This is a genomic window from Pseudomonas sp. LAMO17WK12:I10 (genome assembly GCF_900215185.1).
GTDB classification, from domain to species: domain Bacteria; phylum Pseudomonadota; class Gammaproteobacteria; order Pseudomonadales; family Pseudomonadaceae; genus Aquipseudomonas; species Aquipseudomonas chlororaphis.
The window spans coordinates 1-57671 of record NZ_OBDX01000021.1 but is presented as its reverse complement, the minus strand read 5'-3'; the positions used below and the strand labels follow the sequence as shown (position 1 = coordinate 57671).

Genomic DNA, 57671 nt, shown 5'->3' with positions numbered 1-57671 from the left:
TGCTGATGATGAAATGCTTGCCCTCGCCTGCGTAGTGATCCTTCACCAGCTTGAGCGCCGCCGGCAGCACGATCTTGTTGTCGGCAAAATCGATGGCGCTCTGCTCGAGGTCGATGTCCAGCCCATCGAAACCATAGGTTTCCACCAGACGGATGATTTCGTGGGCCAACGCTTGCTCGTTGCCCTTGTGCAACTCGATATGAGCGTCCGCACCGCCAAGGGAAATCAACACCGCCCGCCCCTGGCTGTTGAGCACGCCAACCTGGCGCCGGAACTCCTCGTCCGACAGGTTGTAGGGCTTGAAGGTGGGAATGCCGTTGCCCTTCATGAAGGCCACCGCCACCACGTTGTATTCCTTGGGTACATCCACCAGGTCGAGGTTGGCGAACTGCCCCTGCTGGTAGCCGTCACTGGGGCCTGCCGGCCAGTTGTGCCAGAAGCCCATGAGAATCTTCTTGCCTGCGATCGACGGCATCAACGATGCCGAATCATTCGCCTGAGTCTTTACCGCTGCAAAGTTGATCTTGTTCACGTTCTAATCCTTCAGAACCATTTAAAGAGGATGACAACTTCTGCTGTTATTCGAAGTCGACTATTTGAAGTCGACGTCGAACGCCTGATAGAACGCATTGCCAGTGTTGGCGACAATCCACGCCAGAACAATCACGTGATGGCCTTTCTTGTTTTTGGGCAGGGTCACCTGATGTTCGATCTTGGCCTTCATTTCATCGCCGTGCTGGTCATACGGAACTTGTGTGTAGAAGTCCTTGAAGAAAGCCTGCGGCTCCAGTTGCGCACGGCTGATACGCTGTTTCGGGTCCCAGCCATCTTTGGTGATGAACCAGCTGTAACCGCGGGTCACATGAGGAGCGGTGTACTCCCACTTGACCTGAAACACCTGCCCCGGATCGACGTTGAGCAACGGCCAGGAGAACGAACGCCCAAGCTTCTTCGACATTTCTTCATTGGTGAAGTTGAGGCAGTCACGCTCGTCGGTCTTGCCGCCGCTGAGGATATACCCATCAGCCGGTGGCACAACGCTGGCGACGTCGCTCTCGTATGGCTTCTGAAAAGGTCCGCCCACCAGGGCTGGGAAATTTTTACCGCCTTCCATCTCATTGACCTGCCAGGTGCCGAGCAGCCCCAGCTCGACGGCGACAGCGCCACGGCTGGAGGGGGATACGACACGCCCGTGTTTCGGTTGAACTAATGGCTTATTCATTATTGTTCACTCCTTTGTTTAAATAAATCTCCTTCTTGAGGAGAACTTTTAAACTAGTCCAAACCAGTGTTTTGTCTACTGATTCGCGCATACAAAATGCCCAGCAAATTGTCGCACCTCAACAAAGCCTGGACATCAACCAATAATTACAGCGCAAACCTACAGGGAGAAAGGCAAATAACTTACACAAGCAACTAAATGAATATTCAACTAGCCTCTTGTCAACCAACCCTTCAGGAAAAACAATGGAGTTCTTCAATAAACCATAAACCCGGCAAGAGCCGGGTTCATGATCCGTTTACTGGATAGCGTTCAAAAAGGAATTACAGGCAAGTCGCCAATGCGGCCAGTCTACGCTTGGCGACCCAGTTGTCCTGGACCGCGTAATAATTGACGGTGGTACCCGAAGCCTGCCCCCGAATATCGGCAAAGGACTCCGCCGAACGGGTATAGACCGTGTATCCACCCACCTTGGCAGATTCCAGATAGGCCGACGCATCCACACCAAACACAGCTTCGTCCTGCCAGGCAAACTGCACACACTGCGCCACGATTTGCTCCGCCTTGGCCGACGAGAGCACCTTGTAGGGGCTCTTCGAACGCGCCTCATTCATCGCCGAGCCGGCACACCCCGCCAGTAACGCCACGACCATTACCGCCATCAACACCCGCATCACGCTACCTCGCCGTAAAAACGCGACTGTATCACTCACATGACAAGCCATTGGCACTCGGCTGCGAGAAAACCACTCGCAGACCATTTCGCTCACTGGCCGGAAAAACAAAAACCCGCGCAAGGCGGGCTTCTTCATGAATCGATAACACCTCGGTTAAAGGCGGCGTAAAAACGAGCTCACAATACTCTTGGTGGCAGCCGTTGCATCCAGCTCACGGGCAGCCCCATAGGCATGCCAAGCAATGGCTGCAATTTCATTCAAGGGCCGGGCATCCTCGGCATTGGCCACGGCAACCTCGAATACGTGATGCCGTACATTGCCGGCGTCGAACTCCAGGATGTAAAGAGGCTCACTGGCATCCAGCCCTGTCTCTTCCCGCAACTCACGTATCGCGGCAGCAGCGGGAGACTCCCCAGGCTCGACCTTGCCGCCCGGTAAAGACCATTTTGCGCGATCCTTGCGGACAAAAAGAATTTGCCCTCCGTGCGCACAAATTACCGTCGCTCTACTCTTCATACCTGCACCCTACCCGACCACATCCTGCCCGTATTGCGCAGGGAACGTGCATACAGACCGAAAACCGACTTAAAAGTGTCACAAAAATGTCATTAAATGCATAAGCATTAAAGATGCCAAAAAACAACGGCATAGCCTGGAACAAAACCCATCCATACAGACGTAGACATTCACTTCAAATAAAAACTGCATGCATCTCTATAGGTATCCGTGCATTCCAGGATTGTTGATGAGGAGAAGTCTCGAGACTCTTTCCATGACAACGAGTTTCCAATCCACATGACCTGTTTGTAATGACCGCCGAGATCAAGATGCATATTCAAATATCGGCCACCGGAGGTCACATAGATACAGCTATTTATAAAACCAACTTTATCGACACCTTGGTGAGTCAATACAAAATAGCTTTTCTCAAAGTTGGTAACAGCTTCCATGGCACCGTCAACCAGCACACCTGTCCATTCAACACCCTCACTTTTAGCTGGCGCGCTAAAAATCCCCATCACGCCCTTGATATCTCGCGGCGAAGGACATGATTCCTGATCACCCGGCCAGTCAGGGATATTGAGGTCATTGCCACCAGGCGCGGCATGCACGAATGTAAATAGCTGCGAACACAGCAACACCCAACCCAACAATCTAGACACGTTCCATTCCTTCGTAAATATCAGAAGGAAGGTTCTATCAACTAGAACAACTTTAGAATGTAGGACGATTCCTAAAATATTAGTTTTTTCTCTTAAGCCCAGCAGTCTCTCCATCGAAGCGCCCGCTCTTGGTGGTCACTTGCAAAGTGCAGTCACAACGACGCCCCTGACTAAAGCGTGCTATCCATCTGGACCAGGCCTGCCTCCAACGCCGCGAAAATCTCCAGCTTGAAGTCATCGGTGGACCTTGAAAGAACACTATCAGGAAGGGCATGCCGAAAAAGAGATCGTGTACCTGGAAGCAGGTGCCGACTTGGCCTTTTGAGTGGCGGCTTTGCAAAGGTTTTGAAAACCGCGGACAACAAAAAAGGGCCCACCTTTCGGTGGGCCCTTCCAGACCGCCCAGCAGAGCGGATTTTGTTTGGTAGGCGCGATTGGACTCGAACCAACGACCCCCACCATGTCAAGGTGGTGCTCTAACCAACTGAGCTACGTGCCTGCTGTGAGGCGGCATTCTACGGAATTCCGGAGGGGTGTCAACACCTTTTTTGCAGCTAACCCTCTGAATATGCGAATTTTTATTTTTTGAGCCTGCCAAGAAGATTTTTCGATGGCTGGTAGGCGTTTTTCAACTCAGGTAGGATCCACGCAATCGTCAAGAATATTAAACAGAGGTTGCAGGATGGCGAACACACCTTACCCACAGTCGTATTACGCGGCGTCAGCCAACGCTGCTCCAGCCCGGCCGCTGCTGCAAGATGATGTGGAAACCGATGTCTGCGTGATCGGTGCCGGCTACACCGGCCTCTCCAGTGCCCTGTTCCTGCTTGAGAATGGTTTTAAAGTCACCGTCCTGGAAGCGGCCAAGGTAGGCTTCGGCGCTTCCGGGCGCAACGGTGGACAGATCGTCAATAGCTATAGCCGCGACATTGATGTGATTGAACGCAGTGTCGGCCCCAAGCAAGCTCAACTGCTTGGCCAGATGGCCTTCGAAGGCGGCAGGATCATCCGTGAGCGGGTCGCCAAGTATCAAATCCAGTGCGACCTGAAGGATGGCGGAGTGTTCGCCGCCATCACCAGCAAGCAGATGGGTCACCTGGAGTCGCAGAAGCGCCTGTGGGAGCGCTACGGCCACACCCAGCTGGAATTGCTCGATCAGCGCCGAATTCGCGAAGTCGTCGCTTGTGACCTGTACCAGGGCGGCATGCTCGACATGAGCGGCGGGCATATCCACCCACTCAATCTGGCACTGGGTGAAGCGGCAGCCGTGGAATCCGTGGGTGGCATTATCTACGAGCAGTCCCCGGCGGTACGCATCGAACGCGGTGCCAATCCGGTGATACATACCCCTCAAGGCAAGGTCAGGGCCAAGTTCGTCATAGTCGCGGGCAACGCCTACCTGGGCAACCTGGTGCCGGAGCTGGCCGCCAAGTCAATGCCGTGCGGCACCCAAGTCATCACCACTGAACCATTGAGCGATGAGCTAGCAAAAAGTCTGCTTCCCCAGGACTACTGCGTCGAGGACTGCAACTATCTGCTGGATTACTACCGTCTTTCCGCCGACAAGCGCCTTATCTTTGGCGGCGGCGTAGTCTACGGCGCTCGCGACCCGGCAAATATCGAAGCCATCATCCGACCGAAGATGCTCAAGGCCTTCCCGCAACTCAAGGATGTGAAGATCGACTACGCCTGGACCGGCAACTTCCTGCTGACCCTGTCGCGCCTGCCGCAAGTCGGACGCCTGGGCGACAACATCTACTACTCCCAGGGCTGCAGCGGCCATGGCGTCACCTACACCCATCTGGCGGGCAAGGTACTGGCAGAGGCCCTGCGCGGCCAGGCAGAGCGTTTTGACGCCTTTGCCGAGCTGCCGCACTACCCCTTCCCTGGCGGCCAGCTGTTGCGCACCCCATTTACCGCAATGGGCGCCTGGTATTACAGCCTGCGGGACAAGCTGGGGTTCTGATAACCCTGCCTCTCTGCAAATAAAAAACCGCCCATAAGGCGGTTTTTTATTTGCAGAAAGGCAATATCGACTGCCTGAGCAGTATCGAAAAAGCCGGATTCCGAAAACAAAAAACCCCGATCTTTCGACCAGGGTCTTTGCTATCGATCCGAAGAGCTTGCGGCTTCTTCGTCACTTGAAGGCGTTCAGCGTTCCTTCAAGTAGATATGGCGCAGCGGACGGGACTCGAACCCGCGACCCCCGGCGTGACAGGCCGGTATTCTAACCGACTGAACTACCGCTGCGTATCGCTTGGACTTGCGTCCATGTGAACCATTTAAATCGTCTGACTGAAAAACTTCGATGCTTTTCAATCTCAGAGCAGGAATACCTGATCTGGAAAATATGGCGCAGCGGACGGGACTCGAACCCGCGACCCCCGGCGTGACAGGCCGGTATTCTAACCGACTGAACTACCGCTGCGCGTCGGTTGGATGCTTCCGTGGAAGCCTCCGCCTTTCTTTCGAAAGACACTCAAGAAGTGGTGGGTGATGACGGGATCGAACCGCCGACCCTCTGCTTGTAAGGCAGATGCTCTCCCGGCTGAGCTAATCACCCTTTGCTTCGTTGAGGCCGCGAAATTTACGCAGATACCGATGCTAAGTCAATACCCTGCTTGAAGTTTTTCTGAAAAAGACAAAATCACGACAACGCCTGAAAAAAGGAATCAACAACACCGACGACCTAAAGCCGTGCTCGTTGCGCCCTCCACACGCCATCAGTCGCGATAAATCATTTTTTTGCTCATACCGCCGTCGACCACGAACTCCTGGCCAGTGACAAAACCGGAGTTCTTCGACAACAGCCACGCCACCATCGCCGCCACATCCTCGACCGTCCCAACCCTGCCCGCCGGATGCTGGGCATGATCGGCATCGCTCAGAGGCTCGGCCCGACGCGCCGCCGGGTCCCGAGCGTCGATCCAGCCGGGGCTGACCGCATTGACCCGGATCTCCGGCCCCAGACTCATGGCCAATGCATGGGTCAAGGCCAGCAGACCGCCCTTGCTCGCCGCATAGGCTTCAGTGTCCGGTTCCGATTGCCGGGCACGGGTAGATGCCAGATTGACGATGGCTCCGCCATGAGCGCGCAGATATGGCGCACAATGCTTGGCCAGGAGCATCGGACCGCTGAGGTTCACCGCCAGCACCCGATTCCAGTAAGCCAGGTCGAGGCTTTCCAGGGTGATGTTGCGCGGATCGGCGACTGCTGCATTACACACCAGCGCATCGAGGCGCCCGAACTGCCCGAGCACTTCGGCGACACCCAGGGCGACCTGCGCTTCATCCGCCACATCCATGCCAATGAACCAGGCACTGTCACCCAGGACCTTGGCCACCTGGGAGCCGCGCACGCGATCCAGATCGGTCAGCACCACCTGCCAACCTTCGCTGATCAGCCAGGCAGCGATGCCCAGGCCGATACCGCGTGCCGCGCCAGTCACCAGAGCGACGCGGCCGCTGGCAATGCTCTGCTGTTCGGACAACTCGATCACAAGGCTGCCAACCCGCGCGCCAGGTCGGCTTGCAGGTCCACCACATCCTCAAGGCCGACAGCGACACGAATCAGGCTGTCACGAATGCCCGCCGCTTCACGCTCTTGCGGCGCCAGACGGCCATGAGAGGTGGTGCTCGGATGAGTGATGGTGGTCTTGCTATCGCCCAGGTTGGCGGTAATGGAAATCAGGCGAGTGGCGTCTATAAAACGCCAGGCCCCGTCCTTGCCGCCCTTGACCTCAAAGCTCACCACCGCGCCGAAACCACGTTGCTGACGCTTTGCCAGTTCGTATTGCGGATGGCTTGGCAGACCGGCGTAGTGCACCTTCTCGATACCGTCCTGCTGCTCCAGCCATTCGGCCAGGGCCTGGGCATTGGCACAATGGGCGCGCATCCGCAGGTTGAGGGTTTCGAGGCCCTTGAGGAAGATCCAGGCGTTGAACGGACTCAGGGTCGGTCCCGCGGTACGCAGGAAACCCACCACTTCTTTCATCTGTTCGCTACGGCCAGCCACCACACCGCCCATGCAACGACCCTGACCATCGATGAACTTGGTCGCCGAGTGCACCACCACGTCCGCGCCCAGCTTCAGCGGCTGCTGCAACGCCGGGGTACAGAAACAGTTGTCGACCACCAGCATCGCGCCCTTGGCGTGAGCGATTTCGGACAACGCAGCGATATCCACCAGTTCGGCGAGCGGGTTGGACGGCGATTCAACGAACAGCAACTTGGTATTGGCCTTGATCGCCGCATCCCAGCCGGACAGGTCCGCCAGGGGCACGTAATCGACCTCGATACCGAAGCGCTTGAAATACTTTTCGAACAGGCTGATGGTCGAGCCAAACACACTGCGCGAAACCAATACATGGTCGCCCGCGCTGCACAAACTCATGACCACCGAGAGAATCGCCGCCATGCCAGTGGCCGTGGCCACCGCCTGCTCGGCGCCTTCCAGGGCGGCGATACGCTCTTCGAACGCCCGCACGGTCGGGTTGGTGTAGCGGGAATAGACATTGCCCGGCACCTCGCCGGCGAACCGCGCGGCCGCATCGGCGGCCGTGCGGAACACGTAGCTGGAGGTGAAGAACATCGGATCGCCGTGCTCCCCTTCCGGGGTACGGTGTTGGCCGGCGCGCACGGCCAGGGTGTCGAAAGCTACGCCATCAAGGTCGCTGTCCAGCCGACCGGCATCCCAATCCTGACTCATGCCGCCTACTCCTTATGTCTTCTAATGCTCTAGATCAGTTGTTGTACAGATCGATGATCGCACTGACCGCCTGGGTCTTGGCCTTGGAGGCATCGTTACGTGCGTTTTCGATCTTGTTCAGGTAGGCCTCGTCGACGTCACCAGTGACATACTTGCCGTCGAACACCGCGCAGTCGAAGTTCTCGATCTTGATCTTGCCGCCACCGACCGCCTCGATCAGATCAGGCAGATCCTGGTAGATCAGCCAGTCGGCGCCAATCAGATCAGCCACATCCTGAGTCGAACGATTGTGTGCGATCAGCTCATGCGCGCTCGGCATGTCGATGCCATATACGTTCGGGAAACGCACGGCAGGCGCCGCGGAGCAGAAGTAGACGTTCTTCGCACCGGCTTCACGAGCCATCTGGATGATCTGCTTGCAGGTGGTGCCGCGAACGATCGAGTCATCCACCAGCATCACGTTCTTGCCGCGGAACTCCAGCTCGATGGCATTGAGTTTCTGGCGCACGGATTTTTTCCGCGCGGCCTGGCCCGGCATGATGAAGGTCCGGCCGATGTAGCGGTTCTTCACGAAGCCTTCGCGGAACTTGACGCCCAAGTGGTTCGCCAGCTCCAGCGCCGCGGTACGGCTGGTATCCGGAATAGGGATGACCACATCGATATCGTGATCCGGACGCTCGCGCAGGATCTTCTCGGCCAGCTTCTCGCCCATGCGCAGGCGCGCCTTGTACACCGACACGCCGTCGATGATCGAGTCCGGACGCGCCAGGTAGACATGTTCGAAAATGCACGGAGTCAGTTTCGGATTGGTCGCGCACTGACGGGTGTGCAGCTTGCCGTCTTCGGTGATGTAGACCGCTTCGCCCGGTGCCAGGTCGCGAATCAGGGTGAAGCCCAGCACATCCAGGGACACGCTTTCGGAGGCGATCATGTATTCGACGCCTTCGTCGGTGTGACGCTGACCGAAAACGATAGGGCGAATACCGTGAGGGTCGCGGAAGCCAACGATGCCATAACCGGTGACCATGGCGACTACCGCATAACCGCCAACGCAACGGTTGTGCACATCGGTCACGGCGGCGAATACGTCTTCTTCGGTCGGTTGCAGCTTGCCGCGCTGGGCCAGCTCGTGAGCGAAGACGTTGAGCAGGACTTCCGAATCGGAATTGGTGTTGACGTGGCGCAAGTCAGATTCGTAGATCTCCTTGGCCAGCTGTTCAACATTGGTCAGGTTACCGTTATGCGCCAGGGTGATGCCGTAAGGCGAGTTGACGTAAAACGGTTGAGCTTCGGCCGAAGTCGAGCTGCCAGCGGTCGGATACCGCACATGGCCGATACCCATGTGACCGACCAGGCGCTGCATGTGCCGTTGATGGAAAACGTCACGGACCAGGCCGTTGTCCTTGCGCAGGAATAACCGGCCATCATGGCTGGTCACGATACCGGCAGCGTCCTGGCCGCGGTGCTGGAGGACGGTTAGCGCGTCATACAGCGCCTGATTGACGTTCGACTTACCGACGATACCGACGATGCCACACATGCGACGCAACCCCTACTTAATGAAACTGAACTGAACACATCTTACTGAGGCGTTTTGGCCGGTAAGAGTTGTTCCTTGAACGGTATTTCAGCGGGTACGCTGATACCGCTGGCCAGCCACTGACTGCTCCACCCCAATATGAGGTTTTTTGACCAGTCTGCAACCAATAGAAATTGTGGCACCAGTCGCGACTGCTGCCACCAGGAATCCTGTTGTACCGGCCCCAGGCTCAACAGCCCGACCGCCACGACCACCAGCAACGCGCCACGCGCCGCGCCGAAGGCCATGCCGAGGAACCGATCGGTCCCGGATAGCCCGGTGACGCGAACCAATTCGCCGATAAGATAATTGATCATTGCGCCCACGATTAAAGTGGCGACAAACATGATGGCACAGCCCGCGATCACGCGAGCCGAGGGAGTCTCGATGTATCCGCCGAGGTATTCGGACAGAGAGCCACCAAACATCCAGGCAACGACTCCTGCGACGATCCAGGTAAGCAGCGACAGCGCTTCTTTGACGAAGCCGCGACTCAAACTGATCAAAGCGGAGATGGCGATGATTGCAACGATCGCCCAGTCAACCCAGGTAAATGGCACAGTGCAGCCTACAGACGGATAAGGCGGCGCATTTTAACAGAGCGCATGGCCGTCGGTAAGCTGCGATTCACTGTGCTTTGCAAATCAAGGCGATAGCCTTAACCGCGCTCAGGCTGGAAGCGCACGACAAAACCCTTGAGGTTCTGCTGACGGCTCAGCAAATCGCGCAGGCGGTCCGCCTCGGCCCGCTCGATCAATGGACCGACGAATACCCGGTTCTTGCCATCGGCGGAACGGATATAGGCGTTGTAACCCTGGCTACGCAGGGTTTTCTGCAGGTTCTCGGCGCTTTCCCGACTGGACAGGCTAGCCAGTTGCACCGACCAACTGACTGACAAGCCGTTTGCATCGACACGGCTTGGGGTCGCATCGGGCTTGGCTGGCGCTGCGGCAATCGGCTGGGCCGGAGCCGGCTTGGGGGCTGGCGCCGGAGGTGGAACCACGGGCTTGCTCGTGGCGACTGGCGGTGCCACCGGGACTGGAGCCGGAGCAACCGGAGCACCTGGCGCAATCGGCATCGAAGGCGCGGCCTGCTGGGCCACTTCTTCATCGGTGGGTACCGGCTCCTGTGGCAGCGCCTGCGGCTCTGGCACCACCACAGGCTCAACTTGCACCTGGGTTACAGCAGGCGCCTGAGGCACTGCTGGCGCCTCGACATTGATATGCCGCTGCTCATCTTCGCGGGAAAACAGCATCGGCAGGAAAATCACCGCCAACGCCACCAGAACCAGAGCCCCAACCATTCGCTGCTTGTAGACGTTATCCAGCATAGCCATGTGCAGCTTCCTCCGTGGAGCGCCGAGCGAGCCACTCGAGCGCCTCGGCAACACAATAAAAAGATCCTAACAGCAGAATCTCGTCTTCGGCCGTAGCCTGCGCACACTGCCCTTCCAGGGCTGCGGCGACACTCTCATAAGACGCTACCGAAGCCCCAAGGTTCTGCAGTGCCGCCTGCAAGTCCGCAACGGGACGCGCACGGGCAGAATCCAGCGGCGCCACCGCCCAATGCTCGACACAGGCATCCAGGCGGGCAACCACGCCCTCCAGATCCTTGTCCGCCAACAGGCCGAATACCGCCAGGCGCTTGCCCGCCACTGGTCGGCGCATCAGGCGCTCGGCCAGATACTCCGCGGCATGGGGGTTGTGCCCGACATCCAGCAACAAGTTCAGGCGCTTGCCCTGCCATTCGAACTGACGGCGATCCAGGCGCCCGACCACTCGTGTCTGCTGCAAGGCTTCGGCGATGCGTTCGGCCTGCCAAGGCAGCCCCAGCAACAAATAGGCCTGCAAGGCCAGCGCGGCGTTCTCCATGGGCAGATCGAGCAGCGGCAAGTCGCGCAGCTCGACAGCATTGCCCCGCGAATCGAGACCCCGCCACTGCCAGTTCGCCTCGGTGATCCCCAGGTCGAAATCACGACCGCGCAGGAAGAACGGGCAGTTCAATTCACGCGCCTTATCCAGCAAGGGCTGAGGGGGATTCAGGTCACCGCAGAGCGCAGGCGCGCCCTGACGGAAAATCCCGGCCTTCTCGAAGGCCACGGACTCACGGGTGTCACCCAGATAATCGACATGGTCGACGCCGATACTGGTGACCAGCGCCAGATCCGCATCCACCAGATTGACCGCGTCCAAGCGCCCACCCAGGCCGACTTCCAGCACCACGGCATCGAGACCGGCACGCTGGAACAGCCAGAAGGCCGCCAGGGTACCCATCTCGAAATAGGTCAGGGAAATTTCACCGCGTCCGGCTTCGACCGCGACAAAGGCCTCGCACAGCTCGGCATCGCTGGCTTCGACGCCATCGATCTGCACGCGCTCGTTGTAGCGCAACAGATGGGGGGAATTGTAGACACCGACCTTCAGCCCCTGGGCTCGCAGCAAGGACGCCACGAACGCACAGGTAGAACCCTTGCCGTTGGTACCGGTCACCGTGACGACCCGAGGCGCCAGCCTGCCCAATCCCATGCGGGACGCTACTTCTTGCGAGCGCTCCAGCCCCATGTCGATGGCTGACGGATGCAACTGCTCAAGGTAGGCAAGCCAGTCGCCAAGGGTACGCTCGGTCATATGTTTGCAGGCACCGGTGGCACCACGATCGCCTCGACAGGCGCGGCCACGAACTCAGGCGTCGGCAAACCCATCAGTTGAGCCAGCAGATTGCCCAGGCGCGGACGCAACTCTTGGCGCGGGATGATCATGTCGATAGCGCCATGCTCCAGCAGGAACTCGCTGCGCTGGAAACCTTCCGGCAGTTTTTCACGCACGGTCTGCTCGATCACGCGAGGACCGGCGAAACCGACCAGGGCCTTGGGCTCGGCGACAATCACGTCACCCAGCATCGCCAGGCTGGCGGAAACGCCACCATAGACCGGGTCGGTCAACACGGAGATGAATGGCAGGCCTTCTTCACGCAGACGCGCCAGCACCGCGGAGGTCTTGGCCATTTGCATCAGGGAGATCAGCGCTTCCTGCATCCGCGCACCGCCTGAAGCGGAGAAGCAGACCATCGGGCAACGCTTTTCCAGCGCGTAGTTGGCAGCGCGCACAAAACGCTCGCCAACGATGGCGCCCATGGAGCCGCCCATGAAGGAGAACTCGAACGCCGATACCACCACCGGCATACCCAGCAGGGTCCCGCTCATGGAAATCAGCGCGTCCTTTTCACCGGTCTGTTTCTGGGCCGCGGTCAGGCGATCCTTGTACTTCTTGCCGTCGCGGAACTTCAGACGGTCTACCGGCTCCAGGTCGGCGCCCAGTTCGGCACGGCCTTCAGCGTCGAGGAAAATGTCGATGCGGGCGCGAGCGCCGATGCGCATGTGGTGGTTGCACTTGGGGCAGACGTCCAGGGTCTTTTCCAGCTCCGGACGATACAGCACCGCCTCGCAGGACGGGCACTTGTGCCACAGACCTTCAGGCACCGAGCTTTTCTTCACCTCGGAACGCATGATCGAAGGGATCAGTTTGTCTACTAACCAGTTGCTCATGCTTTCTTTCTCCAGTACCGGCAGCCCGAACGCTCTGGTTCGCGGCCCCGCGTATGCCCTTGAGCTAAATTCATGTGTGCGGCGATGATCTGTTCGCTACTGCGGTCAGCGCGAGCTTGACCTGCCTGTACCGAACGGCTCCTCACCCATCCCGGCAACCCCCGGATAGAGCGGCTGCCACTTCGATTTCGGCCCGCCCAGCGACGGTGCCGGCCTGTTTTGTACAGTGGTGTTATGGACGGCGGCAGACTGCCAGCCGTCACATCGACTAACAGCTGCCGCGAACGGCCTGCATAAATGCGCGAATCTTTGCGTGATCCTTGATGCCCTTGCTCTGCTCCACCCCGCCGCTGACATCCACGGCGTACGGGCGAACCTGCGCTATTGCCTGGCCGACATTCTCGGCAGTCAAGCCACCGGCCAGGATAATCGGCTTGCTCAAGCCTTGCGGTACCAGTGACCAATCGAAGGCTTCGCCGGTTCCACCCGGCACGCCCTCGACGTAGGTATCGAGCAGGATGCCGCTGGCCCGCGCATAAGCCGCGCAACGGCTGGCAATATCGTCGCCGGCCTTGACCCGCAGCGCCTTGATGTAGGGCCGGTGATAGCCCTCGCAGTCCGCCGGTGTTTCATCGCCATGAAACTGCAACAGGTCCAGCGGCACCGCATCGAGGATCTCGCCCAGCTCGCAGCGGCTGGCATTGACGAACAGGCCCACGGTGGTCACGAACGGCGGCAGCGCGGAAACGATCGCCCGCGCCTGCTGGACGTTCACCGCCCGCGGGCTCTTGGCGTAGAACACCAGCCCGATGGCATCGGCCCCGGCCTCGACCGCCGCCAACGCATCCTCAATGCGGGTAATCCCACAAATTTTGCTGCGAACGGCTGACATGTCGTTTAAACCTCAGGGCAAATCCGGGGAAAGTCCCGGATGGTAGCAAATGCTTTTCCGGGCGTCAGCCGTCAAGTTCCGAGAAGCCGGTGAGGAAATGTGGCCCGATGTATCGCTCGGGCAGCTCGAACTCATCGTGATACTCGACCTGCACCAGATACAGTCCGAAAGGATGCGCCGTCACCCCGCCCGTGCGACGAATCCGGCTCTCCAGCACTTCCCTGGCCCACTCGAGCGGACGCTCACCCGCGCCGATGGTCATCAGCACTCCGGCGATATTGCGCACCATGTGATGCAGGAACGCGCTGGCGCGGATATCCAGGACAATCATCTTGCCGTGCCGGGTGACCCGCAGATGGTGGATTTCCTTGATCGGCGACTTGGCCTGGCACTGCCCTGCACGGAATGCACTGAAATCATGGGTACCCACCAGATGCTGGGCAGCCTCGGCCATCCGCTCGACATCCAGCGACCGGTGATTCCAGGTGATCTCCTCGTTCAAGTGCGCCGGACGGATCTGGTCGTTGTAGATCACGTAGCGATAGCGGCGGGCAATCGCCTTGAACCGCGCATGAAAATGCGCCGGCATGACCTTGGCCCAGCTCACGCTGATGTCGTGGGGCAGGTTGATATTGGCCCCCATCACCCACGCCTTCATCGAACGCTCGGCCTGGGTATCGAAGTGCACTACCTGCCCGCAGGCGTGCACGCCGGCGTCGGTACGTCCGGCGCAAGACAGCAGCACCGGCGAGTCCGCCACCCGGGACAGCGCCTTCTCGAGGGTTTCCTGGACACTCGGGACACCGGAAGCCTGACGCTGCCAGCCGCGATAACGCGAGCCCTTGTATTCGACACCCAACGCGATTCTGAAAAAGCCTGCGGCCGCCATTTCGGCGGCCGCGTTATCTATATTTGCCAAGAACTTACAGCCTGCTGATATGCGCAAAGGCGGCCATTATAAGGCGCGCGCAAGCAGACGCCATGCGCGGCCCGCTTTTAGTTGATGTTTGCCCATTAAGCGCCAGCGAGCGTAAACAGGATTGCGTGAAAACCAGGACAAACGCTATATAGATAAATATATAACGAAAACCATAAATCCACTCGACCGGAACCTGACCAATGACCGCCATCAACAAGGAGGCCGTGGGCCTCGCCTACAGCCTGCAAGGCATGCTCCACGCCAAGCGCAAGACCTGGGAAGCCATCGCGCAGATAGCCGCGCGCATTCAGCCAGGCATGCTCGAATCCCAGGCTCGCGCCTTGGGGCTGGAGGTGCTTGCGGAATTGGGCATGGACCGGATCTGGCACCCGGCGCTGGTGCGCTTTGGCGAAAACACCCTGAAGACCTTCAAGCAACGCTCCGAAGGCGATCCGATACTGGGGCGACAACGACATCTTCTTTATCGACCTGGGGGTGGTCTGGGACCGCCACGAAGGCGATTGCGGCGCCACCTTCGTCACCGGCAACGATCCCGAGATGCAAGCCTGCGCCACGGCGGCCCAAACCCTGTTCGAACGGGTTCGCGATCACTGGAACGAGCACAAGGTGGCCGGCCCTGCCCTGTATCGCTATGCCGAAGAACAGGCGATCGCCATGGGCTGGGTGCTGAACCTTGAGATCAAGGGGCACCGGGTCAGCGACTTCCCCCATGCCATTTATCGAGCGGGCGACCTGGGCAACTTCGAGGCATGCCCCAACGTCGGCCTGTGGATTCTGGAAATCCAGATCGCCCACCCTACCCGGCCATTCGGCGCCTTCTACGAAGACCTGCTGGCTTAATCGCGCAAGCGCTGCCATGGGCCCAGAAACAAAAACGGCAGCCTCGATGGCTGCCGTTTTTTGCTGCTAGCGTCGACTCAGGCCAGACGCGCGAGCATTTCCTTGGCTTCGCTTTTCTGACCGTCGTTACCTTCGCTGATGACTTCGCCGAGAATATCCCGCGCGCCATCGTTATCGCCCATGTCGATGTAGGCCTGGGCCAGATCGAGCTTGGTCGCCACTTCATCGGCGCCGGAAAGGAAATCGAAATCCCCTTCGTCGGCACTGCCCGCGGCGTCTTCCGCGGTAAAGGTCGGCTCGGCCAGGTCCGGCTGCTCGAGGCTCTGCGACAAGCGATCCAGCTCGGCGTTGACATCGTCCAGCTCGGAAGCGAAAGCATCCTTGGCAGCGGGCTGCGCATCCATCTCGTCCGCCAGGGATAAGTCGAAGTCGGCTGGCAGCTCAAGATCGTCGAGCGCAGCTTCGGTCACCGTAGGCACTTCGGCAGCCGGCAGATCCTTCAGATCGTCATCCAGGCTGAGAAGGAAATCCTCATCGGCTTGCGCCGCCGCAGGAAGATCCTCACCCAGATCCAGGTCGAAATCCGACAGATCATCCAGGCTTTCCTTGGCTTCGGTTTGCTGCTGCAGCACCGACTCGAAGCTCAGGTCGTCATCCAGCGGGAAGTCGTCCAGCTCGGGCTCAGCTTGAGTAGAAGCAGCAGGAGCAGCCGGCGCCGCTGGAGAGGCCGCCTCCAGATCGTCCAGGCTCAGATCGAAATCGGTATCCAGGTCGTCGACAGCCGGTGCCGGCGCTGGCTCCTGCGGCTCGTCGAGCAACAGTTCCTTGACGTATTGAGCATCCAGCGCAGCCGCTGCAGCAGCCGCGCCGAGACCCGCGGCCGCCACCGCAGCCATTGCCGGGAAACGGCTTTTCAACTGTTCGACTTCAGCGTGATTCTTGCCATTGGCCACCAGCTGACGCTCCTGGGCCACAAAGGCGCTGCGATCGCCCTGATGACCGTAGACTTCCATCAGCTTCAAGCGCAACTCGCTACGCTGCGACTCCAGCTTGACGGCCTCCTCCAGGATCGCCGCCGCCTGGTTCAGGCGACCGCCATCGAGATGGGACTGGGCCTGATCCAGCACATCGGCCGGATGCTCGACTGCGGCAGGCACCGGCGCCGCGTCCACCACAGGCGTCACGACCGGAGCTGGAGCTGGAGCTGGAGCTGGAGCTGGAGCTGGAGCGAGCTTGACGCTCGGCGGTGGAACTTCAAGGCCTTCGAAGCTGCTTTCCGGCAGATCCAGATCCTTGGACAGCTCAGACTCTTCGGACAGGGCGCGAGCCATGCGCAGATGCTTTTCCGCCTCCTGCCGAGCCTTGCGACGGCGAGCCAACAACAGCAGCAACAACAGCACCAGCACTGCCCCACCACCCGCCAGCCCCAGGAGGATCGGATTGGTCAGCAGGTCGTTGAATTTGTCCTCATCGGACGCCGGTGCTTGCGCCTGGGCCGGTGCCGCTTCAGCCGGGGCCTCTCCCGAAGTTGCCGCAGGATCGGTCACTGGCGCCGCCGGGGTCGCAGGCTGCTCAGCCAGTTGTGCCGGCATGGCCGCGGTCGGTTGTGCTGGCGCCACGGCACCCGCCCCTTCCGCCTGCAACTTGGCCAACTGGTCGTTCTTCAATTCGATCAGGCGTTGCAGCTTGTCCAGCTGGCTTTGCAGGTCCGTCAGACGGCTTTTCAGCTCGGCGTTGTCACGCCGGGCCGTATCGAGGCTTTCCTGAGTCACCGCCAGCTTGTTGCTCAGCGCCTGGCTGTCGCCAGCCGCACCCTTGCCCCGCGCCTGGCCCGACTCGGCAGACACCAGGCTCAGATTATCCTTGGCCGCGCCTTGTGCAGGCGCTTTGTCCGCGCCCGCGCGCCGGGTGCCATCCAGTTGCTGCTGAGCGCTACGCGGCGCCAGGCGGCGCCCCTGACGCCACGCCGTATTCTGCGCAGCGACCTCGGCGATCGCTTGCGGCTGCGACAGGCTGGTGCTCTGCACGGCATCGGGCAGGCGCAATACCTGCCCGGTTTTCAGCCGGTTGATGTTGCCGTCGATAAAGGCATCCGGATTCAGCGCCTGGATGGCCAGCATGGTTTGCTGGACCGAACCGCCATTACGGGCCTTGGCCGCAATTTCCCAGAGGGTGTCGCGGGCCGAGGTGGTGTATTGAGCAGGCTTGCCGGCACCGGTGACCGGCGCGGCGACCGCTGGAGTCTGTGCCGCGGATTGCGCGGCCGCTTCAGCGGTTTGCGGGGAAAACTTGGAAGGATCGAGCAGGACGCTGTAGTCGCGCAGCAGACGGCCATTGGGCCACATCACCTGCACCAGGAACTTGACCATCGGCTCGGAGAGCGGCTGGCTCGACGTGACCCGCAGCACGCTCTTGCCGTTGGCATTGAGCACCGGCGTAAAGCTCAGCTCATTGAGAAAGGCCTGGCGATCGACGCCCGCCTTGGCGAAATCTTCAGGCGAGGCCAGGCTCGGCACCACCTCGGCGGCGGTGAGATCCTTGACGTCCAGCAACTCGATTTCTGCAACCAGTGGCTGGTTCAGAGTCGACTTCAGGGTCAGCTCCCCGAGCCCAAGCGCCTGCGCCATACCGGAGGACAGCGCCGACGCGGCCGCTATTGCTAACACCAGTTTGCGAACTTGAACCATAGCCTCATCCTTTGTTTGAACATTCCTCGGCCAGCGAGAAGGTGTTGTAGCGCTGCCGTAAGGCATTGCGTGCGGCCTGAAGGGCCGCTTCGCGCGATTATGTCTGCATGCCTTGGAAGAGCGCGACGGCAGCTCACCTCCAGCAACCAGCCAAGCATAGCGCCCAGCTAGAATCATTCTGCAAATTGTTGCCAAGTATCTTTTACAGAAGGTCTTTTATCAACAACTCAGCCAGCTGCACGGCGTTGAGCGCAGCCCCTTTGCGTACGTTATCTGACGTCAGCCAGAGATTAAGTTCCGCCGGGTCGTCGATCCCCGCGCGCACCCGACCAACGTAGACCACATCCTGCCCCACCGCATCGCCCACCGCGGTCGGGTAGTCGCCCGCCTCCACCAACTCGATGCCGGGCGCGGCTTCGAGCGCGGCATTGACCGCATCCAGGTCGATCGCCGTGGCTGACTGCAGAGTCACGCTATAGCTATCGCCAAAAAACACCGGGGCTTGAACACAAGTGACAGAAATCTTTAATAGAGGCCGCGCCAGCACCTCGCGCAACTCCCGGACCAGGCGTTTTTCCAACAAGGTGTGACCTTGCTCGTCGGGCGTGCCGACCTGCGCCAACAGGTTAAATGCCATCTGCCGGTCGAAGAATCGCGGCTCCAACGGACGCGCATTGAGCAATTCGGCGGTCTGCCGCGCCAGCTCGGTTACCGCTTCACGGCCCTGGGTGGACACCGCGAGGCTGGCGGTCAGGTTGACCCGCTGGATCTCGAACAGGGCCTGCAACGGCGCCAGGACCACCGCCAGCGACGTGGCTGCGGCGCTGGGGCTGCTCAGTTGAACGGGCTTTTCCAGGCCGCTCAGCACGCGCTCGTTGGCCTCCGGCACCAGATTCGGCGCCTGGGCCGAAGGCAATGCGCCCGACAGGTCGATCACCGCACAATTGGCCGCCGTCGCCCGCGGGGCGAAGCTCAGGGTCACCGCCGGGCCGGCAGCGAAAAACGCCAGCTGCACCTTGCTGAAATCGAACTCGTCGACCTCACGCACGCGCACATTTTTTCCACGAAACGGCACCGAATGCCCCGCCGATTCACTGCTGGCCAGCAGGTGCAGGTTGGCGATCGGGAAATCGCGCTCTTCGAGAATCTGGACGAGGGTTTCGCCGACAGTACCGGTGGCACCGATAACGGCGATATCGAAGGACTGGTTCATGGTGCTACCTCTGGCGAAACGGGGGAGCGGCACTTTACCCGGCGCTTGGGGGCGAGGCAATTTATCAGATCTGACACATCAGACTTTTCGCAAACATGCTCATAGCCAGCAATCAGGAGCTGCTCCGATATGAAAAAAGCCCGCGCCTCTTGCAAGGCGCGGGCTCTTTCAATGCATCAGAGCATCAACGCTCGAGCAGGATCCGCAGCATGCGGCGCAGCGGTTCGGCGGCGCCCCACAGCAGCTGGTCGCCGACGGTGAACGCGCCGAGGAACTGCGAGCCCATGTTCAGCTTGCGCAGACGGCCCACCGGGATGTTCAGGGTGCCGGTGACCTTGGTCGGGCTCAGCTCCTGCATGCTGATGTCGCGCTGGTTCGGTACCAGCTTGACCCAAGGGTTGTGCTGGCTGATCAACCCTTCGATATCGGCGATCGGCACGTCCTTGTTCAGCTTGATGGTCAGCGCCTGGCTGTGGCAGCGCATGGCGCCGATCCGCACGCAGATGCCGTCGACCGGGATCGGGCTCTTGAAGCGGCCGAGGATCTTGTTGGTCTCGGCCTGGGCCTTCCACTCTTCGCGGCTCTGGCCGTTCGGCAGTTCCTTGTCGATCCACGGGATCAGGCTGCCGGCCAGCGGCACACCGAAGTTCTCGGTCGGGTAGGCATCGCTGCGCATGGCTTCGGCGACCTTGCGGTCGATGTCGAGAATGGCGCTGGCCGGGTTGGCCAGGTCATCCGCCACGGCGGCGTGGGTCGCGCCCATCTGCTTGATCAGTTCGCGCATGTTCTGTGCGCCGGCACCGGACGCCGCCTGATAGGTCATGGCGCTCATCCACTCCACCAGACCGGCTTCGAACAGGCCGCCCAGGCCCATCAGCATCAGGCTGACGGTGCAGTTGCCGCCGATGTAGTTCTTGGTGCCGGAGTCCAGCTGCTGGTCGATGACCTTGCGGTTCACCGGGTCGAGGATGATCACCGCGTCGTCCTGCATGCGCAGGCTGGAAGCGGCATCGATCCAGTAGCCCTGCCAGCCGGCTTCGCGCAGCTTGGGGAAGACTTCGCTGGTGTAGTCGCCACCCTGGCAGGTCAGAATCACGTCGAGGGTCTTCAGCTCTTCAATGCTGTAAGCGTCCTTGAGCGGAGCAATGTCCTTGCCCACGGACGGGCCTTGGCCACCGACATTGGAAGTGGTGAAAAACACCGGCTCGATAAGATCGAAGTCTTGCTCTTCCAGCATCCGCTGCATGAGCACGGAACCGACCATACCGCGCCAACCGATCAGACCTACACGTTTCATCGCAACTACACCTATACAAAAGTGGGCCACCGTCTGAGCGGTGGGCCCGAAAGATTACAGATTCCGCAGCGCGGCGACTACTGCATCGCCCATTTCCTGCGTACCCACCTTGGTGCAACCGGCCGACCAGATGTCGCCGGTGCGCAATCCCTGGTCCAGTACCAGGCTCACGGCCTGCTCGATGGCGTCCGCCGCGTCGTTCAGATTGAAGCTGTAACGCAGCATCATCGACACCGACAGAATGGTCGCCAGCGGGTTGGCGATGCCCTGCCCGGCGATGTCCGGCGCCGAACCGTGGCATGGCTCGTACATGCCCTTGTTGTTGGCATCCAGCGACGCCGACGGCAGCATGCCGATGGAGCCGGTGAGCATCGACGCTTCGTCGGAAAGGATGTCGCCGAACATGTTGTCGGTGACCATCACGTCGAACTGCTTCGGCGCACGCACCAACTGCATGGCGGCGTTGTCGACGTACATGTGGCTCAGTTCGACATCCGGGTAATCCTTGGCCACCTGCTCGACCACTTCGCGCCACAGCTGGCTGGACGCCAGGACGTTGGCCTTGTCCACCGAGCAGAGCTTCTTGCCGCGCACACGGGCCATGTCGAAGCCGACCCGGGCAATGCGGCGGATTTCACTCTCGCTGTACGGCAGGGTGTCGTAGGACTGACGCTCGCCGTTTTCCAGCTCGCGGGTGCCACGTGGCGCGCCGAAGTAGATGCCGCCGGTCAACTCGCGAACGATGAGGATGTCCAGGCCGGAGACGATTTCCGGCTTGAGGCTGGAAGCATCGGCCAGTTGCGGATAAAGGATCGCCGGACGCAGGTTGCCGAACAGGCCCAACTGCGCGCGAATTTTCAGCAGGCCGCGCTCAGGGCGGATATCACGCTCGATCTTGTCCCATTTCGGGCCGCCCACGGCGCCCAGCAGGACCGCGTCGGCAGCCCGCGCACGATCCAGGGTCTCGTCGGCCAGCGGCACGCAGTGCTTGTCGATGGCCGCGCCACCGATCACGTCATGGCTCAGTTCGAAGCCCAGGCTGTACTTGTCGTTGGCCAACTCCAGCACCTTGACCGCCTCGGCCATGATTTCCGGACCGATGCCGTCACCTGGGAGAATCAGAATCTGCTTGCTCATGCTTTCCTCATTTGCTCTGTCGGTGTGCTGGTCGGCACGCCCGGAAAAATGCTGTTGCCTGGCCTGCGGCGTCCGCTCACTCGTAGAGAACGAAGCACTGGCCCGAATATCAAGCCGCCATGGCTTTTTTTGGCGGTTACGGCGAGCAAAAAGCTCGCTCCTACAGGTTGTGTGTCCTCTCCTGCCGGAGCGAGCTGGCTCGCCATCCATACATCACTTTAACGCCGATCAGGCGTCGCGAAACAACCACGGCTGGCTGGCACGATGCTTGGCCTCGAAGGCGGCAATCGCGTCACCGTCCTGCAAGGTCAGGCCGATATCGTCCAGGCCGTTGAGCAGGCAATGCTTGCGGAACGCATCGATCTCGAATTTCAACACCTTGCCATCGGGACGGGTCACGGTCTGGGCCTGCAGATCGATCTGCAACTGGTAGCCCGGATTGGCCTCGACCTGCTGGAACAATTCATCGACTTCAGCATCGCTGAGGATGATCGGCAGCAAACCGTTCTTGAAGCTGTTGTTGAAGAAGATGTCAGCGTAGCTCGGCGCAATGATGCTGCGAAAACCATATTCTTCCAACGCCCAAGGCGCGTGCTCACGGCTGGAGCCGCAGCCGAAGTTTTCCCGGGCCAGCAATACACTGGCGCCCTGGTAGCGCTCGGCGTTGAGCACGAAGTCCTTGTTCAACGGACGCTTGGAGTTGTCCTGGTACGGCTGGCCGACATCCAAGTAGCGCCACTCGTCGAACAGGTTCGGGCCGAAGCCGGTGCGCTTGATCGACTTGAGGAACTGCTTGGGAATGATCTGATCGGTGTCGACGTTGGCACGATCCAAAGGCGCGACAAGACCGGTGTGCTGGGTGAAAGCTTTCATGCTGCGCTCCTTAGATCAATTCACGGACGTCGACGAAACGACCGTTGACGGCGGCGGCCGCGGCCATGGCCGGGCTGACCAGATGGGTACGGCCACCGGCGCCCTGACGACCTTCGAAGTTGCGGTTCGAGGTCGAAGCGCAATGCTCGCCGGACTCCAAGCGGTCCGGGTTCATCGCCAGGCACATCGAACAGCCCGGCTCGCGCCATTCGAAGCCCGCTTCGAGGAAGATCTTGTCCAGGCCTTCCGACTCCGCCTGGGCCTTCACCAGGCCCGAACCCGGGACCACGATCGCCTGCTTGATGGTCGAGGCCACTTTGCGGCCCTTGGCGATGACCGCCGCGGCGCGCAGGTCTTCGATCCGCGAGTTGGTGCAGGAACCGATGAATACCCGGTCCAGCTGGATGTCGGTGATCGCCTGGTTGGCGGTCAAACCCATGTATTTCAAGGCACGGACGATGGAATCACGCTTGACCAGGTCCATTTCCTTGGCCGGGTCCGGCACATTCTGATCGACGGCCAGGACCATCTCGGGCGAAGTGCCCCAGCTGACTTGCGGCTTGATCTGCGCGGCATCCAGCTCGACCACGGTGTCGAACTTGGCGTCGGCGTCGGACACCAGGTCCTTCCAGGCTTCGACGGCGAGGTCCCATTGCGCGCCCTTGGGGGCGAATGGACGACCCTTGACGTATTCCACGGTCTTTTCGTCCGCGGCCACCAGGCCCACACGGGCACCGGCTTCGATGGACATGTTGCAGATGGTCATGCGGCCTTCGACGGACAGGTCGCGAATCGCGCTGCCGGCGAACTCGATGGCATGGCCGTTACCGCCAGCGGTGCCGATCTTGCCGATCACGGCCAGGACGATGTCCTTGGCGGTCACGCCAAACGGCAACTTGCCCTCGACCCGCACCAGCATGTTTTTCATTTTCTTGGCGACCAGGCACTGGGTGGCGAGCACGTGCTCGACCTCGGAGGTGCCGATACCGTGCGCCAGGGCGCCAAAGGCACCGTGGGTCGAGGTGTGGGAGTCGCCGCAGACCACGGTCATGCCAGGCAAGGTGGCGCCCTGCTCCGGGCCGATGACGTGAACGATGCCCTGACGCACGTCGTTCATCTTGAATTCGACGATGCCGTATTCGTCACAGTTGTCGTCGAGGGTCTGAACCTGCAAACGCGAGACCTGGTCGGCGATGGCGCTGATGCCGCCCTTGCGCTCCGGCGTGGTCGGTACGTTGTGGTCCGGGGTCGCGATGTTGGCATCGATGCGCCAAGGCTTGCGCCCGGCCAGACGCAGGCCTTCGAAGGCTTGCGGCGAGGTCACTTCGTGGATGATGTGACGATCGATATAGATCAGCGCCGAGCCATCGTCGCGCTGCTTGACCAAATGCGAATCCCAGAGCTTGTCGTAGAGCGTTTTGCCGGCCATCAGACGGTTCCTCATCATTTTCTATGCCGCGGGTCTCCGACACCGGTCAATAACCCCTTGGCTTGTGAGGCTGATGCTATGGCGTTACATTAAATAACTCAAATTCATATTTTTTATACTTTGGATAACCGACTGGAATACGACCATGGACCTGGCCAACCTCAATGCCTTTATCGCGATTGCCGAAACCGGCAGCTTCTCCGGAGCCGGCGAGCGCCTGCACCTGACCCAGCCGGCCATCAGCAAGCGCATCGCCGGCCTTGAGCAACAGCTCAATGTCCGGTTGTTCGATCGCCTGGGCCGCGAAGTGGGCTTGACCGAGGCCGGACGCGCCCTGCTGCCGCGGGCTTATCAGATCCTCAACGTGCTGGACGACACCCGCCGGGCGCTGACCAACCTGACCGGCGAAGTCAGCGGCCGCCTGACCCTGGCGACCAGCCACCATATCGGCCTGCACCGCCTGCCGCCCCTGCTGCGCGCCTTTACCCGCCGATACCCGGAAGTGGCCCTGGACATCCAGTTTCTCGACTCGGAAGTGGCCTATGAAGAGATTCTCCATGGTCGCGCCGAACTGGCGGTGATCACCCTGGCCCCCGAGCCCCATACACTGGTCAAGGCCACGCCGGTGTGGAACGACCCACTGGACTTCGTCGCCGCCCCCGAGCACCCGCTGGTGAGCAACGGCACGGTCAGCCTGGCCGATATCGCCCTGCATCCGGCGGTATTTCCCGGCGGCAACACCTTCACTCACCATATTGTCCAGCGTCTGTTCGAGGCCCAGGGCCTGACCCCGAACATCGCCATGAGCACTAACTACCTGGAAACCATCAAGATGATGGTGTCCATCGGCCTGGCCTGGAGCGTCTTGCCCCGTACCATGCTCGACGAGCAGGTGGCGCGCATTCCTTTACCGGGCATACAGCTCACTCGCCAGCTAGGCTATATCCTGCATACCGAACGGACGCTGTCGAATGCTGCGCGGGCTTTCATGGCCTTACTGGATGCACAAGTCGATTGGCCAGGGACCCAGGCGTAAGCGTCCCGGCATGACTTATGCCACCTCTTTGCTTGCCTGAACCTGCGCCTAACGCTCTTTTCAGCCCAGGGCTCGCTGCTCATGCCAAAACCCGCTGACCGTCTACCGCCCATGCCGCGCATTCACGCGCTCGACCCGAAACAGTCGGAGCAAAGCTGGGAGAGCGCCCCGCAGTTGCTTGCCGCACTCAATGGCGCACGGCTGGGCGCCTGGTACTGGGACATCGAAAGCGGGCAAATCAGCTGGTCGCGGGGCACCCAGGCGCTGTTTGGCTTCGATCCGCGCCAGCCGCTGCCCAAAGACCTGGAATACCTCGACCTGCTGCCCGAGGAAGACCGCGCCAAAACCATTCGCGCCTTCCATTCGGTGCTGGCCGGCGCGCCGCTGGAACAGGCGATGCATCACCGCATCCGCTGGCCCGACGGCAGCCTGCACTGGCTGGAAATCAATGGCAGCGTGCTACCGGACAAACATGGCAAGCCCCGAATGATCGGGGTGATTCGCGAAATCACCCACCAACGCCAGCGGGAACAGGCTCTCAGCAGCTCGGAAAAACGCTTTGCCACGCTGTTTCACCTGTGCCCGAACATGGTGCTGCTGACCCGCCTGGAAGACGGCCTGATCAGCGAAGCCAACCAGTACTTCGAAAGCCTCTTCGGCTGGCCGGTGCAGCACGTCATCGGCCGCACCACCCTCGAACTGGGCCTGTGGGTCGACCCGGAACAACGCGCGCAAATGGTCAAGGCGGTACAAAAGCGCGGCCAGGCCGCCACCCTCGAGGTGCAACTACGCGCCAGCAACGGGCAGATTCACGACGGCATTCTCAGTGCCCAGAAAGTCGAGCTGGAAGGCCAGGCCTACCTGCTCAGCACCTTTCTCGACACCAGCGAACGCAAGCTCGCCGAACAGGCCCTCAAGGACAGCCAGGAGCGCCTCGACCTGGCGCTGGACTCGGCCCAGCTCGGCACCTGGGACTGGCACATTCCCAGCGGCATGCTCTACGGCTCGGCCCGCGCCGCGCAGCTGCACGGCCTGGAGCCGATGCCGTTCCATGAGTCCTTCGATGCGTTTTTCGAGGGCGTGCCCGACGAAGAGCGCGACAGCATGCGCGATGCCTACCGCAGCCTGCGCGAAGGCCCGGCCGGCAATTATCAACTGACCTACCGCGTACAACTGGCCGATGGCTCGTCACGCTTTCTGGAAAGCCGCGCCCGCCTCTACCGCGATGAGCAGGGCCGTCCGCTGCGCATGGCCGGGACCTTGCTGGACATTACCGAACAGGTCGAGCGCGAGCAGCGCCTGGTGACGTCCGAGGAGAAGTTCGCCAGCCTGTTCCAGGTCAGCCCGGACCCGATCTGCGTCACGCTCCAGGAAACCGGGCAGCTCATCGAGATCAACTCCAGCTTCACCCAGACTTTCGGCTGGACCGCCGACGAGGTGCTCAACCGCAGCGCCGACGAAATCGGTCTGTGGGACGACTCCGCCCAGCGCCTGCAACGGGTCGAACAGGTTATCCGCGAACAGGCGCTGAACAACGTCGCGGTGGTGGTCCGGCACAAGGACGGACAACCCCTGACCTGCATCATTTCCAGCCGGCAGATCACCGTCGACAAACAGCCGTGCATTGTCACCACGCTGCGCGACATCACCCAGCAACAACGCTCCGAAGCCGCGCTCAAGGCCAGCGAAGAGAAGTTCGCCAAGGCGTTCCACTCCAGCCCTGACGCCATCACCATCACCGAACGCGACACCGGGCGTTACCTGGAGGTCAACGACGGCTTCTGCCGGCTGACCGGCTACCGCGCCGAAGAAGTGATCGGCCGCACCGTGTATCAGGTCGGTATCTGGGCCGAGGAAAAACAGCGCTCGATCCTGCTCGCCGAGCTGCAGCTCAAAGGTCGGGTCAATCACCTGGAAATGCTCGGCCGCAACAAGCGTGGCGATATCCTGACAGTCGAGGTCTCGATCGAACCCATTACCCTCAATGAAACCCCTTGCCTGCTGCTCACCGCGCGGGACGTCAGCCTGCTGAAAAACGCCCAGGCGCAGATTCGCCACCTGGCCTACCACGACCCGCTGACCAACCTGCCCAACCGCGCGCTGTTGATGGACCGCCTGAGCCAGCAGATCGCCCTGCTCAAGCGCCACAACCTGCGCGGCGCCCTGCTGTTTCTCGACCTGGACCATTTCAAGCACATCAACGATTCCCTCGGCCATCCGGTGGGCGACACCGTGCTGAAGATCGTCACCGCGCGGCTCGAAGCCAGCGTGCGCATGGAAGACACCGTGGCGCGCCTGGGCGGCGACGAGTTCGTGGTCCTGCTCAGCGGCCTGGAAGGCAGCCGCAGCGAAGTCAGCGAGCAGGTGCGTGAACTGGCCGATACCCTGCGCGAGCTGCTGTCCGAACCGATGTTCCTCGACGGCCAGCGCCTGCAGGTGACCCCGAGCATCGGCGTGGCGCTGATTCCCGATCATGGCTCGACCCCCACCGACCTGCTCAAGCGCGCCGACATCGCGCTGTACCGGGCCAAGGACTCCGGGCGCAACACCACCCAGATGTTCCACAACACCATGCAGAAAGCCGCCAGCGAGCGCATGCGCATGGAGACCGACCTGCGCCTGGCGCTGTCCCGGGGCGAGTTCAGCCTGCACTTCCAGCCCCAGGTCGATGCCCGCGACAACCGCATCGTCGGCGCCGAGGCCCTGGTGCGCTGGCACCACCCCGAACTGGGGGCGCAATCGCCCACCGAGTTCATCAAGGTCCTGGAAGACAGCGGCCTGATCCTCGAGGTCGGCACCTGGATTCTCGACGAAGCCTGCCAGGCCTTCAGCCAACTGATCGCCGAAGGCCTGGTGGACCCGCTCGACTTCAGCCTGTGCGTGAACATCAGCCCGCGACAGTTCCGCCAGAACGACTTCGTCGAGCGTATAGAGAACAGCCTGAGCCATTACCAGCTGCCGCCTTCGCTGCTGAAGCTGGAGATCACCGAAGGCATCGTGATCCAGAACCTGGAAGACACCATCGGCAAGATGCGTCGCCTGAAAAAACTCGGCGTGAGTTTCGCCATGGACGACTTCGGCACCGGTTATTCGTCGCTGACCTACCTCAAGCGCTTGCCGGTGGATGCGCTGAAGATCGATCAGTCCTTCGTCCGCGATGCGACCCACGACCCCAACGACGCGGAGATCGTGCGCGCCATCGTCGCCATGGCTCGCAGCCTGGACCTGAAGGTGATCGCCGAAGGCGTGGAAACCGCGGAGCAGCTCGAGTTCCTGCAAGGCCTGGGCTGCCATTTGTATCAGGGTTACCTGCACAGCCGACCGCTGCCGCTGGAGGGTTTGAAAGCCCTGCTGGTCTGAGCGGGCGACATGCAATCGCCAGCCTGACAGATCAACGGGGCAGCAATTGCCAGTGTTTGGCACAACCTGTAGGGTCGCGTTTTTTGTGACGCCCACGAGATCGATCATGCAGGATGCAACCCTCCCCCGCCCGGCCCTGCTGGGCATTGACCTTGGCACCACCAACAGCCTGATCGCCGTCTGGCAGGACGGCCGCGCCCAGTTGATCCCCAACGCCCTCGGCGATGTCCTGACCCCGTCGGTGGTCAGCCTCGATGAAGACGACAGCATCCTGGTGGGCAAGGCCGCGCGGGCCCGCCTGACGACCCACCCGGAACGCACGGTCGCGGCCTTCAAGCGCTTCATGGGCAGCGACAAGCGCCTCGAACTGGGCGGCCGGCCGTTCAGCCCGGAAGAACTCTCGGCGCTGGTGATCGGCTCGCTCAAACAGGATGCCGAAGCCTTTCTCGGCCATCCGGTGCAGGAAGCGGTGATTTCGGTGCCCGCCTACTTCAGCGACGAACAACGCAAGCGCACGCTGTTCGCCGCCGAACTGGCGGGCCTGACGGTGTCTCGGCTGATCAACGAACCGACGGCCGCCGCCATGGCCTACGGACTGCACGAACAGAAGTTCGAACGCACGCTGATCTTCGACCTGGGCGGCGGCACCTTCGACGTCACGGTGCTGGAATACGCACTGCCGCTGATTGAGGTGCATGCCTCCACCGGCGACAACTTCCTGGGCGGCGAGGACTTTACCGAGGCCTTGTTGCAGGCCTGCCTCAAGGACTGGCAACTCACCCCGGCGCAGATCGACGCCCAGGGCATGGCCAGCCTGGGCGACGCCCTGGAGCAGCTCAAGTGCGCACTCGCCGAAGGCACTCAGTCACTGAGCTGGCGCCATGGGGACACCTCGTATGAATGGACGCTGGACGAAGCGCTGGCGCTGAAAATCTGGGAACCGCTGCTGGCCCGGTTGCGGGCGCCCATCGAACAGGCCCTGCGCGATGCCCGCCTCAAGCCTCGCGACCTCGACAGCCTGGTGCTGGTAGGCGGCGCCACCCGGATGCCGGCGGTGCAGCAGATGGTCGCCACCCTGTTCGGCCGCCTGCCTTACCGCCATCTCGACCCGGATACGATCGTCGCGCTGGGTGCCGCCACCCAGGCCGCCTGCAAGGCCCGGGACGGGGCCATCGAAGAACTGATCCTGACTGATGTCTGCCCCTACACCCTGGGGATTTCCACCCGTCGCGGCGAACAGGTCAGCGGGGCCTTTTCGCCGATCATCGAACGCAACACGGTAATCCCGACCTCACGGGTGCAGCAGTTCTACACCACACATCCGCATCAGGCGTTTATCCGCATCGAGGTGTACCAGGGCGAGCGGCCCTGGGTACGGGACAATATTTTCATCGACGCCTTCGACGTGCCCCTGACGCCCAGCGAACAGATCCAGTCCCTGGACGTGCGCTTCAGCTATGACATCAATGGCCTGCTCGAAGTCGACGTCACCCTGCTGGCCAGCGGCGAACGCCATAGCCACAGCATCGACCGCAGCCCCACCGGGCTCGATGCGCAATCCCGACAGGCCAGCCATGAGCGGCTGACCGCGCTGAAAATCCACCCCCGCGACGCCCTGCCCAACCGCACCCTGCTGGCACGCCTGGAACGGGCGTGGGCGCAAAGCCTGGGCGACGAGCGCGAACAGATCGCCGACTGGCTGGGCACCTTCACCGCCGTGCTCGGCGGCCAGCAACCGACGGAGATTGCCAGCCATCGAACCCAGCTGAACAAGGCGCTGGACCAACTGCGTCTCTAGCCGTTGAGCCGCCGTAAACAGGCCTGCAAACCACCGGGCAGCGCGTCTTCACCCGCGCTGTCCGGCGGTACGCCATAGCGATTGGGCAGCTTGTCGCCGGGAAAGGCGAACAGGATCAGCGACAGAAACGGAAAGAACGCCGACAGACCGCCCAGCACCAGTAAGGTCGGGATACCACGCCCCATGTCATGCAGGCGGCGCAGAATCACCCCGAGCAAAAACAGGCTGCCCAGCAATGACACAGCGATCGCGGACAGCGACGTGCCGCTGAACAACGCGGCCAACGGAGTGACCAGCACAGCGCCCAGCACCTGCCAGAAAAACGCCCCGCGTCCCAGCCGTGTGCCCAGACGCCAGAAAGCCGTGGCGGGCGTCGGACGGCTGTCGCCCTTGGCCAGCAGCAGACGCTCGCTCCAGGACAGCAGCGCACTGAAGGCAAATCGCAGGCCGAGTCCGTGTTCCGGGTTGTCCTTGGCTCGCTGCATGCGCAGCAGCACTTTCTGCCGAGGCACACCGGCACTGCCGTAACGCACCAGCCCCTTGAGCACATCGAGGGCCAGGTAAAAGGCCTCGCTGTCGATCCCTTCGTCTTCGACCAGCGTCTGCTGTGGCGGCCGTGGCGGCTCACCCTTGATCAAGCCGTGGCGGAAGCCGTCGAACCAGTCCTGGGGATTGGTGACTTCGGTAATCCGATCGAGCAGGTATCGACGCTGCTGCGCATCGATCACCGGGTCGTGATACAGCACACCGCTCAAGAGCATGCGCCCGAGCAAATCGTCCGCGAAGGCGTGCAGGTCGCTGCGCAGGCATGCGAACAAGCGCTCATTGCTCAACAACCGCGCACTGTCGAGCGCTTCCTGGACGCCAAGCAATTGCCGGTCGAGCAAGGCATGCAGCGGATCCGCCAATTGCAGCCAGCCGAGCAAAGCGCTCAGGTCGCCCTGTTCGCGCTGTAATTGGGCAAGCTGCGGCTGCAGCCGGCTGAGCGGATGGGACGGATTGAGCGCCAGACGCTCCAGACACCGCGAGTCGATCAATTGCCACCAGCGTTCCGGCTGCTGCAGCAAGGCCATCAGGAACAGCGTATGGGCGTACCAGTGCCAGACCGCCTCTCCCGCCCCTGGCGGCGGCAACACTACGCCATGCTGGCTCAGTTGCAGCAGCAGGTTCAGTTCCGACAAATCGCTAGCGGCATCCGTATCGTTCAATTCGAAAGACTCGGCGATACGCTCCAGGGCAGCGTGACCGTAAGGGCGCAATCGGCGCAGCCACACACGGCAGATCTTATGCGGCTCACCGGTTGTCAGCGCAGCGGCCAGTTGTACCGAAGCCGCGCCCTCATCAATGAAGGCATTCATCGCCAACGGAATCGGCGCCTGGCTCAACCAGCGCAAGTGCTGCCCGGCCTGGTCCTTGAACCCGCTCAGCACCAGGCCTTCGAGGGCATCCAGTGGCTGCGGTTCGTCCAGCACCTGTTGCAACAGATCTGCTGCGCCACGGTGCAAGGCCCAGGCATGCCGGTACAGGCGCAACAACCGGGTGTCGGTGTTCTGGCCCAGCAACTGCGCCAGCAAGGGCAACTCGTCGCCGGTCATTCGCCAGTCGATAAAGGCCTGCGCCAATCCCTGCAGCTCGAGCCGGCCAACGCCGAGCCAGCGGATCAGCGTCTCGGGACGTTGTGAAGGGCTGCCGTATTCCTGAGTGACATGGGCGAGATCGGTGGACCAGCCGCTGAAGTTCTCCAGACGATCAAACGCCTGGATCAGCAGCGGCAAAAAGTCCGGCTGACGTTTGGCGCACAACGCCAGTAATTGGCTCTCGGCCTTGGGATGACGATGCTCCTGCCAAAGCCGGACCCAGCAAGGCAACGCCTGATCGTCCAGCCCCAGCAGGCTGTTCTGGCACGCCAGCAAGTACAGCCAGTCCATATCATCCGGCGCTTCGCGCTGCTGCTCGATGCACAGCTGCAACAGCCCCTGGCCACCGATGCCGGCCTGGGTGAATTGCACCAGCAAGCGCTTGATGAAGAGCGCATCGTTCGGCAACGGCAGGCAGGTGTGTTGGCTGGCGAAGCCTTCGTACTCGTGGAGCGGTCGCCGGTCGAAGATGAAGTCGAGACTGCGCACGTACCACAGGCTTTCGGTCTGCGCTGGTTCCGACCAATTCCCCATCAGCGCCGTATCGAATGGATCCGGGGTCTTGATCCGCTCCAGATAGTCCTCGACATGCCGGGCCTGATCGAACCCCAGCTCCAGCACCTGATGCTCCCAGCCCATGCGCTGGGCCAGCAGGCCCGCGCAACGATGGGACAGCGGTCCGGCATTGGCCGTCCGCCCGAACAACTCCCAGCGCAGGTCATCGAGCATGCCGAGCGGCAGTTGATCGAGTGTCTTGATAAAGGCCTGCCAGGCCTCAGGATTGAAACGTCGCGCCGGATCACTCAGCAGCGCATCAAAATCGAGGATGGCTTGCGCAGGCTCAGGCTCGCTCTCCTGCGCCGCTTCAAGTTCCTGCTCCTTGTCACGCACCAGCCGCAGGGCACTCTCGTAGGCCTGGCGCAGTGCCTGGAACCCTTCGGGATCGGTCTCCGGGTGATGCTCCGGCAGACGGGCACGATAGGCATTGCGAATCAGCGTTTCATCGGTGGTAGGGTCGATACCCAGCTTTATCCAGCAACTCATGACCAGTCGAACTCCTCAAGCGACGCCGGACGTTGCGGCAAATCGAGATCCAGGTGCCAGGGCAAGTCCGCCAGGCAGTCCGCCATGTTTTGCGCAAGCCCCTGGGCGATCATCAGGCTGTTGGGGTTCTCCCCCTGTCGATCCAGCTCGTAAGCCAGTTCGTCGTCGCTATTGCCCAGGCAACCCCAGAACGCGCGGCCAACCAGGAAACCATTGAAATAGGCGAACCAGCTGCCGTAGTGGTATTGCGCCCTGACCGCCAGCCGGCCGTGCAGCCATAGGCTCTCGGCCAGATCGATCCACTGGTTGCGCACGCCGCAACGCAACAGAAACCCCATGCGCCCGTAATCCCAGGCCAGGATCCCGCCCGGGCCGCAAGCACCAAAGGTACGGCTGGCGAACTGGTGCAGGATGCGTTCACGGGGCTCGAGGGTCTCGAGCAGGGCCTGCCATTCGCTCGGCAGACAACGCTGCCAGGCGCGATACGCGTCGTCGAGGTGGGTGGCATGACCGTTGTCAGTCATCCTTTCCAGCATGCCCAGCAACTGCCGCCGGTCACCGATGCCCCAACTGCCTTGCAGGTCGATGGATTCCGGGCCGGGGTAGAACGCGGGGTTGTCGTATCCGGCGCGAGGGTTGAGTGCAACCATCGGCGCAGAGAGGCTCCACAGCCAGCGCTGGTGTATCTCGTCCATGAAAAAGGCTCCAGGCCGACCGGTGAGGAATGGGGGGTCGGCAAAACTGCGGCGGATTGTAGAGAAACCATCGCAGGCAGCAAAGGTGAACGATGATTCTGCCGGGCATAAAAAAGGCCCCGACAAGTCGGGGCCTTCATTTGGCGACTCAGCGCTCGATCAAGCGCCTGCATTGCTGCGCATGGATCAATGCTGCAGAGCCGCTTGCTGCGTCCCGTTGATTGGGATGCGCTTGGCTTTCGCCTCTTCCGGGATCACTCGCAGCAGGTCGATGCTCAACAGACCGTTGCTCAGGCCGGCGGCCTTGATCTCGATGTGATCGGCCAGGCGGAAGGACAGCTTGAACGCACGCTGGGCGATGCCCTGGTGCAGGAAGGTGACGCCTTCGTTCGCGTCACGCTTGCCGCCACTGATGGTCAGCACACCCTTCTCGACTTGCAGCTCCAGGTCTTCTTCCTGGAACCCGGCGGCGGCCACGACGATGCGGTATTGGTCGTCGCCGTGCTTTTCGACGTTGTAGGGCGGATAGGTGCTGCCTGGCTCATTGCGCAGGGCGGTTTCGAACAGGTCGTTGAAACGGTCGAAACCCACCGAGGAACGGAACAGTGGCGCGAGGGAAAATGCAGTACTCATGGTTCAAATCTCCTGAAAACAATCAGCAAGTTTTTTTGTCTCCGCGACCCGAATTCGGCATCGCGTAACCCTTAGATAGGGACCGCCAATTGCATTTCAAGAGACTTTTCGCAGATTTTTTTCAGGCCGCCTCGGCCACCGGCAAGCCCAGCAAACGCGAGACTTGATCCGGCTCGGTTTCGCGACGCAGGACGGTGAACAGCGCCACCGCCTCGGGATAATTGCGGGTCAGCATCGCCAGCCACTGCTTCAGGCGACCCGGCGATTGGCGAGCCGTCATCTGCGCCTTGGCTTGCAGCCAGAAGTCCTGGATCAGCGGCATCAGCTCGGCCCAGGTCATCTCGACCACCTCTTCCCCGGCCCGCGCGGCGGCGATTTGCCGGGCCAGGTCCGGACGCGACACCAGGCCACGGCCGAGCATGATGTCTTCCACCCCGCTGATTTCGCGACAGCGGCGCCAGTCTTCGACACTCCAGATATCGCCGTTGGCGAACACCGGCACCTTGACCACGTCCTGCACCCGCGGAATCCACTCCCAGTGCGCCGGCGGCTTGTAGCCGTCGACCTTGGTCCGCGCATGCACCACGATATGTTCCGCGCCGCCTTCGGCCAGCGCCGTGGCGCACACCAGCGAGCCATCCGGACTGTCGAAGCCGAGGCGCATCTTGGCGGTCACCGGGATGTACGCAGGCACGGCACGCCGGACATGCTCGACGATCTGGTTGAGCAGTTCCGGCTCCTTGAGCAGCACCGCACCGCCACGGGATTTGTTGACGGTCTTGGCCGGGCAGCCGAAGTTCAGGTCGATGACTTCGGAGCCGAGCTCACAGGCCAGGGCGGCGTTTTCCGCCAGGCACACCGGATCGGAACCCAGCAGCTGCACCCGCAGCGGCACGCCGGACGCGGTCCGGGCGCCATTCAACAACTCGGGGCCGAACTTGTGGAAATAGGCCGGTGTGAGCAACTGGTCGTTGACCCGGATGAACTCGGTCACGCACCAGTCGATACCACCGACCCGGGTCAGCACATCCCGCAGGATGTCATCGACCAACCCTTCCATGGGCGCCAAAGCAATTTGCATGAATCACACTCAACGTAAAACGCGGTAAAAAAACGTGCGGCAGTTTACTGGGTTTCTCTGGGAAGCAGGTATTTCAACGGGTGGATGGTCGCGGGCGCGTTCAGTTCGCCCCTTGCAACGCCGGCCCATAACCCTCGAGAAACTCCGCCGGCATGCGCTTGGGCTTGCCGCTGGACAGCTCGATGCAGACAAAGGTGGTCTGGGCACGCAGCAAGGTGCTGCCATCGCTCGGACGCACCAGCTGGAAGCGCCGCGACATCTTCAGGCGCTGGTCCCAGTCGACGATCCAGGTCGCCAGCTGCAGCTCGTCGCCTTCATAGGCCGCCGCCAGGTAGTCGATCTCATGGCGTACCACCGCCATGGCCCGATCCAGGCGGCGGTATTCGCTCAGGTCCAGGCCCAGGCGCTGGGAATGACGCCAGGCGCAACGCTCCAGCCAAGTGACGTACACCGCGTTGTTGGCGTGCCCCAAGCCGTCGATGTCTTCGGCGCCTACCTGCAGATCGATGATAAACGGCGTTGCCAGATCCCAGCCCATGCCCCACTCCCGGTCAGATTATTCGACCGGGGCAGTGTAACGGATTGCTCAGGCGGATTGGCGCGCTTGCAGGCTGCGGCCGGCCAACAGCGTCAGCACACCCTCGATCAGCCGCGGATCGGCCAATACGCGCTGATGCCCGCCTTCCTTCAGGCGCAACAAGCGACTGTCGAACCAGGCGTCGTGGATCAGTTCGGACTCCTTGACCGGGACAAAGCAATCGTCTTCGGCATGCACGATCAGCCCGGGCATATCCAGCTGGTAGTGCGCGACATCCAGGGCCGCGGCGCGCATGCCGACATCCTGCTCCACCTGGCGGATAAAGGCCGAGCGTGCCTTGGGCGGCAGGCGCACATAACGGGCGAAGCCGCGCAACACGCCGAGTATCCGCGCCGGAGCGGCGATGCTGACCAGGGTCTCGGTACGCAAGCCCAGCTGCACCGCCAGCATGGCGCTGGCTCCCCCCATGGAATGGCCGATGACCGCGCGCAGCGGCGGCAACTCCGCGGCGGCTTCGAGCATGGCCCGGGCAAACAGCATCACATTGGCCTCGCGACCGGGAGAACGCCCGTGGGCGGGACCGTCCAGCGCCACGACGCTGTAGCCGGCGTCCACCAGCGCATCGATCAGGCTGGCAAATTGCGTGGGGCGGCCTTCCCAGCCATGCATCAGCAGCACCGCCGGCCCCTGGCCCCAGCGCAATGCCGAGAGCCCGAAGCGCAGGGTGATACGCTCCGAACGCGCCAGCAGCGGCAGCTCCCAGTCACGCGGCAGCCGCTCGCGCGGCGTCATGAAGGCCAGCCGCATCTTGCTGGCGACCAGCTTCGGTGCAACCCAGCCCAAGGTGCCGTTAACGCCACGAACCCAACTTAAGGTGCTCATCGCTTCTCTCCTCAGGCCTGCGCCTCAGGTCATAGCACCGCCGACTTGGCAGCGCGCAGTAAACGGTCCGACAGCTCACCGGCTCCCAGCGCCCGGGCCAGGGACAAGCCGCCCACCATCAGGGCCAGATCGGCCAGGGCCTTGTCGGTGTCTTCGGGGGTGGTCGCCAACTGAGCCAGCATCAGCTCGATGTGTTCATTCAGGACTTTGCGGAAATCGTCCGGCAGGCGCCCCATTTCACCGACCGACGCGGGGATCGGGCAGGCCTGCTCGGTGGAATCGCGGTGCTTGCGCGACAGATAGAACGCTGCCACCAGCGCTCGCCGCTCCTCGCCGGTCAACGATGCGTCCATATCAGCGATCAGGCCCCGGCGCTGGGCCAGCAATTGACTGAACGCTTCCAGCATCAGGGCGTCCTTGCTTTCAAAATGCGCGTAGAAGCCACCGACCGTCAGGCCCGCGGCACCCATCACTTCACCCACGCTCGGCTCGGCCGGGCCACGCTGCACCAGCGCGGTGCTGGCGGCCTGGAGAATGCGCTCGCGGGTTTGAGCTTTTTTATCGTTCATCGTTGCCTCCGAATATTACGATCAAAATATTATTCCCATAATAAATTTTCGCAAGTCGTTAGTGTGACCGTCGGTCAGGAGAACAGTGTGGGGAGAAAGGGAGAATTGGCCAAACGCCAGACAAACAAAAGGGCCATTCAATAATTGAATGACCCTTATAAATCCCGCAGAGCGGGTAAACGTGGCGTCCCCTAGGGGACTCGAACCCCTGTTACCGCCGTGAAAGGGCGGTGTCCTAGGCCACTAGACGAAGGGGACACAAACCCTTCTATACAACTGATCAGTGCTGAGAGCTGATCGATTCAAGGCCGGTGTGGCCAGACCCTGAACTGTAAAATTGGTGGAGCTAGACGGGATCGAACCGTCGACCTCTTGCATGCCATGCAAGCGCTCTCCCAGCTGAGCTATAGCCCCAGATTTTTCGCCTCGCGGCGGAGCGACATCTTGCAACATCGCTTCTGTAAAACTGGCGTCCCCTAGGGGACTCGAACCCCTGTTACCGCCGTGAAAGGGCGGTGTCCTAGGCCACTAGACGAAGGGGACGCAAACCCTTCTAACAACTGATCAGCGCTGAGAACTGATCGATTCAAGGCCGGTGTGGCCAGACCTTGAACTGTAAATTGGTGGAGCTAGACGGGATCGAACCGTCGACCTCTTGCATGCCATGCAAGCGCTCTCCCAGCTGAGCTATAGCCCCTCGTCGGTGAGGACGGGGCGAATCTTAAGGGCGTATCGGAAGGCTGTCAAATTTTTTTTCAGCTTTTTTTAAAAAAATTTGCCGGCATAACAATCACTTACCGCCCTCCCCCGTAAATCCGGGGCTTTTGCCAACCGTTGTGCCCTCCAGCAACGGTCGCGATCTCACTTCTTGCGCAGGTCCGCGGGAGCCAGCATGCCGGCTCCCGCGAATCAGCAGGCTGAATCAGGCGATCGCGCCCAGCAGCTTTTCCCACTCTTTGTTTTCTTTCTTCGACACGCCACCCAGCAGGTCGATGGCCTGGCGCAGGCGGAAACGGGTCAGGTCCGGGCCCAGAATTTCCATGGCATCGAGCACCGAGACCGAGCTGGCCTGGCCGGTGATCGCGGCGAACATCAGCGGCATGGCATCGCGCAGCTTCAGCTCCAGGGATTCGACCACGGCCTGGATGGTCGCGGTGATGCTGTCCTTTTCCCACTGGCGCAGGCTTTCCAGCTTCCACAGGATCAGTTGCATCAACTGCCGCACCTGATCGCCCGAAAGCTTCTTCGATTCGAACAGCTTGGCATCCGGGGTCACGCCACCGGCGAAGAAGAATCCGGCCAACGGTGCGATCTGGCTGAAAGTTTCCACCCGGCCTTGCACGTGCGGCGCGATCTTCATCAGGTATTCGGGGTTCAGCGCCCAGGTCTGCACACGGCTGGCGAACTCTTCCACCGGCAGGTCGCGCAGCCACTGACCATTGAGCCACGACAGTTTCTCGATATCGAAAATCGGCCCACCCAGGGAGACCCGCGACAGGTCGAAGTTGTCGACCATTTCCTGCAGCGAGAACTTCTCGCGCTCGTCCGGCATCGACCAGCCCATGCGACCCAGGTAATTGAGCATGGCTTCCGGCATGAAGCCCATGCGCTCGTAGAAGGTCACGGAGGTCGGGTTCTTGCGCTTGGACAGCTTGCTCTTGTCCGGGTTACGCAGCAGCGGCATGTAGCACAGCTGCGGCTGCTCCCAGCCGAAATACTCGTAGAGCAGAATCAGTTTCGGCGCCGAAGGCAGCCATTCTTCGCCCCGCAATACGTGGGTGATGCCCATCAGGTGGTCGTCGACCACGTTGGCCAGGAAATAGGTCGGCAGGCCATCGGTCTTCATCAGCACCTGCATGTCCATGCGATCCCACGGGATCTCGACATCGCCACGCAGCATGTCCGGCACCACGCAGACGCCTTCGCTCGGCACCTTCATGCGGATCACGTGCGGCTCGCCAGCGGCCAGGCGCCGCGCGACTTCTTCCTTGGACAGCAGCAGCGCACGACCGTCGTAGCGCGGCGTCTCGCCACGGGCCATCTGCTCGGCGCGCATCTGGTCCAGTTCTTCGGCGGTGCAGAAACACGGGAAGGCATGGCCCATGTCGACCAACTGCTGGGTGTACTTCTGGTAGATCTCGCTACGTTCGCTCTGCCGGTAAGGGCCGTGCGGGCCGCCCACGTCCGGGCCTTCGCTCCAGTTGATGCCCAACCAGCGCAAGGCGTCGAAAATCTGCTGCTCGGACTCGCGGGTCGAACGCAGTTGATCGGTGTCTTCGATGCGCAGGATGAACTCACCGCCATGCTGCTTGGCGAAGCAGTAGTTGAATAAGGCGATGTAAGCGGTACCTACGTGGGGATCCCCGGTAGGCGATGGCGCGATGCGCGTGCGGACGGTGGTCATGGCATGTCTCGGAAAGAATATGAAAAGCGAAGATCAAACAAGAGGCGAATGGTAACAGGCGATGCCGGCCCCGCTCCAGTGAGCAGGGCATTTAAGCCAAGGTTGAGGCTACTCGGGTCGCCCGGGCCGCCGAACCGTCGATTGTCCGTCCGTGGCATTTACCACTGGTCGGCCGTATGCCAGATTCGCCCTCTGACAAACTTCCTTACATTTACCTGAGCGCAGCCTGCCGCCCCATGCCAGTTCAACTCAAGCGTCGCCTGTTTATTTTCCTGTTTCTGGTCCTGCTGATTGCCCTGGGCTTTCTGGCGCAGTGGTTTTTCCATGGACGCTTTTATGAAAGCACCGATAACGCCTATGTCCAGGGTGAAATCACCCGCGTCTCCAGCCAGCTTGGCGCGCGCATCGACGAGGTGCTGGTGCAGGACAACCAGCACGTCGAAAAAGGCCAGTTGCTGATCAGGCTCGAAGGCGATGATTTCCACCTCGCCGTGGATCGCGCCAATGCCACCCTGGCCACCCGCGAAGCCGAACGCCTGCAAGCCCAGAGCAGACTCACGCAACAGGCCAGCCTGATCGCCGCCGGCGAGGCCCAGGTGGCTTCCAGCCAGGCCAGCCTCGGGCGTTCGCAGATCGACCTGTCCCGCGCGCAAACCCTGCGCAAGCCGGGTTATGTCTCGGAAGAGCGGGTCACCACCCTGTCCGCCGACAACCATATCGCCCGCTCGCAAGTGGCCAAGGCCCAGGCCGACCTGCAAGGCCAGCGCCAGCAGGTCAATGCCCTGAGCGCCGAGATCAAGCGCCTCGACGCGCAGATCGCCAATGCCCGCACCGACCTGGCCCAGGCCGAGCTGAACCTGACCCGCAGCGAAATCCACGCCCCCATCAGCGGCCTGATCGGCCAGCGCGCGGCGCGTAACGGCCAGTACGTGCAGGCTGGGGCCTATCTGCTGTCGATCGTGCCGGACCAGGACATCTGGGTTCAGGCCAACTTCAAGGAAACCCAGATCGGCCATATGCAACCGGGACAAAAGGCCGAGCTGCTGTTCGACGCCTACGGCGACACGCCGATCGAAGCCCGCGTCGACAGCCTGTTCGCCGCCTCGGGCGCGCAGTTCAGCCTGCTGCCGCCGGACAACGCCACCGGCAACTTCACCAAGGTGGTGCAGCGCATTCCGGTGAAACTGACCTTTGCCGCCGACAACCCGCTGCACGGCAAGATCCGCCCGGGCATGTCAGTCACCGTCAAAGTGAATATCCAGCCCCTGAACCCAGAACCCTCGAACGATGGCCGGTGACCAACTGTTGCGCCCGGTCGGCGAACCGACCCGGCGCGACTGGATCGCGGTGATGAGCGTGATGCTCGGCGCCTTCATGGCAGTGTTGGACATCCAGATTACCAACGCCTCGCTCAAGGACATCCAGGGCGCGCTGTCGGCGACCCTCGAAGAAGGCTCGTGGATCTCCACTTCCTACCTGGTGGCGGAGATCATCATGATCCCCCTCACCGCCTGGCTGGTGCAGCTGCTGTCGGCGCGGCGCCTGGCGGTCTGGGTGTCGGCGGGTTTCCTGATCGCCTCCCTGCTCTGCTCCATGGCCTGGAGCCTGGAAAGCATGATCGTGTTCCGCGCCCTGCAGGGTTTTACCGGCGGCGCGCTGATCCCGCTGGCGTTCACCCTGACCCTGATCAAGCTCCCCGAGCACCATCGCGCCAAGGGCATGGCCATGTTCGCCATGACCGCCACCTTCGCCCCGTCCATCGGCCCGACCCTGGGTGGCTGGCTCACGGAGCACTGGGGCTGGGAATACATCTTCTATATCAATATCCCGCCCGGCCTGATCATGATCGCCGGCCTGCTCTATGGTCTGGAGAAGAAGGAAGCCCATTGGGAGCTGCTGAAAAGCACCGACTATGCCGGCATTCTCACCCTGGGTGTCGGGCTCGGTTGCCTGCAGGTTTTTCTCGAGGAAGGTCACCGCAAGGACTGGCTGGAATCGAACCTGATCGTCAGCCTGGGCAGCATCGCCCTGCTGAGCCTGATCACCTTTGTCATTGTTCAGGTGTCCAAGCCCAACCCGCTGATCAACCTGGGCATCCTGCGTAACCGCAACTTCGGCCTGTCGAGCATTTCCAGCCTGGGCATGGGCGTCGGGCTGTACGGTTCCATCTATCTGCTGCCGCTGTACCTGGCGCAGATCCAGAACTACAACGCCTTGCAGATCGGCGAAGTGATCATGTGGATGGGGGTGCCGCAGCTGTTCCTGATTCCGCTGGTGCCGAAGCTGATGCAGTTCATCTCGCCCAAATGGCTGTGCACCCTGGGCTTTGGCCTGTTCGGCCTGGCGAGTTTTTCTTCGGGGGTGCTCAACCCGGACTTCGCCGGACCGCAGTTCAACCAGATCCAGATCATCCGCGCCCTGGGGCAGCCGTTGATCATGGTCACCATTTCTTTGATCGCCACCGCCTACATCCTGCCGCAGGACGCCGGCTCGGCCTCCAGCCTGTTCAACATCCTGCGCAACCTCGGCGGCGCGATCGGCATCGCCCTGCTCGCGACCCTGCTGGATGCGCGGACCAAGACTTACTTCGACTACCTGCGCGAATCCATAGTGCCGAGCAACCCGCAAGTGGCCGAACGCCTGGCGACCCTGGCCGAGAAGTTCGGCAGCGATACCGCCGCCCTCGGCAAACTCAGCGAAATCACCCACCAGCAGGCGCTGATCATGGCCTACAACGACGCCTTCCATTTTGTCGGGATCGCCCTGGGTGTCAGCATGCTGGCGATTCTGCTGACCAAGGCGCTGCCGGCCGGGATCAAGGCCGGGGAAGCGCACTGACTTGCCAGGGTAACCGCTGTAGCCGCTGCCGCAGGCTGCGATAGGTCCGAAGGACCTTCAGCGGTAGTGATACCGCCACGGCCGTACCGGCCGATCGCAGCCTTCGGCAGCGGCTACAGGTGAGGCTCAAACCGTCAGCAAACGCTCACGCAGCTTGCCGATTTCGTCGCGCATCTGCGCCGCGGCTTCGAACTCCAGGTCGCGGGCCAACTGGTACATCTTCTCTTCGAGCTGGCGAATGCGCTTGGTGATCTCGCTGGGCGAGCGCAGTTCGTTTTCGTAGCGGGCATTTTCCTCGGCTGCCTTGGCCATGCCTTTGCGCTTCTTGCTGCGCGAACCGGGCACGGTGGCGCCTTCCATGATGTCGGCGACATCCTTGAACACGCCTTTGGGGGTGATGCCATTGGCCAGGTTGAAGGCGATCTGCTTGTCGCGACGGCGCTCGGTCTCGCCGATCGCCCGCTCCATGGAACCGGTGATGCGGTCGGCGTAGAGAATCGCCCGGCCGTTGAGGTTACGCGCGGCACGGCCAATGGTCTGGATCAGCGAGCGCTCGGAGCGCAGGAAACCTTCCTTGTCCGCATCGAGAATCGCCACCAGCGACACTTCCGGCATGTCCAGGCCTTCGCGCAGCAGGTTGATCCCCACCAGCACATCGAAGGTGCCCAGGCGCAGGTCGCGGATGATCTCGACCCGCTCCACGGTGTCGATGTCCGAGTGCAGATAACGCACCCGCACACCGTGATCGGCGAGGTAATCGGTCAGGTCCTCGGCCATGCGCTTGGTCAGGGTGGTCACCAGGACCCGCTCTTCCACGGCCACGCGCTTGGTGATTTCCGACAGCAGGTCATCGACCTGGGTCAGCGCCGGACGTACTTCCACCTGCGGGTCGACCAGGCCGGTCGGGCGCACCACCTGCTCGACCACGCGGCCGGCATGCTCGGCTTCATAGTTGCCCGGCGTGGCCGAGACGAAGATGGTCTGCGGGCTGACCCCTTCCCACTCGTCGAAGCGCATCGGCCGGTTGTCCAGCGCCGAGGGCAGGCGGAAACCGTATTCCACCAGGGTTTCCTTGCGGGAGCGGTCGCCTTTGTACATGGCGCCGACCTGCGGCACGCTGACGTGGGACTCGTCGATCACCAGCAAGGCGTCCGCCGGCAAATAGTCATACAGGGTCGGCGGCGCCGCCCCGGCAGGCCGCCCGGACAGGTAGCGCGAGTAGTTTTCGATGCCGTTGCAGTAGCCCAGCTCGAGGATCATCTCCAGGTCGAAACGGGTGCGCTGCTCCAGGCGCTGGGCTTCCACCAGCTTGTTGTTGCTGCGCAGGTATTCCAAGCGCTCCTGCAACTCGACCTTGATCCCCTCGATGGCATCCAGCAGGGTTTCCCGCGGCGTCACGTAGTGGCTCTTGGGGTAGAAGGTGAAACGCGGCAGCTTGCGGATGACTTCGCCGGTCAGCGGGTCGAAGGCGGAAATGCTTTCCACCTCGTCATCGAACAGCTCGATGCGGATCGCTTCCAGGTCGGATTCCGCCGGGTAGATATCGATCACGTCGCCGCGCACCCGGAAGGTGGCGCGGGCAAAATCCATGTCGTTGCGGGTGTACTGCAGGTCGGCCAGGCGGCGCAGCAAGGCGCGCTGGTCGAGCTTGTCGCCGCGATCGACGTGCAACACCATCTTCAGATAGGTTTCCGGGCTGCCCAGGCCATAGATGCACGACACCGTGGTGACGATGATCGCGTCCTTGCGCTCCAGCAGCGCCTTGGTCGCCGACAGGCGCATCTGCTCGATATGGTCGTTGATCGAGGCATCTTTCTCGATAAAGGTGTCGGACGAAGGTACATAGGCTTCCGGCTGGTAGTAGTCGTAGTAGGAAACGAAGTACTCCACCGCGTTGTTCGGGAAGAACGCCTTGAACTCGCCGTACAACTGCGCGGCCAGGGTCTTGTTCGGCGCCAGCACCAGGGTCGGACGCTGTACCTGGGCGATCACGTTGGCGATGCTGAAGGTCTTGCCCGAGCCAGTCACACCGAGCAGCGTCTGGTGCGCCAGCCCGGCCTCGATGCCTTCGACCATCAGGCGGATGGCCTCCGGCTGGTCGCCGGCGGGCTGGAAGCGGGTGACTAGCTGGAATTCAGACATAACGTACCTCTGGGTTCACTCCAGCACGACACCGCCGCACAGGAACGAGAAAGACCACAAACGACGAGCGTCGCCGGGAAAATACTGGATTGTGCTGGATGTGGAGGCAAATTCCACAGCTTTCAAGGCAAAGGTCCCAGGGCCCTCTACGACTTTGACGTTGCAATAAGACTAACGGTCGAAAAATAAACCGAAAAACTTGCCGGAAAAGCCCTTTCAGCTGTCGCCGCGCGCAGTGATGTGCCTCTATACTAGCTCCCCGTTTGTGCACCGCTCTAGTGCATTCGGCTGGAGCGCGACACGTCCCTCCACACTCCATTCAGAGCCGCCGTAATAATGAGCCTGTTCTCCGCTGTCGAAATGGCACCACGCGATCCTATCCTGGGCCTCAACGAAGCATTCAACGCCGATACCCGTACCAACAAGGTCAACCTGGGGGTCGGTGTTTACTGCAACGAGGAGGGGCGAATTCCACTCCTGCGCGCCGTTGTCGAAGCCGAGACGATCCGCGCCGCTCAACATGCCTCCCGCGGCTACCTGCCGATCGACGGTATCGCCGCCTACGACCAGGCCGTGCAGAAGCTGCTGTTCGGCAACGACTCGCCGCTGCTGGCCGCCGGTCGCGTGGTCACCACCCAGGCCGTCGGCGGTACCGGCGCACTGAAGATCGGCGCCGACTTCCTCAAGCAGCTGCTGCCTGACGCGGTCGTGGCCATCAGCGACCCAAGCTGGGAGAACCACCGCGCGCTGTTCGAAACCGCCGGTTTCCCGGTGCAGAACTACCGCTACTACGACGCCGCCACCCACGACGTGAACCGCGCCGGCCTGCTGGAAGACCTGAATGCCCTGCCAGCCCAGTCGATCGTGGTCCTGCACGCCTGCTGCCACAACCCGACCGGCGTCGACCTGAGTCCGGAAGACTGGAAAAACGTGCTGCAGGTAATCAAGGCGAAAAACCTGGTGCCGTTCCTCGACATGGCCTACCAGGGCTTCGGTGACGGCATCGCCGAAGACGCCGCCGCCGTGCGCCTGTTCGCTGAATCGGGCCTGACCTTCTTCGTCTCCAGCTCGTTCTCCAAGTCGTTCTCGCTGTACGGCGAGCGCGTTGGCGCCCTGTCGATCGTCAGCGAATCGAAAGAAGAAAGCGCGCGCGTGCTGTCGCAGGTCAAACGCGTGATCCGCACCAACTACTCCAACCCGCCGACCCATGGTGCAAGCATCGTCGCCGCCGTGCTCAACAGCCCGGAACTGCGCGCCCAGTGGGAAGCCGAACTGGCCGAAATGCGCCTGCGGATCCGCGGCATGCGCCTGCAGATGGTCGACCTGCTGGCCAAGGGCGCGCCACAGCGCGACTTCAGCTTCGTGGCCCGTCAGCGCGGCATGTTCTCCTACTCCGGCCTGAGCGTCGAACAAGTGACGCGCCTGCGCAACGAGTTCGGCATCTACGCCCTGGACACCGGCCGCATCTGCGTGGCGGCGCTGAACCAGAACAACATCGACGTTGTGACCAAGGCCATCATCCAGGTGATCTGAGCCACGTGGGGTGAATGAAAAGGGGGAAGCCTTTGGGCTTCCCCCTTTTTTGTGGGTCGCCCTCGCCAGCCCGATGCCCACTAGACTGAATCCAGCTTGCCTTCTTCCCTATCGCTTCCCTATGGAGAATTCCCATGAGACACGACGACCTGCGAGCCGACCGCGACGAACTGGACCACTTCCCCCGCCCGCAGAAACGTGAAAGGAACCTGGTCCTGCAAATTGCCCTGGGGGTATTTCTCGGCGGCCTGGCGCTGTGGCTGGTGCAACTGGCCGCCACCTCGCTGGCCGCGAAGCTCATGCTGGGCACCTTCACTTTCGGCGGCTGAGAACGCTCAACCGGCCAGTTCAGCGCTGCGCTGGCTGGTGGCATCATCGAAGGCCACGTACAGCGACTCGGCGACCTGGCTCTTGATGGCCTTGGCGCTTTCCAGCCCAAGGACAAAACCTTCGGCCTTGCCACCCGCGCGGTTCAGTTCAGCGGCCGATCCGGCCTGGGTAATGGCATCCCACAGTTTCATGGCCTGGGGACCGACACCTTTGGGCAGGCTGATCTGCTCGATGCTCATAAAACCTCCTCAGGCAGAGGCGACAGGGCAAGCAGTGTGGCGGGTAAAAACTTGAACAGGGTCATGAGCGTTACCTTTTCGGCTGGAAGCCGGGAGCGCGTGAAACCACTGCCGGGGCGCCATGGTAGACCTGTGCCGCGATTCCGGTAACCGCCAACGGGCAAATAGCCGCGGATTGGCATAATGGCCAGAGTCGACCAGGCTCACTCAAGCGAAAAAATATTTGGAGAGGCTTGACTTCTCCTTCTTAATCAGTAAGATACGCCGCATTCCGCGATAGCTCAGTTGGTAGAGCAAGTGACTGTTAATCACTGGGTCCCTGGTTCGAGTCCAGGTCGTGGAGCCATCTTCCTACACTGATTGGCCAGCAACATTTCAAGGAGCGCCCTGCTCCTGCGGCGAATCAGTTCAGCGTCACCCTCCCCAAGATCGATTCAGTGCATGCCAGACCGGCATGCGGATACGCGTTTGCGCTGTGCCCGATTCCAGCCTGTCTCCGATTGCCTGTCTCCGATTGCCTGGCGCCAGCGCCTGAAGTAGGCTGTGCCCCTTCTCACGCTAGCCGTCACGACTCATGTTTTTCCCCGCACAGTTCCATCACAGCTTTCTCTCGATGAGCCCATCGCAGACCTTCGCGGTGTCGCAATCCGACTGCGCGATCAATCGACGCCGCCGCAGCGTGCTGTTCGCCTTCACCTTCTCCCCTCACGCCTGAACCCCATCGTTGCGCCTGAAGCCGGCGCGGACCTGATACAGCTGCCGCGCTTGTTCGCCGCGCACAGCCCCATCCGCCGCTTTGCACCGCAGAACCCCGGCCCGACCTACGCCCGCGTATGCCGAACCGCAACCCTGCCCGAGCAAAAGCGCCGCGCCACAACAAACCGTCTTTAAGCACCCGACCCATCGGGTGCAGGTGTCTTCCATGAATAAAACCCTGTTGGCCGCGCTAATCCTCGGCATCTCGATTGTCGGCCTGAGCATTGGCTCCACCGTGCCGGTCATTGCCTTGCGCCTGTACCAGGCCGGCGCCTCGAACACCCAGATCGGCATCATGTCGGCCCTTCCCGCCGCCGGCATGATGCTGTCGGCGTTCCTGGTGAACGGCCTGTGCCGGAAACTCAGCCGCCGGCAGATCTACCTGCTGTGTTTCAGCCTGTGCGCCCTCAGCATCGGCGCCCTGGAACTCCCCGGGATCAGCCTGACCGGCCTGGGGCTGGCGCGGATCGTCATGGGCTTCGGCGCCGGGCTGATCATCATTCTGGGAGAAACCTGGGTCAACGAGATGGCCGCGGACGCCGTGCGCGGCCGAGTGATCGCGGTCTACACCACCTGCTTCACTGTATTCCAGATGATCGGCCCCGGCCTGGTGGCCCTGCTCGGCACCGAGGGGCCGGCGGTGATCGCCACGGTCAGCACCGGTTACCTGCTGGCCATTGCGGTGATCTGGCTGACCCTGCCACGTCAGCGCCCCGTTTCTGAACACGCCGCAAACAAAAGCTTCTCGGTGCTGGGCTTTATCCGGGTGGCGCCGGCGCTGTGCGTGGGCATCCTGTTCTTCGCCTTCTTCGATACGGTGATTCTCTCGCTGTTTCCGGTCTACGCCGCGACTCACGGCTACGCCATCAAGCTCACGGCGCTGATGATCAGCATCATTCTGCTGGGGGATGCGGCGTTCCAGTTCCCCCTGGGCTGGCTGTCGGACAAGGCCGGGCGCGCCGCCATCTACCTGGGCTGCGGCGTGGTGTCGTTGCTGATCGGCCTGGGGCTGCCGCTGCTGATGAACTACCCAGCGCTGCTCTGGCCGAGCCTGGTGATACTCGGCGCGGCGGCCGGCGGGGTGTATACCCTGGCAATCATCCTGATCGGCCAGGAGTTCAACGGCCCTGACCTGGTCACGGCCAACGCCAGCGCGGGCTTGTTGTGGGGGATCGGCAGCCTGCTGGGCCCCTTGCTCAGCGGCGCAGCCATGAGCGGTGGCGCCCACGGCCTGCCCTTGACGCTGTCGGCGGCAGCCGCCGTGGTGGTGCTGTTCGCCTTGGCGCTGGTCCGCCAAAGGCTGCCGGAGCGGGTCGCAGAGTAGCTAGCCGGCCAGGCCTGGACTGATTGCGTCCAGCCTGGCGACTCGGCCGGCCCTAGACCTTGCTGGTTTCGACCGCGCCCGAGGCATGGGACGACGCCTGATGAGCAGCCGGAGCATGCTCGCCATGGGACGTATCCACCACCGGAATCTCGTTGCCCTCGGCATCGTACAGCTTGCCGCCGCTGAAATAGTCGCCCTCACGCAACGCTGCCAGGTCCTGGTAGCGCAGGGTGCGCTCGGACGCCACGGCAAACACCGATTGCTGGTCCGAGTTGCCCAGGGTGAAGTGGTTGAAGGTGAGGTTCAGCACAATGGCCATGATCGCCGACGAGCTGATGCCGGAATGGAAGATGGTGGCGAACCAGCTCGGGAAATGGTCATAGAAGGTCGGCGCGGCGATGGGAATCATGCCGAAGCCGATCGAGGTGGCAACGATGATCAGGTTGACGTTGTTGCGGTAGTCGACCTTGGACAGGGTCCGGATACCGCTGGCCGCCACGGTGCCGAACAGCACGATACCGGCACCGCCGAGCACCGAGGTCGGCACGGCGGCGATCACCCGCCCCATGAACGGCAACAGGCCAAGGATCACCAGGAACACCCCGCCGGTGGCCACCACATAACGGCTCTTGATCCCGGTCACTGCCACCAGCCCGACGTTCTGCGCGAAGGCGCTCTGGGTGAAGGAACCGAAGATCGGCGCGATCATGCTCGACAGCATGTCGGCGCGCAGACCGTTGCCCAGGCGCTTGGAGTCGACCTTGGTGTCGATGATCTCACCCACCGCGAGGATGTCGGCCGAGGTTTCCACCAGGGTCACCATGACCACGATGCACATCGACAGGATGGCGGCGAAATGGAAAGTCGGCATGCCGAAATGAAAGGGCGTCGGGAAGCCGAACATCGGCCCCTGGGCGACCATGGAGAAATCGGCCATGCCCAGGAACACCGCGATGATCGTCCCCACCACCATGGCCAGCAGGATCGACAGCCGCGAGATGGTCGCGCTACCGATCTTGCTCAGCAGCAACACCAAGATCAGGGTGATCGCCGCCAGGCCGATATTGGCCATGCTGCCGAAGTTTTCCGCATGGCTGTTGCCACCCATGGCCCAGCGCGCCGCCACTGGCATCAGGGTCAGGCCGATGGTGGTAATCACGATGCCCGTGACCAGCGGTGGAAAGAACTTGGTGATGCGCGAAAACACCGGAGTGATCAGCAGGCCAATCAGCGAGGCGGCGATCACCGCCCCGAGAATCGACTGGAAGCCCCCCTCGCCACCACTGCTGACAATCGCCACCATGGTCGCCACGCCCGAGAAGGACACGCCCTGGACCAGCGGCAACTGACAGCCGAAAAACGGCAGGCCGAGGGTTTGCAGGAGAGTCGCCAGACCGCCGGCGAACAGCGACGCCGCGATCAGCAGACCGATGTCCGCTGGCGCCAGGCCGGCGGCCTGGCCAACGATCAAAGGCACCGCAACGATACCGCCGTACATGGTCAAGACATGCTGCAGGCCGTAAGCCATATTCGCGCCAAGACCCAGGTTTTCATCTTCAGGCCGTTGCGGTGAAACAGAGGGCGTTTTCATGGTGGGGGGTTCCCTGGTTTTTGTTATGGGGCACACTGTATTCAACAGTCAGGACAAATGTCTATATAGTTGTATACACTTTATTCGGCGCCGCCCAACCTCAAAAACCAGCGAAACCTGATAGTCAGCCTCCGCCTTTTTCCCGCCGAACCCCGTCCCAGACTGCCACCCTGATAGAATCCCAGCCCCCCCCCGCGGCGCCCACACAGGTGGCGCCCTCCGTCCGCGCATGGAAGCGATCGAATGAATCATCTCTGGCATACCTTCCGCCTCGCCTATGGCAGCTTCCGCACGGTCGTGGCCTTGCAGGGTTTTGTCCTGGCCATGTATAGCGCCAGCTTCACCGACAGCCTGTGGCAAGGGTTCTGGGCTGGCCTGGGGACCTTTGCCCTGTTCGTCGCCGGCGGCGCGATATTCGGCTTTCTGCCCATGGCGCTGGTGTTTACCCCGCTGTACGCCCTGCTCTGCGCCAAAGGCCTCGCCAATTGGCTCAGCAGCCTGCTGCTGGGGCTGTCGATCGCCGGTGTACTTTGCCTTCACCCAGCCTTGCGCCTGCTGATGCCGCTCTGGCTGCTGGACAGTGCGTTGATTGCGCTGCTGACTCACTGGACGTATCGCCGGCAGCTGAGGGATGGTTATGAGCAGATGCCTTTATGGCGTTGACCTGGGCCGCCTCTTTACCCGGCATTCGCCAATCCCGCGCAGCCGGCTGGGCTACAGCGTATCCATGGGTTCCACGGAAACTTTCGTCGGTCGCCACGAAGCCTGGGCGGAGACCGACGATTTCTAGCTGGCCCTCGGGACCGAGGAGCCCTGAAGTCGAACCGATCAGGCCGGTTGCGGCAACGCGAGCAATTCGCCAAGAACCTCTCGCAGCCGTGGATGCTGCGGCACCCGAATGGCGAACTCGTTCTGCAACAGGGCAATCAGCTCGTCGGGGTCGCTGATCTGCCTCCGCTCGCTGTCCTGGCCCAAACGATGCACGGCGTAACTGCCGTTATTCAGGGTCCGGCGCAGGCCTTCGCCCATCAGCGCGACTTTCAACTGACCGAGAAACGGCGAGTCCTTGTGGGTCGAAACGAACCAGTTGCCCATCTCGTAATCCGCCGCTTCCTGCCGCTGTAGGTCGAACACATAAATCGCCCGCCATTCACCCGCGACCTTGGCGCGCAGGGTATAGCTGCCGTCACGCTCGGTGATGCAATAGGGCCCGTGGGGCGTGGGCTGCTCATCCTCGGTATCGAGCAGCAGCGGCGCGGTAGGCACCATGCCGCCAAAGCCGACATCCGAGACATAGCGCACGCCATCCAGGGTCAGCAACACCAAGCGATGAGTACGTGCCGGCCAGGCATCTTCCGGCCCGCCCATCACCACTCGCCCGGTAATGCCCCGCGCCTCGTAGCCCAGGTACTGCAACAGCACCTGGTACATCTGGTTGAGCTCGTAGCAGTAGCCACCACGGCCCTCATGCAGGACCTTGCGTTCCACCGAAGCCAGGTCGATCGGCACCGGCACGCGCAACAGGGTCGATAGGCTTTCGAAGGCGAAGGTACTGGTATGGCGCAACTGCAACTCGCGCAAGGTCGCCAGGGTCGGCGGCGGCGCGCTGTCGTAGCCGAGCCGTTGCAGGTAAAGCGCGAAATTCATCTGGTGGAGCTGACGCATGGGGTGGTCCTTATGCATGAGGTGTCGCGTATCGGCGCTATGTATAAGCCATTGAAGCCCCGAACCGATAATTGATTTGGCCAATATCCCTGCTCGAAACAACCCATGAATGGACCTTGCCAGGGCTTAGGTGTCTGCCTGTAATAGACGGCCGAAGCCCACTCCTTCACTGCTGGAAAAAAACTGCCATGGACATACTGGAAGGCCCGCGAATCCTCCTGCGACCGCTGCAACTCTCCGACGCCGACGCCCTGGTCAAGGCCGCCGAGGATGGCGAGCTGTGGAGGCTACCGTTCACCGTGGTGCCGTCCAGCGCGACGGTGGACGACTATCTGCAGATCGCCCTCAGCGGTCGCGACGCCGGTACTGTCCTGCCCTTCGCCACAGTCCTCAAGGCCAGCAACGAGGTGATCGGCTGCACCCGCTTCTGGAAGATCGACCGCAAGAACCGCAAGCTGGAAATCGGCAGCACCTGGATCGCCACACGCTGGCAGAAAACCTTCGTCAACACCGAAGCCAAGTACCTGATGCTGCGCCACGCCTTCGAGATGCTCGACTGTGTACGGGTGCAGTTCACCACCGACGAAATCAATGAAAAGTCGCGCAACGCCATTCTGCGCCTGGGAGCAAAACAGGAAGGCATCGTGCGCCATGAACGGATCATGCCCGATGGCCGCAAGCGCAACTCGGTGCGTTTCAGCATCATCGACGATGAATGGCCCGGCGTGAGGCAACATCTCGAACACAAGCTGGGCTAACCGGATCAGGACTGAGCGCCCAAAGGCACAGGCAACGAGTTGTCAGCGATCCGAGCGGGCCAACGGTTGGCTGACGCTCTCGATCGCCACCTGATTGCGCCCGGATTTCTTGGCCTGGTACAGCGCGGCATCGGCGTGTTCGAGGAACGCTTCGATGCTGTCGTGCCCGTTCGGCACGAAGCAGTAGCAACCCAGGCTGAGGGTGACTCGTCCAAAGGGCGAGCCGGTATGCGGGATATTTTTCTCCATGACGCCGCAGCGAATCTGCTCGGCCATGGCCAGCGCCCCGTGCATCTCGGTATCGGGCAACAGGACCACGAATTCCTCTCCGCCATAACGCACCGCCAGGTCGGCCTTGCGCTGACAGCAATCCCTCAGCACCTGCGCCACCTCGGCCAGGCACTGATCCCCGGCGACATGGCCGTAGGTGTCGTTGTAGCGCTTGAAGAAATCGATATCGAGCATGATCAGGCTCAGCGGGCTTGCCTGCCGCCCGCCGCGCCCGAACTCGGTCTCCAGCGCCCGCTCGAGCAGCCGGCGATTGGCCAGGCCGGTCAGACTGTCATGGGTCGCGATCACCTCCAGCGCCGCCTGCGCGGTCCGCAGGTCGGCCTCGATGCGTTCGCCGTTGCGCACCTGATGCACAAACACCCAGCCGAACAGACCGATCCCCAGAACTACCAGGGCGACAATGGCGCTGGACTGGTAGGCGCTGGCGTACCAGTCCTTGAGGACCGCATCCTTCGAGCTGGCCGCGCCCACCACCAGCGGGTAAGCCTCCAGTTGCCGATAGCCGTAGAGTCGCATCTTCCTGTCGACCAGCGAACGAATCATCGCAGTACCCGAAGAAGACTCAGGCAAGTACTTGCTGAAGATCTCCCCGCGCGCCAGGGATGCGCCGATCTGCCGCTCCTCCAGCGGACGCCGCGCCAGCAAAGTGCCGTCGGACAGGGCGAGGAACATGCTGCCGTTGTCATCGATGTCGAAGCCTTTGAAGAACCGGTCGAAATAGGCCAGCCGGATACCGGCCAGCAGCACGCCTTCGAAATTGCCCTGCTTGTCGTTCAGGCGCCGCGTCAGCGGAATGATCCACTCGCCGTTTTCCCGACTGCGGATCGCCGGCCCGACATGAGCCAGCAAGGAAGTATTCTGCTGATGAAAGCGGAAGTAGTCGCGATGGGCCACGCCTTCGCTGCGTGGCAAGCGCTCGAAGGAGGTGACCACCCATTGCCCCGCCCGGTCGAACAGGAACAGGCCATGCATCTGTTTGAGCGCCTGCGCCCTCTGCGCAAAGATCTTCTGCAGGAAAGGCTTCTGCTCAGGGCCATAACCATCCTTCTGAATCCAGTCGGCCAGGCTGGCCAGCACCAGGTCGGCCTCGATGAAGGTGTCCTCGGCCTGTTGCGCCATGGCCCGGGTCAGGTTCGACGAGGCGACCTGCGCCCGCGCCATATCGTAGTGATAGGACTGCGCCAGCTGCAGATAAAGCAGGCCGCACAGGCACAGGCAAACCATCGAAATGAATACCACCGCGGCCTTGAGCAGCGGAAGCCGTTTCAAGGTTCGATCGGAGGCATGGTGAGGGTCGTGAATCGGGATAGGCAAAGCATCATCCTGGCAGGGTAAGGCATCCAATGCAGCCGGGCCGGCCAATCCTAAGAGGTAATAGCGGACAATTCAGGGTGGCGCCGTCTGAAAATGTAGAGCATTTTTCTGATACTCATCAGGGATATATAAAAAACCCCCTGTCACAATACAAACATCGGCATCCAGCAGCGGGTCATGAATCGCTGGCCACCCTCCGCCAAGGTAAAGTACCTTCCGAAACTACACTTACCCTCACATCACGATAGGAAGTCGGAATGAGTAAGGTCGATGAACTCGCCGCAAGGCTGAAACAAAAACAGGACAGCTGGGCCAAGGAAGACATCTCGGCAGACAAGGCCATCGAGCTGTGGCCTGCACAGGTCTATGAGATGTACCACCAGGTCGAGACCTGGCTGACTCCACTTTCAGAGGTCGGGTTGAATATCCGCCGCGTCCCCACTCGCGTGTTCGAGAGCCACCCCTCTGGCGCCACCTTCAACTATGCCATCGACCAACTGCTGATCGAGGGCAACCATCAGAGCATCCTCCTCGACCCTATCGCCCGCTTCACCACGGGTGGCGCCGGGCGTGTCGAAATCCACGGCAAAGGCCCTGAACGCTACCTGCTGCGCAACGGCAGCGAACATGGAGAGGGGCACTGGCTGATCCAGACGGTTCCCGGCTCCGGTAAATCCAGGCCGGACCCGCTCGAACTCAATGAAGACACCTTGTTGTCCGTGATCCAGGAAGGCCTGGACCTCTGAACTCCGCTCAAGCGACTGCCCCTCGGGCAGTCGCACCGCTGAAGCCGACGGCTAGAGCCGCCGCGCCGCACAATACGCCACTATCACCTGGGACAACGCAGCCACTATGCCCTGATCGGCATCCTTGGCCGTGAACAGCCGAAACTCCGCGTCAGGCAGTACCGGCAAACCATGCTCCACCCCCAATACCGCAAGCCCTTGCCCCAACTGGCTGGTGGCTATCGGCGCCACCGCGAACCCGGACAGGGCCGCCGTGCGCAACGCCGCGGTGCTCGAGCAAAGCATTGCCGTGCGCTGGGCGATTCCCGCTTGCGCCAGATGCTGCAGGGCTACTGCCCGATAAGGGCATGGCTCGGGAAACAGCGCCAGTGGCAGCGGAGTCGGCAAGCGGCCGACCAGGTACGCGGAACTGGCCCATACCAACGGCTCCTGCCACAACAGCAGGCCCGGCTCACAGGTTTCACACAGCGAACCTATGACCACCTCAAGGCCGCCCTGCTGCATACGCTCCAGCAGCGTGCCGGGAATATTCACCTGTATATCGATTTCCATGCCCGGATACTGCGCCGCGAACTCCTGCAAAAGGCGCAGCAGGCGGGGCTCGACAAAGTCCTCGGACATGCCGATCCGCACCCGGCCGTGAAACGGCGAACGCGTCAGCTCGGCCCAGGCATCGCGATTCAAGGCAAGGATGGCTCGCGCATAGGCCATCAGGCGCTCGCCATCGGCAGTCAAGTGCTGGGAACGCGTGGTACGGGTCAGCAGCGGCTTGCCGACCTGCTCTTCCAGGCGTCGCAGATGCCCGCTGACCGCCGACTGCGTCAGGTGCAGCCGTCCGGCGGCACGGCTGAAGCCTTCCTCGTCCACCACCGTTACAAAGGTCTTGAGTAACAGAACATCGAACATATAAAGATAAGTGATCAATCAGCAATTTATTTACAATTTATATTCCGTAAATCGCTATGTTGCAATGTCGGTATTCCTCATCCGAGATGCCGTCATGACCCGCCTGTTGCATATCCAATGCTCCCCCCGCAAAGAGCGCTCCGCCTCGCAACAAATCGCCCGAGGTTTTATCGACCGCTATCAGACCCACCATCCACACACCGAAGTCAGCACCCTGGACCTGTGGAGCCTGGACCTGCCGGAATTCGACCAGCACGCCATGGACGCCAAGTACGCCGGCCTGCAAGGCATGGCCCTGTCCCCCGACCAGCAAGGCGCCTGGAACACCCTCGAAACCCTCGCCGCCCACCTGCACCACGCCGATCTGCTGGTACTTTCCGTCCCCCTGTGGAACTACAGCATCCCCTACAAGCTCAAGCACTTCATCGACCTGGTCACGCAGAAAGACATCCTCTTCAACTTCACCGCCGAACACGGCCTGCGCGGCCTGCTGCACAACAAAACCGCGGTCGTCGCCTACGCCCGCGGCCTCGACTTCTCGCCGCTATCCGACACGCCTGCGGAACGCTTCGACTTCCAGAAGCCCTACGTCGAGGCCTGGCTGAAGTTCGTCGGCGTCACCCAGGTCCACGCGCTGATCGTGGAAAAGACCATCCTGGGGCATGAGGTGGATCAAGTGGCGCGGCAAGAGGCCGGGAATCGGGCCAGGGAGTTGGCGGACAGCTTCAAGTGATTTAAATGCAGCAAACATTCGCCTCGCCATGCGGCTATCGAATCACACACAAAAGCGGGCGACCTAACGACTTCGGTTACGCAGTCGAGTCAATGAGCTGTTTACGCAGAGTCGAAGCGCCGCCGGGAGCCGCAGCATCGTGTCGATGATGCAGGAAGATGGCGAGCAAATCGGGCGGTTCAAGATGCGTAGCCTGATGCGGGAACTGGCGTTAGTCAGCAAACAACCTGGATCACATGTCTACAAACAGGCGACGGTTGAGCGGCCGGATATTCCGAATATCTTGAATCGAGCGCTTGAAGTGCCAGCACCCAACCAGGTCTGGTGTGGCGATATCACCTACATCTGGGCTCAAGGGAAATGGCATTACCTGGCTGTCGTGCTGGATCTCTGCGCGCGTCGAGTTGTGGGCTGGGCGCTGTCGAGCAAACCGGACGCGGACTTGGTGATCAAGGCGTTGGACATGGCTTACGAACAGCGTGGCAGACCTCAAGAACTGTTGTTTCACTCGGATCAGGGCTCGCAATACGGCAGTCGCCAGTTTCGCCAACGGCTCTGGCGTTACCGCATGCGCCAAAGCATGAGCCGTCGTGGAAACTGTTGGGATACTCAGTTCACTATGCTCAA

The 57671-nt window shown here is 61.6% G+C and carries 48 protein-coding genes, 9 tRNA genes and 2 pseudogenes (1 of these 59 running past the window's edge); 17 read left to right on the top strand and 42 right to left on the bottom strand.

Annotated features, from left to right (window positions below; all coding sequences use genetic code 11):
- From CRO75_RS21570 to CRO75_RS21545, 6 genes are all read right to left on the bottom strand, one after another.
- Window positions 1–532 carry the beginning of a glycosyl hydrolase family 18 protein gene (locus CRO75_RS21570; RefSeq protein ID WP_097138010.1) on the bottom strand. Its footprint begins 932 nt before the window's first position, so the window shows 532 of its 1464 coding nt (coding positions 1–532); it begins with the start codon at window positions 530–532; its stop codon lies off the left edge, out of view.
- A 60-nt stretch (window positions 533–592) separates the two neighbouring features.
- A complete protein-coding gene (locus CRO75_RS21565; protein ID WP_097138008.1) occupies window positions 593–1222 on the bottom strand; it encodes a lytic polysaccharide monooxygenase auxiliary activity family 9 protein in 630 nt (209 codons plus the stop codon).
- Between the two features lie 323 nt (window positions 1223–1545).
- Complete coding sequence (locus CRO75_RS21560) at window positions 1546–1896, bottom strand: hypothetical protein (protein WP_007920558.1); 351 nt, start codon at window positions 1894–1896, stop codon at window positions 1546–1548.
- A 156-nt stretch (window positions 1897–2052) separates the two neighbouring features.
- Entirely contained in the window at window positions 2053–2415 is a 363-nt protein-coding gene (locus CRO75_RS21555; protein ID WP_009043045.1) for an NUDIX domain-containing protein, read from the bottom strand.
- Window positions 2416–2585: 170 nt separating this feature from the next.
- Complete coding sequence (locus CRO75_RS21550; RefSeq protein WP_177409775.1) at window positions 2586–3062, bottom strand: DUF3757 domain-containing protein; 477 nt, start codon at window positions 3060–3062, stop codon at window positions 2586–2588.
- A gap of 422 nt (window positions 3063–3484) precedes the next feature.
- A tRNA-Val gene (locus CRO75_RS21545) sits at window positions 3485–3561 on the bottom strand.
- A gap of 183 nt (window positions 3562–3744) precedes the next feature.
- On the opposite strand from CRO75_RS21545, the gene CRO75_RS21540 reads away from it, so the two are divergent.
- Complete coding sequence (locus CRO75_RS21540) at window positions 3745–5028, top strand: FAD-binding oxidoreductase (RefSeq protein ID WP_097138006.1); 1284 nt, start codon at window positions 3745–3747, stop codon at window positions 5026–5028.
- Between the two features lie 207 nt (window positions 5029–5235).
- Here the strand turns inward: CRO75_RS21540 and CRO75_RS21535 are convergent.
- From CRO75_RS21535 to truA, 12 genes are all read right to left on the bottom strand, one after another.
- Window positions 5236–5312, bottom strand: a tRNA-Asp gene (locus tag CRO75_RS21535).
- 101 nt (window positions 5313–5413) lie between these two features.
- Window positions 5414–5490, bottom strand: a tRNA-Asp gene (locus CRO75_RS21530).
- 59 nt (window positions 5491–5549) lie between these two features.
- A tRNA-Val gene (locus CRO75_RS21525) sits at window positions 5550–5625 on the bottom strand.
- Window positions 5626–5785: 160 nt separating this feature from the next.
- A complete protein-coding gene (locus CRO75_RS21520) occupies window positions 5786–6562 on the bottom strand; it encodes an SDR family oxidoreductase (protein ID WP_097138004.1) in 777 nt (258 codons plus the stop codon).
- On the bottom strand, window positions 6559–7770 hold the full coding sequence (locus tag CRO75_RS21515) for an O-succinylhomoserine sulfhydrylase (RefSeq protein WP_097138003.1): 1212 nt from the start codon (window positions 7768–7770) through the stop codon (window positions 6559–6561). The genes CRO75_RS21520 and CRO75_RS21515 overlap by 4 nt, the downstream gene beginning before the upstream one ends.
- Window positions 7771–7804: 34 nt before the next feature.
- Complete coding sequence (purF, locus tag CRO75_RS21510; RefSeq protein ID WP_007921973.1) at window positions 7805–9310, bottom strand: amidophosphoribosyltransferase; 1506 nt, start codon at window positions 9308–9310, stop codon at window positions 7805–7807.
- A 41-nt stretch (window positions 9311–9351) separates the two neighbouring features.
- Window positions 9352–9909 (bottom strand): CvpA family protein, encoded by a 558-nt coding sequence (locus CRO75_RS21505; protein WP_009048107.1) that lies wholly within the window; start codon window positions 9907–9909, stop codon window positions 9352–9354.
- A 98-nt stretch (window positions 9910–10007) separates the two neighbouring features.
- Window positions 10008–10685 carry an SPOR domain-containing protein gene (locus CRO75_RS21500; protein WP_097138001.1) on the bottom strand — a complete coding sequence of 226 codons (678 nt, stop codon included), beginning with the start codon at window positions 10683–10685 and terminating at the stop codon, window positions 10008–10010.
- The gene (folC, locus tag CRO75_RS21495) at window positions 10669–11976 is read right to left on the bottom strand and encodes a bifunctional tetrahydrofolate synthase/dihydrofolate synthase (RefSeq protein WP_097137999.1); all 1308 of its coding nucleotides are present in this window, start codon (window positions 11974–11976) and stop codon (window positions 10669–10671) included. Before folC ends, CRO75_RS21500 begins: the two co-directional genes overlap by 17 nt.
- Window positions 11973–12893, bottom strand: coding sequence for an acetyl-CoA carboxylase, carboxyltransferase subunit beta (gene accD, locus CRO75_RS21490; protein WP_007921980.1), 921 nt, complete (start codon window positions 12891–12893; stop codon window positions 11973–11975). The genes folC and accD overlap by 4 nt, the downstream gene beginning before the upstream one ends.
- 268 nt (window positions 12894–13161) lie before the next feature.
- Window positions 13162–13785 carry a phosphoribosylanthranilate isomerase gene (locus CRO75_RS21485; RefSeq protein ID WP_097137997.1) on the bottom strand — a complete coding sequence of 208 codons (624 nt, stop codon included), beginning with the start codon at window positions 13783–13785 and terminating at the stop codon, window positions 13162–13164.
- A 64-nt stretch (window positions 13786–13849) separates the two neighbouring features.
- Window positions 13850–14674 carry a tRNA pseudouridine(38-40) synthase TruA gene (gene truA / locus CRO75_RS21480; protein WP_097137995.1) on the bottom strand — a complete coding sequence of 275 codons (825 nt, stop codon included), beginning with the start codon at window positions 14672–14674 and terminating at the stop codon, window positions 13850–13852.
- Window positions 14675–14904: 230 nt separating this feature from the next.
- Between truA and CRO75_RS21475 the strand changes: the two are divergent.
- Window positions 14905–15565 (top strand): annotated as a pseudogene (locus tag CRO75_RS21475) (M24 family metallopeptidase).
- 77 nt (window positions 15566–15642) lie between these two features.
- On the opposite strand, the gene CRO75_RS21470 reads toward CRO75_RS21475, so the two are convergent.
- The 6 genes from CRO75_RS21470 to leuC all read right to left on the bottom strand — a co-directional run bounded on the left by CRO75_RS21470 (window position 15643) and on the right by leuC (window position 24201).
- Window positions 15643–18252, bottom strand: coding sequence for a FimV/HubP family polar landmark protein (locus CRO75_RS21470; protein WP_097137993.1), 2610 nt, complete (start codon window positions 18250–18252; stop codon window positions 15643–15645).
- 202 nt (window positions 18253–18454) lie between these two features.
- Complete coding sequence (locus CRO75_RS21465; RefSeq protein WP_097137992.1) at window positions 18455–19465, bottom strand: aspartate-semialdehyde dehydrogenase; 1011 nt, start codon at window positions 19463–19465, stop codon at window positions 18455–18457.
- 184 nt (window positions 19466–19649) lie between these two features.
- Window positions 19650–20762, bottom strand: coding sequence for an aspartate-semialdehyde dehydrogenase (gene asd, locus CRO75_RS21460; RefSeq protein WP_007921989.1), 1113 nt, complete (start codon window positions 20760–20762; stop codon window positions 19650–19652).
- Between the two features lie 54 nt (window positions 20763–20816).
- Entirely contained in the window at window positions 20817–21899 is a 1083-nt protein-coding gene (gene leuB, locus CRO75_RS21455; protein WP_097137990.1) for a 3-isopropylmalate dehydrogenase, read from the bottom strand.
- A gap of 228 nt (window positions 21900–22127) precedes the next feature.
- Window positions 22128–22772, bottom strand: coding sequence for a 3-isopropylmalate dehydratase small subunit (leuD, locus tag CRO75_RS21450; RefSeq protein ID WP_007921993.1), 645 nt, complete (start codon window positions 22770–22772; stop codon window positions 22128–22130).
- A gap of 10 nt (window positions 22773–22782) precedes the next feature.
- A complete protein-coding gene (gene leuC / locus CRO75_RS21445; RefSeq protein WP_062823059.1) occupies window positions 22783–24201 on the bottom strand; it encodes a 3-isopropylmalate dehydratase large subunit in 1419 nt (472 codons plus the stop codon).
- A 145-nt stretch (window positions 24202–24346) separates the two neighbouring features.
- Between leuC and CRO75_RS21440 the strand changes: the two genes are divergently transcribed.
- The 3 genes from CRO75_RS21440 (at window position 24347) to CRO75_RS21430 (ending at window position 30395) form a co-directional block, all read left to right on the top strand.
- Window positions 24347–25237, top strand: a complete 891-nt coding sequence (locus tag CRO75_RS21440) for a LysR family transcriptional regulator (protein WP_092418213.1) — start codon at window positions 24347–24349, stop codon at window positions 25235–25237.
- Between the two features lie 81 nt (window positions 25238–25318).
- Window positions 25319–28597, top strand: coding sequence for an EAL domain-containing protein (locus CRO75_RS21435; RefSeq protein ID WP_085530326.1), 3279 nt, complete (start codon window positions 25319–25321; stop codon window positions 28595–28597).
- 106 nt (window positions 28598–28703) lie between these two features.
- Complete coding sequence (locus CRO75_RS21430) at window positions 28704–30395, top strand: molecular chaperone HscC (protein WP_097137988.1); 1692 nt, start codon at window positions 28704–28706, stop codon at window positions 30393–30395.
- Here CRO75_RS21430 and CRO75_RS21425 read toward each other — a convergent pair.
- From CRO75_RS21425 to gltX, 12 genes are all read right to left on the bottom strand, one after another.
- A complete protein-coding gene (locus CRO75_RS21425; RefSeq protein WP_097137986.1) occupies window positions 30392–33076 on the bottom strand; it encodes a DUF805 domain-containing protein in 2685 nt (894 codons plus the stop codon). The two genes, CRO75_RS21430 and CRO75_RS21425, sit on opposite strands and share 4 nt — an antisense overlap.
- The gene (locus CRO75_RS21420) at window positions 33073–33771 is read right to left on the bottom strand and encodes a DUF1266 domain-containing protein (RefSeq protein WP_097137984.1); all 699 of its coding nucleotides are present in this window, start codon (window positions 33769–33771) and stop codon (window positions 33073–33075) included. The genes CRO75_RS21425 and CRO75_RS21420 overlap by 4 nt, the downstream gene beginning before the upstream one ends.
- Before the next feature lie 186 nt (window positions 33772–33957).
- Window positions 33958–34404: an Hsp20 family protein gene (locus tag CRO75_RS21415; RefSeq protein WP_009043021.1), complete on the bottom strand. Its 447-nt coding sequence runs from the start codon at window positions 34402–34404 to the stop codon at window positions 33958–33960.
- Between the two features lie 121 nt (window positions 34405–34525).
- Window positions 34526–35485: a tRNA-dihydrouridine synthase gene (locus CRO75_RS21410; protein WP_097137982.1), complete on the bottom strand. Its 960-nt coding sequence runs from the start codon at window positions 35483–35485 to the stop codon at window positions 34526–34528.
- Between the two features lie 100 nt (window positions 35486–35585).
- Window positions 35586–36023 carry a thioesterase family protein gene (locus CRO75_RS21405; protein WP_085530321.1) on the bottom strand — a complete coding sequence of 146 codons (438 nt, stop codon included), beginning with the start codon at window positions 36021–36023 and terminating at the stop codon, window positions 35586–35588.
- Window positions 36024–36071: 48 nt separating this feature from the next.
- Complete coding sequence (locus CRO75_RS21400; RefSeq protein ID WP_009043018.1) at window positions 36072–36905, bottom strand: alpha/beta fold hydrolase; 834 nt, start codon at window positions 36903–36905, stop codon at window positions 36072–36074.
- A 29-nt stretch (window positions 36906–36934) separates the two neighbouring features.
- Window positions 36935–37474 (bottom strand): TetR/AcrR family transcriptional regulator, encoded by a 540-nt coding sequence (locus CRO75_RS21395; RefSeq protein WP_007922012.1) that lies wholly within the window; start codon window positions 37472–37474, stop codon window positions 36935–36937.
- A 182-nt stretch (window positions 37475–37656) separates the two neighbouring features.
- Window positions 37657–37732 (bottom strand) — tRNA-Glu (locus tag CRO75_RS21390).
- Between the two features lie 80 nt (window positions 37733–37812).
- Window positions 37813–37888 (bottom strand) — tRNA-Ala (locus CRO75_RS21385).
- Between the two features lie 53 nt (window positions 37889–37941).
- Window positions 37942–38017 (bottom strand) — tRNA-Glu (locus CRO75_RS21380).
- A 78-nt stretch (window positions 38018–38095) separates the two neighbouring features.
- A tRNA-Ala gene (locus tag CRO75_RS21375) sits at window positions 38096–38171 on the bottom strand.
- A gap of 225 nt (window positions 38172–38396) precedes the next feature.
- Entirely contained in the window at window positions 38397–39878 is a 1482-nt protein-coding gene (gltX, locus tag CRO75_RS21370) for a glutamate--tRNA ligase (RefSeq protein WP_007922014.1), read from the bottom strand.
- A 236-nt stretch (window positions 39879–40114) separates the two neighbouring features.
- Between gltX and CRO75_RS21365 the strand changes: the two genes are divergently transcribed.
- Window positions 40115–41176 (top strand): HlyD family secretion protein, encoded by a 1062-nt coding sequence (locus tag CRO75_RS21365; RefSeq protein ID WP_037004583.1) that lies wholly within the window; start codon window positions 40115–40117, stop codon window positions 41174–41176.
- 49 nt (window positions 41177–41225) lie between these two features.
- Window positions 41226–42716, top strand: a complete 1491-nt coding sequence (locus CRO75_RS21360) for an MDR family MFS transporter (RefSeq protein WP_172962986.1) — start codon at window positions 41226–41228, stop codon at window positions 42714–42716.
- Between the two features lie 126 nt (window positions 42717–42842).
- Here CRO75_RS21360 and uvrB read toward each other — a convergent pair whose 3' ends face one another.
- Complete coding sequence (gene uvrB, locus CRO75_RS21355; RefSeq protein ID WP_007923725.1) at window positions 42843–44858, bottom strand: excinuclease ABC subunit UvrB; 2016 nt, start codon at window positions 44856–44858, stop codon at window positions 42843–42845.
- A 336-nt stretch (window positions 44859–45194) separates the two neighbouring features.
- Here uvrB and CRO75_RS21350 point away from each other — a divergent pair, with 336 nt between their 5' ends.
- Window positions 45195–46391: an amino acid aminotransferase gene (locus CRO75_RS21350; protein WP_097137980.1), complete on the top strand. Its 1197-nt coding sequence runs from the start codon at window positions 45195–45197 to the stop codon at window positions 46389–46391.
- 134 nt (window positions 46392–46525) lie between these two features.
- A complete protein-coding gene (locus CRO75_RS21345) occupies window positions 46526–46720 on the top strand; it encodes a hypothetical protein (RefSeq protein ID WP_062823065.1) in 195 nt (64 codons plus the stop codon).
- Between the two features lie 6 nt (window positions 46721–46726).
- Here CRO75_RS21345 and CRO75_RS21340 read toward each other — a convergent pair whose 3' ends face one another.
- Window positions 46727–46960: a hypothetical protein gene (locus tag CRO75_RS21340; RefSeq protein WP_097137978.1), complete on the bottom strand. Its 234-nt coding sequence runs from the start codon at window positions 46958–46960 to the stop codon at window positions 46727–46729.
- 270 nt (window positions 46961–47230) lie between these two features.
- Here CRO75_RS21340 and CRO75_RS21335 point away from each other — a divergent pair.
- The 3 genes from CRO75_RS21335 (at window position 47231) to CRO75_RS21330 (ending at window position 49040) form a co-directional block, all read left to right on the top strand.
- Window positions 47231–47306: transfer RNA gene (locus CRO75_RS21335), tRNA-Asn, on the top strand.
- A 228-nt stretch (window positions 47307–47534) separates the two neighbouring features.
- Window positions 47535–47675 (top strand): hypothetical protein, encoded by a 141-nt coding sequence (locus CRO75_RS32875; RefSeq protein ID WP_158539504.1) that lies wholly within the window; start codon window positions 47535–47537, stop codon window positions 47673–47675.
- Between the two features lie 198 nt (window positions 47676–47873).
- Complete coding sequence (locus tag CRO75_RS21330) at window positions 47874–49040, top strand: MFS transporter (RefSeq protein WP_345789170.1); 1167 nt, start codon at window positions 47874–47876, stop codon at window positions 49038–49040.
- Window positions 49041–49092: 52 nt separating this feature from the next.
- On the opposite strand, the gene CRO75_RS21325 is transcribed toward CRO75_RS21330, so the two are convergent.
- Window positions 49093–50631: a nucleobase:cation symporter-2 family protein gene (locus tag CRO75_RS21325; RefSeq protein WP_097137974.1), complete on the bottom strand. Its 1539-nt coding sequence runs from the start codon at window positions 50629–50631 to the stop codon at window positions 49093–49095.
- Window positions 50632–50874: 243 nt separating this feature from the next.
- On the opposite strand from CRO75_RS21325, the gene CRO75_RS21320 reads away from it, so the two are divergent.
- Entirely contained in the window at window positions 50875–51294 is a 420-nt protein-coding gene (locus tag CRO75_RS21320; RefSeq protein WP_097137972.1) for a hypothetical protein, read from the top strand.
- A gap of 165 nt (window positions 51295–51459) precedes the next feature.
- Here the strand turns inward: CRO75_RS21320 and CRO75_RS21315 are convergent, their stop codons facing one another.
- Window positions 51460–52296 (bottom strand): arylamine N-acetyltransferase, encoded by an 837-nt coding sequence (locus CRO75_RS21315; protein ID WP_097137970.1) that lies wholly within the window; start codon window positions 52294–52296, stop codon window positions 51460–51462.
- 188 nt (window positions 52297–52484) lie between these two features.
- On the opposite strand from CRO75_RS21315, the gene CRO75_RS21310 reads away from it, so the two are divergent.
- Window positions 52485–53054, top strand: coding sequence for a GNAT family protein (locus CRO75_RS21310; protein ID WP_097137968.1), 570 nt, complete (start codon window positions 52485–52487; stop codon window positions 53052–53054).
- Between the two features lie 42 nt (window positions 53055–53096).
- On the opposite strand, the gene CRO75_RS21305 is transcribed toward CRO75_RS21310, so the two are convergent.
- Window positions 53097–54659 carry a sensor domain-containing diguanylate cyclase gene (locus tag CRO75_RS21305; protein WP_097137966.1) on the bottom strand — a complete coding sequence of 521 codons (1563 nt, stop codon included), beginning with the start codon at window positions 54657–54659 and terminating at the stop codon, window positions 53097–53099.
- A gap of 257 nt (window positions 54660–54916) precedes the next feature.
- Between CRO75_RS21305 and CRO75_RS21300 the strand changes: the two genes are divergently transcribed.
- Window positions 54917–55405 (top strand): hypothetical protein, encoded by a 489-nt coding sequence (locus CRO75_RS21300; RefSeq protein WP_009043006.1) that lies wholly within the window; start codon window positions 54917–54919, stop codon window positions 55403–55405.
- A gap of 51 nt (window positions 55406–55456) precedes the next feature.
- Here the strand turns inward: CRO75_RS21300 and CRO75_RS21295 are convergent, their stop codons facing one another.
- Window positions 55457–56311, bottom strand: a complete 855-nt coding sequence (locus CRO75_RS21295) for a LysR family transcriptional regulator (protein WP_097137964.1) — start codon at window positions 56309–56311, stop codon at window positions 55457–55459.
- A 94-nt stretch (window positions 56312–56405) separates the two neighbouring features.
- On the opposite strand from CRO75_RS21295, the gene CRO75_RS21290 reads away from it, so the two are divergent.
- Both CRO75_RS21290 and CRO75_RS21285 read left to right on the top strand, forming a co-directional pair.
- On the top strand, window positions 56406–57044 hold the full coding sequence (locus tag CRO75_RS21290) for an NAD(P)H-dependent oxidoreductase (protein WP_097137962.1): 639 nt from the start codon (window positions 56406–56408) through the stop codon (window positions 57042–57044).
- A gap of 67 nt (window positions 57045–57111) precedes the next feature.
- Window positions 57112–57671, top strand: a pseudogene (locus tag CRO75_RS21285) (IS3 family transposase); the annotation flags it as partial.

Coding starts and splice junctions, on each gene's coding strand:
- CRO75_RS21565 (WP_097138008.1), bottom strand. CDS start 1,222: ATGAATAAGCCATTAGTTCAACCGAAACACGGGCGTGTCGTATCCCCC.
- CRO75_RS21560 (WP_007920558.1), bottom strand. CDS start 1,896: ATGCGGGTGTTGATGGCGGTAATGGTCGTGGCGTTACTGGCGGGGTGT.
- CRO75_RS21555 (WP_009043045.1), bottom strand. CDS start 2,415: ATGAAGAGTAGAGCGACGGTAATTTGTGCGCACGGAGGGCAAATTCTT.
- CRO75_RS21540 (WP_097138006.1), top strand. CDS start 3,745: ATGGCGAACACACCTTACCCACAGTCGTATTACGCGGCGTCAGCCAAC.
- CRO75_RS21515 (WP_097138003.1), bottom strand. CDS start 7,770: ATGAGTCAGGATTGGGATGCCGGTCGGCTGGACAGCGACCTTGATGGC.
- purF (WP_007921973.1), bottom strand. CDS start 9,310: ATGTGTGGCATCGTCGGTATCGTCGGTAAGTCGAACGTCAATCAGGCG.
- CRO75_RS21500 (WP_097138001.1), bottom strand. CDS start 10,685: ATGGCTATGCTGGATAACGTCTACAAGCAGCGAATGGTTGGGGCTCTG.
- folC (WP_097137999.1), bottom strand. CDS start 11,976: ATGACCGAGCGTACCCTTGGCGACTGGCTTGCCTACCTTGAGCAGTTG.
- accD (WP_007921980.1), bottom strand. CDS start 12,893: ATGAGCAACTGGTTAGTAGACAAACTGATCCCTTCGATCATGCGTTCC.
- CRO75_RS21485 (WP_097137997.1), bottom strand. CDS start 13,785: ATGTCAGCCGTTCGCAGCAAAATTTGTGGGATTACCCGCATTGAGGAT.
- truA (WP_097137995.1), bottom strand. CDS start 14,674: ATGGCGGCCGCAGGCTTTTTCAGAATCGCGTTGGGTGTCGAATACAAG.
- CRO75_RS21470 (WP_097137993.1), bottom strand. CDS start 18,252: ATGGTTCAAGTTCGCAAACTGGTGTTAGCAATAGCGGCCGCGTCGGCG.
- CRO75_RS21465 (WP_097137992.1), bottom strand. CDS start 19,465: ATGAACCAGTCCTTCGATATCGCCGTTATCGGTGCCACCGGTACTGTC.
- asd (WP_007921989.1), bottom strand. CDS start 20,762: ATGAAACGTGTAGGTCTGATCGGTTGGCGCGGTATGGTCGGTTCCGTG.
- leuB (WP_097137990.1), bottom strand. CDS start 21,899: ATGAGCAAGCAGATTCTGATTCTCCCAGGTGACGGCATCGGTCCGGAA.
- leuD (WP_007921993.1), bottom strand. CDS start 22,772: ATGAAAGCTTTCACCCAGCACACCGGTCTTGTCGCGCCTTTGGATCGT.
- leuC (WP_062823059.1), bottom strand. CDS start 24,201: ATGGCCGGCAAAACGCTCTACGACAAGCTCTGGGATTCGCATTTGGTC.
- CRO75_RS21440 (WP_092418213.1), top strand. CDS start 24,347: ATGGACCTGGCCAACCTCAATGCCTTTATCGCGATTGCCGAAACCGGC.
- CRO75_RS21435 (WP_085530326.1), top strand. CDS start 25,319: ATGCCAAAACCCGCTGACCGTCTACCGCCCATGCCGCGCATTCACGCG.
- CRO75_RS21430 (WP_097137988.1), top strand. CDS start 28,704: ATGCAGGATGCAACCCTCCCCCGCCCGGCCCTGCTGGGCATTGACCTT.
- CRO75_RS21425 (WP_097137986.1), bottom strand. CDS start 33,076: ATGAGTTGCTGGATAAAGCTGGGTATCGACCCTACCACCGATGAAACG.
- CRO75_RS21420 (WP_097137984.1), bottom strand. CDS start 33,771: ATGGACGAGATACACCAGCGCTGGCTGTGGAGCCTCTCTGCGCCGATG.
- CRO75_RS21415 (WP_009043021.1), bottom strand. CDS start 34,404: ATGAGTACTGCATTTTCCCTCGCGCCACTGTTCCGTTCCTCGGTGGGT.
- CRO75_RS21410 (WP_097137982.1), bottom strand. CDS start 35,485: ATGCAAATTGCTTTGGCGCCCATGGAAGGGTTGGTCGATGACATCCTG.
- CRO75_RS21405 (WP_085530321.1), bottom strand. CDS start 36,023: ATGGGCTGGGATCTGGCAACGCCGTTTATCATCGATCTGCAGGTAGGC.
- CRO75_RS21400 (WP_009043018.1), bottom strand. CDS start 36,905: ATGAGCACCTTAAGTTGGGTTCGTGGCGTTAACGGCACCTTGGGCTGG.
- CRO75_RS21395 (WP_007922012.1), bottom strand. CDS start 37,474: ATGAACGATAAAAAAGCTCAAACCCGCGAGCGCATTCTCCAGGCCGCC.
- gltX (WP_007922014.1), bottom strand. CDS start 39,878: ATGACCACCGTCCGCACGCGCATCGCGCCATCGCCTACCGGGGATCCC.
- CRO75_RS21365 (WP_037004583.1), top strand. CDS start 40,115: ATGCCAGTTCAACTCAAGCGTCGCCTGTTTATTTTCCTGTTTCTGGTC.
- uvrB (WP_007923725.1), bottom strand. CDS start 44,858: ATGTCTGAATTCCAGCTAGTCACCCGCTTCCAGCCCGCCGGCGACCAG.
- CRO75_RS21350 (WP_097137980.1), top strand. CDS start 45,195: ATGAGCCTGTTCTCCGCTGTCGAAATGGCACCACGCGATCCTATCCTG.
- CRO75_RS21345 (WP_062823065.1), top strand. CDS start 46,526: ATGAGACACGACGACCTGCGAGCCGACCGCGACGAACTGGACCACTTC.
- CRO75_RS21340 (WP_097137978.1), bottom strand. CDS start 46,960: ATGAGCATCGAGCAGATCAGCCTGCCCAAAGGTGTCGGTCCCCAGGCC.
- CRO75_RS32875 (WP_158539504.1), top strand. CDS start 47,535: ATGTTTTTCCCCGCACAGTTCCATCACAGCTTTCTCTCGATGAGCCCA.
- CRO75_RS21325 (WP_097137974.1), bottom strand. CDS start 50,631: ATGAAAACGCCCTCTGTTTCACCGCAACGGCCTGAAGATGAAAACCTG.
- CRO75_RS21320 (WP_097137972.1), top strand. CDS start 50,875: ATGAATCATCTCTGGCATACCTTCCGCCTCGCCTATGGCAGCTTCCGC.
- CRO75_RS21315 (WP_097137970.1), bottom strand. CDS start 52,296: ATGCGTCAGCTCCACCAGATGAATTTCGCGCTTTACCTGCAACGGCTC.
- CRO75_RS21310 (WP_097137968.1), top strand. CDS start 52,485: ATGGACATACTGGAAGGCCCGCGAATCCTCCTGCGACCGCTGCAACTC.
- CRO75_RS21300 (WP_009043006.1), top strand. CDS start 54,917: ATGAGTAAGGTCGATGAACTCGCCGCAAGGCTGAAACAAAAACAGGAC.
- CRO75_RS21295 (WP_097137964.1), bottom strand. CDS start 56,311: ATGTTCGATGTTCTGTTACTCAAGACCTTTGTAACGGTGGTGGACGAG.
- CRO75_RS21290 (WP_097137962.1), top strand. CDS start 56,406: ATGACCCGCCTGTTGCATATCCAATGCTCCCCCCGCAAAGAGCGCTCC.